This window comes from Arthrobacter sp. 01T425, assembly GCF_056398725.1.
Genome location: NZ_JBFTPY010000003.1, coordinates 225,336 through 283,006, shown reverse-complemented (window position 1 = coordinate 283,006; position 57,671 = coordinate 225,336). Strand labels below are relative to the sequence as shown.

Here is a 57,671-nt window from a genome sequence, read left to right as displayed (position 1 = left end):
TCCTCAACTAGCCCTCACAGCAGCACCGCCCCACCCTCCGACGCCGTCCCAATACGGGAAGGACAGCCACCGCTTTGCCCAAAACAACCGAAGGAGCCACCATGAAAAAGAAGATCTTCGGCGCTGCCGTGCTGATCGTAGGCACCGGCGCCGCCCTGGCCGCGGCCGCCATCCCGGCCGCGTCGGTCACCGCGTCCCCGGAGCCCGTCCCAGGGATCATCCGCCAGGCAGAGGCCTACGCCTCAACAGATCCGATAGCCGAAAAGGGCATGCAGGAGGCTGTCCGCCGCTGCATGGCCAAGGCCGGCTTCGACTACACACCGCCCGCCTCCGAGACGACTATGGACCTCAACGGAGCCATCGGATTCAAACGGCTCACGGTCGACGCCGCCAAAGCCAGCGGCTACGCCAGCACCCGACCGCAGGGACCTCACGAGCCGGCTCCCGGGTCCGCAGACGGCAAACTCTTCGCCAATCCAGCCTTCACCAAGGCACTCACCGGGCCCGGGGACACCGCGTCAATGACCACGGTGGACGGTATGGGAACGTCCTCCGGCGGATGCCGCGGCGAAGCCATGACACAGATCTACGGCAGCGCGGAAAACTACATGCTCGCCACCGGCATCGCCTCCAACTGGTTTTTCCCGGCCGCCCTGTCCGCCTCCGGCGACTCGGGCATTACCAAAGCAGTCGCTGACTGGGCGGCCTGCATGAAGGAAACCCCTTACGCCTCGTTTTCTAACCCGGGGCAGGCCGCCGATGCCGGTAAAACTGCGGGCGGCCAGGAAGAGTTCAGAATCGCCGTGACCGACGCCGTCTGCCGGGACAAGACCGGGTTCCACGCTGCCCTGGACAAAGTCCTGGACAAATACCTGACAACCCGAATGCAGGAACTCGCCCCGCAGATCGCGAAGGTCAAAGAGATTCGCCGCGCCGCGGACGCGAACGCGGCAACGGTGGAGGCCACTGCATCGAAATAGTGCGGTTTAGTGCGGTTTGGCGAAAGGCCGGCGTCCTGTCAGCATTCGGGGGGCGGGGGGAGGACACCGCCCGTTGGCGCTGGTTCCGCCATAGTGGTTCCGACTTCGTCGCGGTTATCCACATAGCGCAACCCGGTACTGTCGCCGGGGACGCAGCCGCCGCGAAGCTGGACTTATGACAGCTCCCGATCACCTGAGAATTACCGGCCCCGAAGACATTCTGGGCTTCATCCCGCACTCCCTCGGTTACTGGCCGGAAGACAGCCTCGTGGCCATGACCTTGCAGGGCAAACGCCTCGGAGCCACCTTGCGGGTCGACCTCCCCGTGCCCGGAGGCGGCTCAGGCCGGAGGGACATGCTGGCCGGTTTTGCCCGGAATGTCGTGGCCTATCTGCAGGCGGACGACGCGGCTGACGGTTCGCTGCTGGCCTTCTTCACTGACGCTGAGGCCGGCGCCGACACGCAGACGGACAGCGCCGGCGACGGCCATGCGTGGGCGGACCTGCTCAAAGAACTCGAGCTTGCCCTTGAGGCAGCCGGATTGCCCGTGAGGGACGCCTGGATTATCGGTACTGAGTTCTGGCGCAACGCAGACTGCAGCGATCCGGAATGCTGTGGGATGCCCGGCCGTCCGGTCGAACAGATCAGGAACAGCAGGCTCAACGCCGAGATGGTCTACCGCGGCAGCAGCGTCGGCACGGTCCCCGGCGCCCAGGGGACCACCCCGGCGCCGCTGCCGGTGGACCCCGCGGTGAGCCTTGCCGAGTGCGGCTGGGCGGAGCAATTCTCTCCTCGACGGCGGGACCGGGCCCAATTCGACCAGGTCCTCGACGTCTGGATGATGGCCATGCAGGCCGCCATTGGCCAGGAGCACCTTCCTGTCCCCACCGCGGGTGACGTGGCTAGGGGTGCCGTCCCCGACCCCGGAACCACCGGCTCCGGGACCGACGCCGGAACCACCGACGCCGGGACCGACGCCGGAACCACCGGCTCCGGGACCGACGCCGGAACCACCGGCTCCGGGACCGACGCCGGAACCACCGGCTCCGGGACCGACGCCGGAACCACCGGCTCCGGGACGCCCGATCCCTGGACCATTGGCCGGCCGCTTCAGCTCTCACCGAAACTCGCCGGCTACCTGCGGGCCAGCCTGTGCATTCCGTCATGGCGGGATGCGGTCCTGGTGATGGCGGCCGCCGGACGGTCTGCGGCCGAACGCGGCGCCGAGGACTTCGGTATCTTCGACCCGGACCCCGGGTCCGCCGCTTTCCCCGATAACACGCCCGCCTCACGGCTCCGACCCACGCCCAGCCCCCTGCCGGGTCCAATGTCCGGCCGCACTTCCCGGTCCAAGTCCGCTCCGCGGATACCCCTGCCGGTGGCACCCGGCAGCGGCGGGTCCGCCGGCGGCGCCGTGCCTGCAGCCGGGGCTGTTCCCGGTTACGGGGAAGTCCTGCTCGGACTGGCGCCGTCGGTTCCGGACTGGACCCTGATGGTCGGGCTCGAGCGGGTCCTGGAACGGCTCGGCCGTCTTGGTGACGGGGAGGCAACGGCAGCCGCCGTGACGGCGCTGGGCTGGATCGAATGGTGCCGTGGCCGCGGCTCCTACGCCGACGCGCTCTACCGGCAGGCCCTGCAGGGCCACCCGGGGTACAGGCTCGCGGAACTGCTGGCGGAGCTTGGCCGGCGCGGCACCCTTTGCGGCTGGGCTGCCAGGCGGGAGGCGGCCTGGCAGAAGTTTGCCCCGGACGCGGCATGAGGTCCTGACGCGGCGGGCGAAGCCGCCGCGATATCGCCGACCCGGCGTCGCGAAAGGCACCCGGCCTGAAAACCGTGAGACAATGGTTGCCGAGACCCGGTTGGGTCCGTGTATCAAGTGCCCTAAATGTTCCTTGGAAACAGGGAACATTAAGGCCGCGCCAGCAGTTCTACTAAGTGGCTCTGCTGGTCGTGGTTGCACCTGATGTTGAACACGGACTTGACAGGGTCATAGTGGTGTTGCCCGTATGGTGATTCCGCAGACCGCAGCTAGAAAGGTTTTCAGTGACCCCGTCTTCCGCGAAGAAGGAACCCGCCGACCAGGCCGAATTGTCCCCTGAGGAGAAGAAGGCGGCGACCAACGCCAAGCGCGCCGCCACGCGCGCAGCCAACAAGGCTGTCAAGGACGCCGCTTCCGCAGAGGGTGGCGACACCGTAACCGGAGTCGCCAAGCCTGAGCCCAAGAAGCGCGGGCCCAAGCCCGGCGCGAAAGCCGCGGCAGAAGCCGCCGGCAACTCTGCCAGTACGTCTGACGATGACGTCGACGCCGAAGAGGATCTCGACGACATCACGCCCGACGCCGCCGAGCTCGGCGACGAAGTAGAAGGCGAGGAAGTCGCCGGCAAGGCCGCGGCCACCACCGGCTCCGGCTTCGTCTACTCCGACGCCGACGACGACGACGCTCCGGTGCAGCAGGTTATGTCTGCCGGCGCCACCGCCGACCCCGTCAAGGACTACCTGAAGCAGATCGGCAAGGTCGCCCTGCTGAATGCCGAACAGGAAGTAGACCTGGCCCTGCGGATCGAGGCCGGTCTCTTCGCTGAAGAAAAGATCGCAGCCGACGACGGCACCATGGACCCGAAACTCAAGCGCGAGCTCGAATTCGTCATCCACGACGGCAAGCGCGCCAAGAACCACCTGCTGGAGGCCAACCTCCGCCTCGTCGTCTCGCTGGCCAAGCGCTACACCGGGCGCGGCATGCTGTTCCTGGACCTGATCCAGGAAGGCAACCTGGGCCTGATCCGTGCGGTGGAGAAATTCGACTACACCAAGGGCTTCAAGTTCTCCACCTACGCCACCTGGTGGATCCGCCAGGCGATCACCCGCGCCATGGCTGACCAGGCCCGCACCATCCGCATCCCGGTGCACATGGTGGAAGTCATCAACAAGCTGGCCCGAGTCCAGCGCCAGATGCTGCAGGACCTCGGCCGCGAACCCACCCCGGAGGAGCTGGCCCTCGAACTCGACATGACCCCGGAAAAGGTCGTGGAGGTCCAGAAGTACGGCCGCGAGCCCATCTCGCTGCACACCCCGCTTGGCGAGGACGGCGACTCCGAATTCGGCGACCTCATCGAGGACTCCGAAGCCGTGGTTCCCGCGGATGCCGTGAGCTTCACCCTGCTGCAGGAACAGCTGCACTCGGTGCTGGATACGCTCTCCGAGCGCGAAGCCGGCGTGGTAGCGATGCGCTTCGGCCTTACCGACGGCCAGCCGAAGACTTTAGACGAAATCGGCAAGGTCTACGGTGTGACACGTGAGCGCATCCGCCAGATCGAATCCAAGACCATGTCCAAGCTGCGGCACCCGTCGCGCTCACAGGTCCTGCGCGACTACCTGGACTAAGCGCCACTGGTCGCAGACCGGGTAAAGGTTCTCAGCAATGCGGGGTCTCTTCCCGCCCATCCTCACCGGAGGAACGGGCAGGAAGGGACCCCGCATTGCTTTTTGCCGCCGCAGCCGGGTGCACGGCACTTAACCGAACCGGCACCTGACGAAACAGCACTTAACGAATCAGGGCCCCTCCGGTATGGAGGGGCCCTGATGCAGTGGTCTCAGGTCGCCCGGAACCCTGTAGGGCGGCGGGCTGAAGCCGGTGCGGTCTAGTCGACCGGAACCGGGGCCTTCTGGTGAAGGCGGTCAGTCTCATCATGCCAGTCTGAACTGAGCGGCTTGAGTGTCGGTTCTACGGCGCGTGCGTGGTGGCCGCAGAAAAGAAGCTCACCGCCGGAGGCACCGAGAACAACTCGGACATATGCCTGTGCTCCGCAACGATCGCACCGGTCTGCGGCGGTCAGTGTGCGGTCCGCAACTGCTGTTGTCATGTTCGGCCTCCTTAGTAGATCGGTATACCTATATAACCAGCATTCGTGGCCAAACCATGGCACGGATGGCCTACTTTCGCTGTCCGCGTATCACGTCTCAGTAACGGCGGGTGGCCGGAGAGCCCCCGCGGGGAGTGGCAGACCGTCGATCACCCGGAGTCCGACTAACCTAGGAAGTGCGTCAAATTATGTGACTGCCGCCTGCGCACGCTGCGGTGGCTGTCCCGATCCTTTAAGGAGTTCACGACCCGTGGCACCCAGTTCTGATTACACCGCCCGGCACCTCTCCGTGCTGGAGGGCCTCGAGGCCGTCCGTAAGCGCCCGGGCATGTACATCGGCTCCACGGACTCCCGCGGCCTCATGCACTGCCTCTGGGAAATCATCGACAACTCCGTCGACGAGGCCCTCGCCGGCTTCGGCCACGACATCAAGATCATCCTCCACGCGGACAACTCAGTCGAGATCCACGACGACGGCCGCGGCATCCCCGTGGACGTCGAACCGAAAACCGGGCTGACCGGCGTCGAAGTCGTCTTCACCAAACTGCACGCCGGCGGAAAGTTCGGCGGCGGCTCCTACACCGCTTCCGGCGGCTTGCATGGCGTGGGCGCCTCGGTGGTCAACGCGCTCTCGGCCCGCCTCGACGTCGAAGTGGACCGAGGCGGCAAGACGTACAAGATGTCCTTCCGCCGGGGGGAACCGGGCCGGTTCAAGGATCCGGGCACCAAGCCGGACCCCGCGACCCTGTTCGAACCCTTCATCGACGGCTCTGTGCTCGATGTCGTGGGCAAGGCCAAGCGCGGCGTGACCGGAACCCGGATCCGCTACTGGGCGGACCGGCAGATATTCACGCCCGACGCCAAATTCTCCTACGATGACCTCGCCGCGCGTGCCCGCCAGACCTCGTTCCTGGTCCCCGGACTGAAGCTCACGGTCCGGGATGAACGCAGGATTGCCGGCACGCCCGGAGAATCGGGCCCGCATGAAGAGGTCTTCCACCACGACGGCGGCATCTCCGAATTTGTCGACTTCCTCGCCGCCGACCCCGCCGTCACGGATATCTGGCGCCTCCACGGTGCCGGGAAATTCAAGGAAACCGTCCCCGTCCTCGACGAAAAGGGCCACAGCCAGCTTGCGGAGGTCGAACGCGACTGTGAGGTCGACGTCGCGCTGCGCTGGGGGATCGGCTACGACAGTACGGTCCGGACCTTCGTCAACATCATTTCCACGCCCAAGGGCGGCACCCACCAGTCCGGCTTCGAGCAGGCCCTGCTCAAGACCTTCCGCAAGGCCGTGGAGACCAATGCCCGCAAGCTCAAGGCCGGCAACGACAAGATCGAAAAGGACGACATCTTCGCCGGCCTGACCGCGGTCCTGACCGTCCGGCTGGCCGAACCGCAGTTCGAGGGCCAGACCAAGGAAATCCTGGGCACCTCCGCCGTCCGGGCCATTGTGGCCAAGGTGGTGGAACAGGAGATCACCGCGAAGCTGACCTCCGCCAACCGCAACGACAAGGCCCAGTCCGCGCTGCTGCTGGAAAAGATCGTCAGCGAGATGAAGTCCCGCATCTCGGCGCGCGTCCACAAGGAAACCCAGCGCCGCAAGAATGCGCTGGAAACCTCCTCCATGCCCACCAAGCTGGCCGACTGCCGTACCGACGACGTCGGACGCTCCGAACTGTTCATCGTCGAAGGTGACTCCGCGCTCGGCACCGCCAAGCTGGCGCGGTCCTCCGACTTCCAGGCGCTCCTGCCGATCCGCGGCAAAATCCTCAACGTCCAGAAAGCCTCGGTGGGGGACATGCTCTCCAACGCCGAGTGCGCTGCCCTGATCCAGGTGGTGGGGGCCGGTTCCGGCCGCACGTTCGACATCAGCGCCGCCCGGTACGGCAAAGTGATCCTGATGACCGACGCCGACGTCGACGGCGCCCACATCCGGACCCTGCTCCTGACGCTCTTCTTCCGCTACATGCGTCCGATGATCGACGAGGGGCGCGTCTTCGCCGCCGTCCCGCCGCTGCACCGGGTGGAGGTCGTCAACGCCGGCCAGAAGGCCAACGAGATGATCTACACCTACTCCGAGGCTGAGCTCCATGTCCTGCTGGCGCGGCTCGCCAAGGAGGGCAAGCGCTACAAGGAGCCCATCCAGCGGTACAAGGGGCTGGGCGAAATGGATGCCGAGCAGCTGGCCGAAACCACCATGGACCCGCGGCACCGGACGCTCCGCAAGGTCGGGATCGAGAACGCCAAACAGGCCGAAGAGACTTTCGACCTCCTCATGGGCTCGGACGTGGCGCCGCGCAAGGACTTCATCATTGCAGGCGCCGCCAATCTGGACCGGGAGCGCATCGACGCCTGACGTTCCGTCGGCGGGGACGGGCCCGGCGACGGATATCTGTGCCGTCGCGGCTGCTTCGCCGGCGTCTGGTTCTCTGAACCTTTGCCCAAGGTGCTTCCGATAGCTTCATCTCACCCTTGCGGGCAAGGACGCCCGGATTGGATTCCGCAGCCGAATCCAGGAGAACCCTATGAAGCAACGCCGGAATATCCGCCGTGCGGCCATCGCCGCCTCGATCGGACTGGCGGCCAGCCTTGCGCCGCCCGCACTCGCTGACAACGGAACAAACACGGCACCCCTGCGCGCTGCCGTGTCGGCAACAAACATCATGAAACACCTCGCGGCCCTCCAGGCCGTCGCGGACGCCAACGGTGGCACGCGGGCTGCCAGCACTCCGGGATACGAAGCCTCCGCCCGGTACATCGAGCGCAAGTTGTGGGCCGCCGGCTACACCCCGGTCCGCCAAACCTTCCCCTACGAGCGCTACGACACCGTCTCGGCGTCGATGGAGCGCCTCTCGCCATCCCCGCGGACCTACGCCTATGACGCCCCGGACGGCTTCCTCGATATGAACTATTCCGGTTCCGGCAACGTCACGGCCCCGCTGAGCGCCGTCGACATCAACCTGGCCGGCGACCGGGCCTCCACCAGCGGCTGCGAGGCAGCCGACTTCGGCGGGTTCACGGCGGGCAACATCGCCCTGATCCAGCGCGGCACCTGCACCTTCCGGATCAAGGCGGACAACGCCGCCGCGGCCGGGGCGGCCGGCGTCATCATCTTCAACCAGGGCAATGCGGACCCGGCGGACGAGCGCTTTGCCCTCTTCGGCGGCACGCTGGACGCGCCTCAGGCAGGTATCCCGGTGGTCAGCACCAGCTTCGCCACCGGCGCCGAACTCGCCGGGCTGAACGGCGTCAGCATGCACCTCGCCGTGAACTCCACCGTCACCAAGCTGACCTCGTTCAACATCCTGGCCGACACCGGCGGACGCGCGGACCGCACCGTCCTGGTGGGGGCTCACCTGGATTCCGTGCCGGAAGGGCCGGGCATCAACGACAACGGCACCGGGACAGCCTCCATCCTCGAGACGGCGATCCAGCTGAAGGCGTCGGGCCAGACCCCCGTGAACAGGGTCCGCTTCGCCTTCTGGGGAGGGGAGGAGCCCGGACTTGTCGGCTCCGACTTCTACACATCCCAGCTGACGGCGAGCCAGATCAAGGCGCACGCGGTCAACCTCAACTTCGACATGGTCGGCTCGCCGAACTTTGTGCGGTTCGTCTACGACGGCGACGGCTCCTCCTTCGGCACGATGGGCCCCAATGGCTCCGGGCTCGTAGAGAAGGTCTTCCTGGACTACTTCAAGTCCCAGAACCTGCCTACTGCGCCGACCCAGTTCGACGGGCGCTCGGACTACTCCGGATTCATCAACAACGGGATTCCGGCGGGTGGCCTGTTCACCGGCGCGGAAGACCTTAAGACGGCGGCGGAAGCGGCAGTGTTCGGCGGGACACCGAACGTGGCTCATGACGCCTGCTACCACCAGGCTTGCGACACTCTCGCCAACGTCAACACCACTGTGCTGGAGCAAATGGCCGACGCGATCGCCCATTCGACACTGACCTTCGCCATGACCACATCGGCGATCAATGGAACGTCCAAGGGCAACGGGTCCGGCAACGTCGACCTCCAATTCAAGGCCAGCAAGCTGCTGAAATAGCGGCGCAGATGGCTATCCTGGCGCGAAACCGGCCGCTCCGCCGCTCCTGTGGCGGGGCGGTCCGGCGTGGGGGCCGGATGATAAGACTGGCAGGGGGCCGGACTTAGCCGAGCAGGCCGGGGACCAGCAGCAGGGCCGTCGGCACTGCCAGGAGCAGCACACAGCAGGCCAGGACAGCGGCGCGCAGCGGTTCCGACAACGGCGGCTGCGGCGAGAGCAGGCGGCTGACGCGTGACGCCGTCGTGCCCGCCGAGCCGCTGCCTCCGGTGGCGCCGGGCTGGCTGGGGTCGCCGTCGGCCACGCCGGGCTCGCCGAACGCCAGGCGCACCGCGGGGGTGGCCGGGGACCCGCTGGCCACAATGGCAATCGCCCTGATCAGGGTCGCCTTGCTCTCCGTCTTGAGCGCGACGTCGTCGGCCAGCATCTCGATCAGGGAGTTGACCGACTCCTGCGCCAGCCGGGTGGTGGGCAGCCACGGCAGCGCCTGGCGCCACGCGGCGAAGGCCCACAGCAGGAGGTGGTGGCGCTGGCTCAGGTGGGCGTTCTCGTGAATTAGCACGGCACGCAACTCATCGGGCTCCAGGGCGGCCATGAGGCCGTCGGAGAGAACCGTCACGGACCGTGCGCCGCCGGGCAGGCAGTACGCCACCGGCGAGTCCACGTTCAGGACCATCGTCCCCGGGCCGTCGGAGGACGGAGACGCCAGGAGGTCCAGCAGCTCGCGGTGGCGGCGGCGCTGGCGCTGGATCTTGTAGTAGGTCAGCAGCAGGGTAAATACCAGGTGCGCCGTCAGCAGGGCCGCGGCCGAGAGCGCAAAGATGTGCCAGAAACCCAGTTCCGTGGTGGGGGCATTGTGGAAGACCATGCCAGCCAGCGCCCGCAGGCCGGAGAGCAGGTTGTCCCCGACCGGCTCGAGCCCGTAAACCAGCATGGCGCCGATCATGGACAGGCCACCGGCCAGCGCGATCGCCTGCCACAACAGCATCGCCGTGAAGGGGGAGCGGGCCGGCCACTGGGCACGGGAGAGGAGGACAGGCACCGGCCACGCCAATGCTATCGCCAGGACCGCCAGAAAATATGAGGTCCAGAACATCGGGCGCTAGCTGCGGCCCAAAAGCTTGCGCAGGGTTTCTGCCTCGTTATCCGTGACGGAACCAATGAACCGGGCCAGGACGGCTTCGCGGTCCGGAGCGGAGCCGAGGACCTCGTGCATGAGTTCCGCGGTGTGGTCCGCACGGCTCGAGACGGCCTGGTAGCGGTGCGGGCGGGTACCGCGTTCGCGTTCCACCAGACCCTTCCGCTCAAGGCGCGAGAGTACGGTCAGCACCGTGGTGACCGCGAGGTCTTTGCCCACGTGTCCGGCGCTGCCGTCCTGGGGCTGGGTGCTTTGTGCGAGGAGGTCCCGCAGCGTGTTGGCTGTCGCAGCTTCTTGGCCTGCCCAGAGCAGGTCCATCACTGCCCGTTCCAGTTCACCGAGACTTGCCATTGCGTACATCCTTCTATGCCTGCCGCGCCGGCGTCATGCTGGGAAACTGCTGGTGCCTGCCGGGGCGGTGTGTGTGAATACTTCGTTTACAAATTTACCGCGTTTTGCGCATTCTTTCTACATGAAGTAGAACACGGCCGCCCGGCGTGTCGCCCCGCCGGCCCGCGGCGGCGGGAGAGGGTCTTTGTTCCATTGCAGGCCGTGACGTGCCGTGGGAGTCTGAGTTACGGGGAAGCGACGATGTGTTCTACACTCTGTAGAAGAATTACTTCTACGCCACGTAGAAGTTGCTCGGACCTAGCCAAAAGTAGGGACTGCCTTGGACGCCTTGGAAATCGCACGCTGGCAATTCGGAATCACCACGGTCTACCACTTCATGATGGTGCCGCTCACGATCGGCCTCGGGCTGGTGGTGGCTGTGATCCAGACGCTCTGGTACCGCACCGGCAAGCCGGAATATCTGCGCATGACCAAGTTCTGGGGCAAGCTCTTCCTGATCAACTTCATCATGGGCGTGGCCACCGGCATCGTGCAGGAGTTCCAGTTCGGCATGGCCTGGAGCGAGTACAGCCGCTTTGTCGGTGACGTCTTTGGCGCCCCGCTGGCCCTGGAAGCGCTGTTGGCGTTCTTCGTCGAGTCAACCTTCCTGGGCCTGTGGATCTTCGGCTGGAAACAGCTCAAGCCCGCCGTCCACCTGGCCTGCCTCTGGATCGCCGTCATTGGTTCCGTCTTCTCGGCCTACTTCATCATCGTGGCCAACAGCTGGATGCAACACCCCGTCGGCGTCGAAATGGTCAACGGCCGGCCCGTCATGACCGACGCGTGGGCCGTCTTCACCAACAACACGGCCCTGGTGGCCGTGCCCCACACTCTCTTCGGCGCCCTCGCCGTCGCCGGCGGGTTCCTGCTCGGCATTGCCTGGTACCACCTGTGGCGCCGCCGCCACGACGGCATCGACACCATCGGGGGCGACGGCAAGGTGATCCCCGGCGAAGCCGCCGGCATCCTCGGCCGGGACCGCAGTGACCACACCGTCTGGATCCGCTCGCTGAGGATCGGCGCCGTCGTCGCCATGATTTCCTTCGCGGGCACCGCCGTCACCGGAGATCTTCAGGGCAAGCTCATGTTCGAGCAGCAGCCCATGAAGATGGCCGCCGCCGAGGCTGCCTGCCATGATGGCACCGGCTTCTCGGTCCTCAGCGTCGGCAACCTCGGCGCCAAGAACTGCGATGACATCGTGGCCGTGATCGAGGTCCCCGGCATCCTGTCCTTCCTGGCCAAGGGCGACTTCACCACGGAGGTCAAGGGCGTCAACAGCCTGCTGGGCGAGTACCAGGCCAAGTACGGCACCACCCTGCCGGACAACCCCATCTACGGGGACCGCGCCGGACAGCAAATCCAGTACGTGCCCGTCATGGAAGTCACCTACTGGGGCTTCCGGATGATGATCGGCTTCGGCGGCGTGGCCGCCCTCGCCGCCCTCCTGGCACTGTGGGCCACCCGCAAGGGAACCGTGCCGGCCTCCCGCGGCCTCATGCGCCTGGCGGTGTTCGGGATTCTCGCACCGTTTGGTGCCAACGCGGCGGGCTGGATCTTTACCGAGATGGGCCGCCAGCCGTTCGTCGTCGCTCCCAACCCGGACCCCAGCGGCATCGACCAGGTCTTCATGTTCACCGCCGCGGCCGTCTCACCGGGTGTTTCGGCCGGAGAGATCCTGACCTCCCTTGTGGTCCTGACCTCCATCTATGCTGTGCTGCTGGTGGTGGAGGTCAAGCTCCTGGTCAAGTACATCCGCGGCGGCGTGGCCTCGGCCATGCCGGAACTTGCCCACGCTCCCGTTGACGAAAACGAGGACACCACCCCCCGGGGCGGTCCCGGCAAACCCGACGACGACGTCCTGGCGTTCGCCTACTAGGCGCCCGCCCGGCAACCCACCACCCAGCAACCCACACGAAAAATACGCAGAGGATTCTCAGCATGGAACTGCTACCCACCATCTGGTTCGTTGCCATCGCGGTGCTGTGGACGGGCTATCTCTTCCTCGAGGGCTTCGACCTCGGCGTCGGCATGCTGATGAAGGGATTCGCCCGGAACAACACGGAACGCCGCGTCCTGATCAACACGATCGGCCCGGTCTGGGACGGCAACGAAGTCTGGCTCCTGACCGCCGGCGGCGCCACCTTCGCGGCGTTTCCGCTCTGGTACGCCTCGCTGTTCTCCGCCCTGTACCTGCCACTCCTGCTGGTCCTCGTGGCGCTCATTTTCCGGGCGGTCGCCTTCGAATACCGCGGCAAGGTGGACAACCCCCGGTGGCGCGCCCGCTGGGACTGGGCCATCTCGGCAGGGTCGTTCGTCGCGGCCTTCGGCGTCGGCGCCGCACTGGCCCTGACCACCACGGGACTGCCGCTGAACGCCAACGGCGACCGAGAGGGCGGCCCGTTTGCCTGGTTCAGCGGCTACGCCGTGCTCGGCGGGCTCGCCGTCGTCGGATTTTCCCTCCTGCACGGTCTCGGGTTCCTGGCCCTGAAGACCGACGGCGAGGTACGCCACCGGGCGCGGGCCTGGTTCGTCCGGCTGCTGCCCGTGCTGCTGCTGCCCATGGCCGGCTGGGCGGTGAGCCTCCAGCTCCTCAGCGGCGAGGCGTGGACCATCGCCGCCGTGGTCGGCGCCGTCGCCGCCGCAGTCCTGGCGTGGAATTTCGCCCGCAAGGGTGCCGAAGGCCGTGCCTTCATGTCGCTGGGTGCATTCCTCCTGCTCGGCAGCGCCTCCATCTTCGGTGCCGCCTTCCCCGTGGTCCTTCCGTCCACGCTGGATCCCGCGTTCAATCTCACCGTCTCCAACGCCTCGTCCTCGGACTACACCCTGGGCCTGATGAGCATCGTGGCCTGCATCGGGCTGCCGCTGGTCCTGGCGTACCAGGCCTGGACGTACTGGGTGTTCCGGCGCCGGGTGAGCGCAGCGCATATCCCGGAGGCGCACAGCTTCCTTCCCGCGATCGCCGCCAAAGCGCTGGCACCGAAGGACTAACTTCCCAGATGAGACCGTTCCCCGCCGGCCCCTCGACCCGTTCCGCCCTCTACCTGCTGGGACTGCTTGCCGCCCTGAAAGCCCTCTCGCTCGTGCTCATGGCGCAGGCTGTGGCATCGATGCTCGCCGGGCTCGCCGCTCATGACCCCGCCTGGGCAGACCAGCTGGTTCTGGGCGCCGCGGGGGCGGTGCTGCGCTCACTGACGGTATGGGGCCAGTCCGTGGCCTCACGCCGGGCGGCGCTCGGAGTGAAGGAGGAGCTGCGCTCCCAACTGCTGGAGCAGGCGCTCAGGAACGGCACGCGGTCTGCCGGGCCCGCCGACGGCGGCCTCGCCGTGCTGGCCACCCGGGGGCTGGACGCCCTGGATAGCTACTACACCCAGTTCCTGCCCGCGCTGGTGAACTGCGCGGCCATTCCGCTGCTGCTGGGCGCCCGCATCCTGTTCGCCGACTGGGTCAGCGCCGTGGTGATCGTGCTGACGGTGCCGCTGGTGCCGCTGTTCATGATCCTGATCGGGCGGTACACCGAGGAACGTGTCAGGGACGCCCAGTCCGCGCTGGCACGGCTCTCCGGGCACATGCTCGAGCTCGCCAAAGGCCTGCCCGTCCTCGTGGGCCTGGGCCGGGCCTCCGCCCAGCGCCAGGCGCTGGAGGACATGTCCGAGGAATATCGTTCCCGGACCATGGGGACTTTGCGCACGGCCTTCCTTTCCGCCCTGGCCCTCGAGCTCATCTCGACGATTTCCGTGGCGGTCGTCGCCGTGTTCATCGGCGTCCGCCTGGTCCACGGCGACATGGCGCTTGAGGCAGGGCTGCTTGCGCTCATCCTCGCTCCCGACTGCTACCTTCCGCTCCGGGAGCTCGGCACCGCACACCACGCCAGCGACGACGGCCGGGCAGCGCTCGCCGAAACCACAGCGGTCCTCGCGGACCCCGGAGCTGCGCCCCTGGATCCGACGCCGGCCTCCGGTCCTGCTGCCGGCCCGCCCGCCGTCACCGTGGACGGACTGACCGTCCGCTTCGGCGGACGCACGGACGCCGCCGTCGGACCGTTGAGCTTCACCGCCGCCGCCGGCCAGATCACGGCACTCGACGGTGCCAGCGGCGCCGGCAAGAGCACCGTGCTCGGAGTCCTCGCCGGGACCATCGGGACGGATGCAGGGACCGCCGTGTCCGGACGCCTCGGAGGATTCACGACGGCGGATCTCGCCTGGGTGCCACAGCATCCCGTCATGTTGGCTTCCACGGTGCTGGACGAGATCCGCCTGTATCTGGGCGTTCCCGACGATGAAGCCGACGCCGCCGCGGCCGGCACCGAGGCGGGCGCGGAAGCCGATGCGGCAGCGCAGCGGTGCCTGGCAGCCGTGGGCGCGGGGCACCTGGCGGCCAAGCACCCGGCCGAGCTGAGCCCGGGGGAGCTGAGGCGGGTTGCTCTGGCCCGCGGGCTGGCGAGGATCGAGGCCGGCGCCCGCGTACTGCTCCTGGATGAACCCACCGCCCATCTGGACCGGGGATCGGCCACACTGGTCAATCGGGCCCTCGCCGGGCTCCGGGGAAAGGTCACCGTGCTGCTCGTTGCGCACGACCGGCACACACGGGACCTTGCCGACACTCTCGTCGCGGTTACGCCGGGCGCCGGCGGCCGCCACGGCGGTGAACTTCCGGCCCTTGTCCCGCCACTGCCGGCATCCGCCGGGGGAGAGCCGGGCGTGCAGGCGGCGGCCACCCGGGCGCCCTTCCTCGTGGACGCCGCGGCGCCGGGCCAAAGCCACAGCCCGGACCCAACCCCGACCGCGGATACGGGCCCGGCCCCGGGCCGCCCCGAAACCTGCACCGCTCCTGCCGCGGCCGCCGGTTCGGTCAGCTCAATCGGATCCGGATCCTGCTCCGGCTCCGGCGCGGCGGGCCCGTCCGGTTCGGTCCCTGCCCAGCTGCGTCGCCTGCTGGCCCCGGTCAAGGGCCGGTTCGCCGCCGCCGGAGCCGTAGGCACGTTGGCGGCCCTGTTCGCCGTCGCCCTCGCGGGGCTGTCCGGCTGGCTCATCATCCGGGCCAGTGAACAGCCGCCCATCCTGTACCTGCTCACCGCGATCGTCGGCGTGAGGTTTTTCGGCGTCGGCCGGGCGTGCCTGCGGTACTCCGAGCGGTTGCTGCTGCACGATGCCGTGTTCGCCGCCTTGACCCGGCTCCGGGGCCGGCTCTGGGAGTCGCTGAGCCGCCGGGCGCTGTCCCTGCGCCGGCTCCTGCAGGGCGGCAACGTACTCGGCACGGTGGTGGACGACGTCGACACGGTCCGCGAGCTTTTGCCCCGCGTCGTGCTGCCGCCCGTGACCGCCGTCGCTGTCGCCGCGGCCGCAGTGGCCGGGATCGGACTGCTGCTTCCCGATGCGCTGCCTGCCGTGGCCGCGGCAGCGCTGCTGAGCATCGTCGTTGCCCCCGCCCTGGCGTTGGCCGCCGACCGCATGTCTGCCGGCACCGAACAAAGCCTCCGTTCCGGCGTGCTCCGTCACGTTGCCGCAGCCCTGGACGCCCGCGCGGAACTGCACGCGAACGGCGTCAGCGCCCCCGTGCTCAATGCGATTGGCCGGGCGGACCGGGCCGCGACGGCAGCCTCACAACGGTCGGCATGGGCGGAGGGTCTCGGCCAGGCCCTGACCGTCCTGGCCTGTGCCGGGGCCGCCCTGGCCAGCGCAGTGCTGGCCGCCCCGCTCGCCCTGAGCGGCGCGGTCAAACCGGAGACTGTTGCCGTCGTCGTCCTCGTGCAGCTGGCCTTGGTGGACCCTTACGCGGCCATCACCACGGCCGTGCGGCAGTATCCCGCGCTGCGCGCCGTGATGCGGCGGATCGGCGCGGCAGGAGTCCTGGAGGCCGGGGCGGACAGTGACGCGGACGGCGGCGCCGCAACGGGCGGACTGGTACCCGTGGCTTCGCGGCCCGGCGGCCGGCCAGGGATTGAACTCGTGGACCTCGCTGCCGCGTGGCCTGGCGGCGGAAATGTCTTCAGCGGACTCACGGCCGAGGCCGGCCCCGGCCGCTGGCTGGCCGTCACCGGCGCCTCCGGCTCCGGCAAATCGACCCTGCTGGCCACGGTCCTGGGGTTCCTGCCGGCGGCCGGCGGCCACCTGTACCTGAGCGGACGCGCCGCCTGGTGCCCGCAGGAGGCACACCTGTTCGATTCGACCATCCGCGGCAACCTTCTCCTGGCGCGGCCGGAGCCAGCTCCCGCCAGGACGGACAGTGCGCAGCGAGGACCCGGCGGCGCCGTGGTGGCCAACGGGGACGAGCAGATGCGGGCTTCCCTCGACGCCGTCGGACTCGGCCCGATGCTGGCCCGGCTCGAGGACGGCCTGGACACCCGGATCGGCCCGGGCGGGGCCTTCCTCAGCGGCGGAGAGCGTACGCGCCTGGCCGTTGCGCGCACGCTCATGACCGGGGCCGACGTCATCCTGCTCGATGAACCGACGGCGCACCTCGATGCGGAGTCAGGCAGGCTCATGCTCGCCGAATTGCGCGACGGGCTGCGCGACCGGACCGTTGTCCTGGTCACCCACAACCCGGACGATATCGACGCCGCGGACACCAGGCTGGACCTGGACGCCGCAGCCGCGGCTGCCGCCGTGGGCGCCGCGGGGGAGGGTCCAGCGGCGGCGGCCGTGCTGGCGCGCGGGTAACCCGCCTATTAGCCTGTTGCCATGAACCGCAACGGCGAGCTCCACCCCCGGCCCGCGCTCGATCCCCGGCTGTCCTGGCGGCCGGCGGAGCGCCGCTACCTCGACGCGTGGGCCGGGCTGATTGCCCGCACGGCCGCCGTCGAGCAACCCGTCTGGTTCGAACGCCAGGCGGATCTGGAACAGATCCTGGAGTCGAAAAATAACCCGGCAACGGCAAACACCATCATCGGCTTCGATCCGGAGGGCGTTGCCCGGGCTTACGGCCGGATCACCAAGAACCGCGACGGTGACAAGGCGAACGGCTCCGGCTGCGTTGACCCCGAGTGGCAGGGGAGCGGGATCGGCACCTCGCTGCTGGGCTGGATGGAACAGCGGACCAGGGACCGCTTTGCCGAGGACGGGGGGAACGGGGACGTCCCGCGCCCGAGACTACGGCTCCATACCGAACAGCAGCACCAGCACCAGGCCACCTTGTTTGCCGGTTCCGGCTACGGCGTTGTCCGCTATTACAACGAGATGCACCGGCCACTGAACCAGGCTGTGCCTGAATCCTCCCTGGACCCCAGACTGGAGCTCGTCACTTTTGGTCCGGAGTTGCATGAACCGGTGCGGCTGGCGCACAACGCGGCATTCCGGGACCACTGGGGCAGCGAGCCCCGCGACCAGGAGGGTTGGGGCTTTGTGGTGAATGATCCGCAGGCCCGGCCGGACCTGAGCGGCGTCGTGCTGGACCGTTCTACCGGCACGGTGGCCGGGTACCAGTTGGCCACCCACGACGTCGGGGCCGCCCTGACCCGCGGCTTCCGCGAAGGCTACACGGAGCTCCTCGGCGTCCGGCGGGAGTACCGTGGCCGGGGCATCGCGCAGGTGCTTTTGGCCGATGCCATGCGCCGCTTCGCGGCCGCGGGCATGGACGTGGCCTCGCTGGATGTCGACTCGGAGAACCCGACCGGGGCCCTCGCGCTCTACATCAAGATGGGCTATGTGGCCGTCAACCGGAGCATGGCGTGGGACAAGGAGCTTCAGCCGGCAGCGCCGTAGGGGCCGCCTCGGGGAACCGCAGACCTGCGCCTGCCCGCCGGCCGTCCGCGCGCTGGTTCTTCGCGTTAGCCGTCCACGTCGTGGAGATGGTGGACGACGTCGTGCAGGAAATACTGCGCGAAGGTCAGGACAGTGAACACTGAGCCGTTGCTCCGGGTCCCCAAGCGGACCCAATCCTCCTCCGTTACCCGTGCGAAGGACGCTGCAATCTGCTCGCCCTCGGCCGTCAACTCGACGCCGACCTGGGCTGGATCGGCGTTGGCGTAGTCCTGCTCGATTGCCGTCTTGTCCTGGTCCCAGTCATCGAACCGGGCATCGTCCTCGGACAACATGAGGGACAGGCGGTGATCGAAAAGCGTGAAGACGTCCCGGACGTGGCAGCCATACTCGAGGACGGACCACGCTGCCTCGTTGGGCCGTTCCGTCGCGTCCGGACGTCGGAGGGCTGCACGCCACCGCGGGAGCATGCTGATGACGATCCCCGGCGCCGTGGCCGGGGTCGCGGCGGAGGCATCGAAACCGCACTCGGGGCAGGGCCGCGACAGGACCCAAGTCCAGTCCTTGGAATCCGGAATGATAGGCATTCCAGCAGTGTAGGTGCATTTGTTCCGCCGGGCATCCCGACCCGTCGCTGCAGCCGGTGCGGCACCCAGGTACGAGGCCAAAGCAGCACCGCCGTCGGCCGATGCTTTGACGACGTCGGCCGTGGCCGCCCAGTTGACGGCCCCGGTCCGAAGACGGACCGGGGCCGGGACGCTGCTAGAGGCTGGCCAGCAGGTCCTTCATCTCCTGGATTTCAGCTTCCTGGGCGGTCACGATTGCCTTGCTGAGGCTGATGGCGTCCGAGTTCTTGCCTTGGCTGCTTTCAGTCTTGGCCATCATCACCGCGCCCTCGTGGTGGGCGATCATCTGGGCCAGGAACAGCTTGGCCGCGTCGTTGCCCTGGGCGGCGTCGAGCGTCTTGAGGTCGTCGTCGCCCATCATCCCGTCGCCCATGCCATGGCCGGACGCCATCTGGGTGGGTTCGTTCCAGGTCTTGAGCCAGCCCGTCATCTGCGCGATTTCGGGTGCCTGTGCGGCCTTGATCTTGGTGGCGAGTGCGGTGATCCGCGCGTCCATGCCCTGTTTCCTGAGCATCATGTCGCTCATTTCCACGGCCTGGGCGTGGTGCGGAATCATCCCTTGGGTGAACATGGTGTCTGCCGCGTTGTGGCCTGCGGTTGCGGGGGCTGAGCTGGATGCCATGCCCATGCCGCCGCTGACCATGCCCGGCATGGTGTTAGTGGGTGTGCTTCCGGAGGTGCCGGCGCAGCCGGCAAGGGCGATGGCGGCGGAAATGCCGAAGGCAGAAATTGTGGCAGAAATGGTCAGGGTTTTCTTCATGGGGTCAAGTCCTTCAATCATCAATCGGCGTCGTGGCACGCCTGCGGATGACACGCCCGCGCCGCTGGAAGAACGGGATGGAGCGTGTCGGGTAAGTAGGGACGCCGGGCACGACACGGCGCGATCCCGTCTTACGTCCGGCTGATGGACAGATCGCCCGGTGAAGGACTTGCGGGGAGATAGCAGTAGGCCCAGACGGCGGCGTCGGCGTGCGTGTCCGGGTTGTGCATTGAGGCCGGTGCCGTGCCAGGCGGGGGCGCGGCCAGGGACGTCATTGCCGCCGAGGGCACACAGACCGAGTGCATTGACGCAGCGTCGGCGCAGTTCGATTGGCATACGCACGAAGCCGCTGGGGCAGCGGCCCGGCTGTCGGCCGTCAGGTCGGGACCGGCTGGGGTCGCAGGGCGCGGAGCCACGGAGTCATGGCCCATGGTGCGCTCTTGCAGGGCATGGGCGGCCGGATGAGGTGCGAGGTTGGTCTCCGGCCGGGAAGACGACCCCGCGGTTTCCGCGGAGGATGTCACCGCGGTCATGGCATGAGCGCCATGCATTCCGGTCATGATGTGCATCCCGAGGAATCCAGCCATGACCGCCAGCAGGCCCACTAGCAGGAATCCGCGGCGAAGGGCGGTTGCGGCATGGCCCATGAAAGCTGCGGCCATGGCATTCTCCCTCCGGTTGGCAGTGTTGGACGGTAGCCAGGTTAAGGCTACAGGCTGCGCATTGGCCGGGCCGTCGTCGGGATACTTGCTCCCGCTGGGCTAGCGGACTTCGATGACGCCCATCATTCCTTGGTCCTCGTGGTCCAGGATGTGGCAGTGGTACACGGAGCGGCCGGTGAAATCCTTGAAGTGGATCCGGACCTGCACCTGTCCGTTGGCGGGTATGTTGACGACGTCACGCCAGACGGGCTGGCCCGGCGCCTGCCTCTGTTCTTCGATGATCTGCATCGGCCAGACGTGCAGGTGGAAAGGATGGTCCATCGGGCTGGGATTGATCAGGGTCCACTCCTCCACCGTCTGCGCGGCCACGGTGGTGTCCGTCCGGCTTGCGTTGAATTCACGGCCGTTGATGGTGAAAGTCATTCCCATCCCCATACCGCCGACGGCGAAGGTCAGCTGCCGGCGAGCGGCAACGGCCGCGGTCCTCAGGTCTGCCGCTGCGGGCCGGGCCGGCACCGCCGGAGGAGGAGCGGCCGGGGCGCCGGAGACCGAGAGGGTCGCCAGCACGAGGTCCCCTATGCCCTGCGCGCCGTTGGGGGCTGGCCCTGCCGGTCCCATCACGCCGGCCATGCCGCCACGGTTGTAGTAGACGGCACCGAGAGTGGCGTCGCCCTCGACAGCTGTGACCAGGACATCTGCACGGTTGCCCGGCGCCAGCAGCACCTCGTCCACGTTCCGGGGTGTGGGGAAGCGGCCGGAATCCATGCCGAGGAGCTGCATCTGCTGCCCGTCTAGGCGCAGCTGCAGGTAGCGGGCCACGCAGGTGTTCACGATCCGCCACCGCTCACGCTCGCCCGGCCGGGCGGAAAGTTTCGGGTTGCTTTGGCCGTTGACCAGGACAAGTTCACCTTCCCGGCCGAGCATTCGGTCCATGGGCGAGGGGCCGGCGACGGTTCCGGAGCCGTCCAGGGTGATGTCAGAGACGACCATCACCCGCTCGCGGCTGACGTCCACGGGCTGTGCGTCCTCGACGATGATCGCACCGAACAGGCCGGCGAAAATCTGATCGGCGACCATGCCGTGATGGTGGGGGTGGTACCAGTACACGCCGGGCGGGTGATCCGCAGGGAGCCGGTAATCGTAGCGGAACGAGTGGCCGGGCTCGACGACGTTGAAAACGTTGTCTCCGTTGCCCTGGGGTGAAACGTGGAGTCCGTGGACGTGCAGGTTTGTCGGGACGTCCATGCTGTTGACCAGCTCGACGGCGAACACGTCCCCACCCCTCAAACGCAGGGTTGGGCCGGGGATTCCGCCGTTGTAGCCAAGCGCCGAGGCCTGCTGGCCGCCGAGCTGCACTGAGCCAGCTGACGCTTCGAGCCGGACCTGCAACTGTCCGTTGCTGCTGCGCAGCTGCTTCGGCTCGGTGAAGTCTCCGCCCGCGACGGACGCGAACCGGGAACTGACCGTCCACCAGAGCCCGGCTCCGCCGGCGGCTACGGCTGCCGTGCCGAGGCCGCCCAGCAGGAGCGCGTTCCGGCGGCTCATTGGGAGCACTATTGGTCCTCGCCGAGAACCTTTAGCTGCTCGCGGTATTGCTCCGCCGTCAGTTCACCCCGGGCAAAGCGTTCATCGAGGATCTGCCGGGCCCGGCTCCTGCCCGGGTAGGGCCCCTGCGGTCCCTGCATCCCGCTGTGACTGCCGCCTCCGGCAAACATGCGCACGGCGACCAGTACCAGCAGCGCTATGCCGATGAGCAGGAGTATGCCCCACATCCACATCCAGGCCATATTCATGCCGTAGCCCCACATCAAGACCGGTGCCCTTTCGCCTCAGACCATTGCTATTCCGATTCTTTGGCCGACCCCGGCTGCCCGGTAGAGTCCGAAGGCCTCCCCGCCCCGGGAGCCTCGAGCTACACGCACTCACGGATATCGAGTGCGCGCATGCCCGGCCGTGCCCCGCCGGCCAAGGAAATCGGCCTCGCGGTTTCTCAGGTACGTGGGGGATGTGGAGGAGTATCATTCCTTCCGGGGGGCGGGCCTGGAAAGAGAATAGCCATGCTCAAGGACAAGCAAGTCGGCGCAGTGCTACCGGCAGCGGACATCGCCCGTGCACGGGATTTTTACCGCGATAAGCTCGGACTCGAACCCGAGAACGCGGATGCCGAGGACAACCTGCAGTACAAGTGCGGCGGCGGTACCGGGTTCCTCCTGTACCAGACGCCCAATGCCGGAACGGCCAAGAACACGCAGATCGGCTGGGTGGTCGATGACCTTCCGGGTGCCGTTGCGGAACTCCGAGCCAAGGGAGTCGTCTTCGAGGAATACGACTTCCCGGGCCTAAAAACGGAGGACGGCATCGCCACCACTCCGGACGGAAGCTCGGCCGCGTGGTTCCTGGACACGGAGGGCAACATCCTGAGCCTCAACCACATGCCCTAGCGCCGGCCCACAGGATGCGGGCAAGGCTTCCGGGACTGAGATCGCCGGAGGCAACGCCGGATCACGAATCCCGGCCGGAGCGCGACAGCGCCGCCGGCCGGGTTTCGTTCGTCCGCGGTCCTACGTGTCGTTGCCGGCTTCCGGGTCCTCTGACCACGCCATGCTGGGTCCAATGGCGTCGATCGCCTGGGACAGCGGAATGCCGGAGCCGTCGCGGCGGCCATGCTCGCCGGGGAGTGAGCGCGCCACACCTGCCAGGGAGGACGCCTTGGCCGGACCGTGCCCAGCCCAGCCGAGCAGCAGCGTGTCCTCGCCCTTGAGGAAACGGTGTGCCCGCACCCCGGCAGTCGCCCGGCCCTTGACCGGGTACTCGGCCAGGGCGGTGACCTTCGCGGCCCCGGGGGCTGTGCCCGGCAGCGCGCCTTCCGTCCCCGCGATGGTCACGACGACGGCGGCGGCGTCAGCGGGGCTGGCGGTCCCGAAGAACATCACCCGGTCCCCGGCGGCCAGCTTGATCCCGGCCATGCCGCCGGCGGTCCGGCCCTGCGGGCGGACGGCGGAGGCACTGAAGCGCAGCAGTTGGGCCTGGCGCGTGATGAAGACGAGGTCGTCGTCGTCGGACCCGGCGGGGGCAACGCCCACCACGGTGTCCTTGTCCTTGAGCGCGATCGCTTCCCAGTCTTCGCGGTTCAGCGGATAGTCCGGCTGCACCCGTTTGACCACGCCCTGGGCGGTTCCGATTGCCAGAACCTGGTCCAGCGGCGCGAAGGCCACCAGCGATTCCCCCTTGAGCAAAGTGATGAAATCCTTGGCCGCTACCCCGCCGGCCATGTTGGGGGTACCCGAGGTTGGCGGCAGCACAGGCATGTCCATGACCTGCAGGCGCAGCATGCGGCCCTGCGAGGTCACGGCGGCGATCTCGCCGCGGGCGGTGGTTTTGACCACGGAGGAGAAGACGTCATGCCGGGTCCGCGGTCCGGCCTCGGCCAGGCTGTCCTGGTTGGCGGTGCGGGCAATCTGCCCGGACACGGTGAGGATGGCCCAGCAAGGATCGTCCGCGATCTCAAGGGCCAGCGGTGCGGCCTTGCCCTTGGCCCCGGCCGCTGCGCCCAGTGCCGCGGCGACGGTGGGGGAGACGGCCTCGGATTCCAGCAGGACGGTCCGGCGCGGTGTGCCGTACTTCTCCGCGATCTCGCCGAGTTCGTCGGACACCAGGGCACGTAGCAGCGCGGGGGAGCCCAGGATCGCCTCAAGCTCCGCGATCTCCCGGCGGAGCTCCTCTTGCTCCTTCTCCAGCTCGACCCGCGAATATTTGGTCAGCTGCCGCAGCCGCAGTTCCAGGATGAAGTTGGCCTGGATCTCGGAGAGATCGTAGATGGACATCAGCCGGGTACGGGCCTCGGCCACCTCGTCGGAGGACCGGATGATCTGGATGACCTCGTCAATGTCCACGATCGCGACCAGGAGGCCCTCGACCAGGTGCAGGCGGTCCTTCTTCTTGCCCAGCCGGAAGGCGGTGCGGCGCCGGACCACATTGATCCGGTGGTCCACGTAGACCGAAAGCAGCTGGAGCAGCCCGAGGGTCTGCGGCTGGCCGTCGACGAGCGTCACATTGTTGATGCCGAAGGAGTCTTCCATCGGGGTGTAGCGGTAGAGCTGCTGGAGCACGGCAGTGGGATTGAAGCCGTTCTTGAGCTCAATGACCAGGCGCAGGCCGTGCTTGCGGTCGGTGAGGTCCACGACGTCGCTGATGCCGGTGAGCTTCTTGCCGTTGACGGCATCCTTGATCTTCTCGATCACCTTCTCGGGGCCCACCATGTAAGGCAGTTCCGTGACCACCAGGCCGGTGCGGCGGGCCGAGAGCTGCTCGATGTCCACCTTTGCCCGGGTCTTGAAGGAGCCGCGGCCGGTGGCATAGGCGTCGCGGATGCCGTCCAGGCCCACAATCCGGCCACCGGTGGGCAGGTCCGGGCCGGGGACGAACCTCATGATGTCCTCGAGCGTGGCGTCCGGGTTGTCGATCAGGTGCCGGGCCGCGGCGATGACCTCCACCAGGTTGTGCGGGGCCATATTGGTGGCCATGCCGACGGCGATGCCCGTCGCGCCGTTGACCAGCAGGTTGGGGAACGCGGCCGGCAGCACGTCCGGCTGGGTCAGCTGGTTGTCGTAGTTGGGAACGAAATCGACGACGTCCTCGTCGAGGTGGTCGGTGAGGGTCAGGGCCGCGGCCGCCAGCCGGGCTTCCGTGTAGCGGGGGGCCGCCGGGCCGTCGTCGAGCGAGCCAAAGTTACCGTGTCCGTCGATCAGCGGCAGCCGCAGGGAAAAGTCCTGGGCCATCCGCACCATGGCGTCGTAGATCGCGGCGTCACCGTGCGGGTGCAGCTTGCCCATGACCTCGCCCACCACGCGGGCGCTCTTGACGTGGCCGCGGTCCGGGCGCAGCCCCATGTCGGACATCATGTAGAGGATCCGCCGCTGGACGGGCTTCAGGCCGTCGCGGGCGTCGGGAAGGGCCCGCGAATAGATCACCGAATAGGCGTATTCGAGGAATGAGCCTTCCATCTCGGACGTGACATCGATATCGACGATGTTCTCGACGAATTTTCCTGCGGAATCGTGGCTGGGTTCCCCTGCCGGGGGCGTGGTTTGGCGGCGTGCCATAAGGCTGGTGGATCCTTCTGAGGGGTGCTGAACGGGTACTGCGTAAGTTTATGACTAGGCTAAGCCTATGGTGGATCAGCCGGCGGACGGCGTATATCCGGAATATTGGGAAGCCGATGTTGTCCTGCGCGACGGCGGCACGGCGCATGTGCGCCCCATCCACCCCTCCGATGCAGATGCGGTCCAGGCCTTCCACGTGGGCCAGTCCCAGAAGTCCATCTACATGCGCTTCTTCGCCTTCAAGTCCAAGCTTTCCAGCAAGGAACTCAAGCGCTTCACCGAGGTGGACTACAAGGACCGGGTGGCCCTGGTGATCACCATCGGCGGCGAAATCCTGGGCATCGGCCGTTACGACCGGCTCGATGACCCGGCCGAGGCCGAGGTCGCCTTCAACATCGCCGACGCCCACCAGGGCCGTGGCATCGGCTCGATCCTGCTCGAACACCTCGCCGCGGCGGCCCGCGAGAACGGGATCCGCAAGTTCAGCGCCGAGGTGCTTCCGGAGAACCGCAAGATGCTCATGGTCTTCTCCGACGCCGGCTACGACGTCAAACGTCACTTCGACGACGGCGTGGTCAGCCTCGAGTTCAACATCGACCCCACCGACAAATCCCGCGCCGTGATGGAATCCCGCGAGCACCGCGCCGAGGCCCGCAGCATCCAGGAACTGCTCGCTCCGGCGTCCGTGGCCGTGATCGGAGCCAGCCGCAAATGGGGCACCGTGGGCTACCAGCTGCTCGAGCACGTGATCGAAGGCGGCTTCAGCGGCCCGGTCTATGCGATCAACCCGGAGGCCCTGGAACTGGCCGGCATGCTCTCCTTCGCCCGGCTCTCCGAGGTTCCCGGCCCGGTCACGCTCGCCATCATCGCGGTCCCGTACGACGAGGTCCCCAAGGTGGTCCAGGAATGCGCGGCCGCCGGGGTCAAGGGAATCGTGGTGGCCACCGCGGGGTACGCGGACGACGGCGAACGCGGCCTGGCGCGCCAGCGCGAACTGGTGCGGCAGGCTCGAGAAAACGGCATGCGCGTGATCGGCCCGGCGTCCCTGGGCATCGTCAACACCAACCCGGCCGTGTCCCTCAACGCCTCGATGGCACCGGCCCTGGCCCGTCGCGGCGGGTTGGGGCTGTTCAGCCAGTCGGCCGCGATCGGCGTCTCGCTCTACGCGGCCTCCAGCCGGCGCCGGGTTGGCATCTCGACCTTCCTCTCGGCCGGCAACCGCGCCGACGTCTCCGGCAACGACATGATGCAGTACTGGGAAGACGACGCCGACACCACGGCGGTGGGCCTGTACCTGGAATCGATCGGCAACCCGCGCAAGTTCTCCCGGCTGGCCCGCCGGCTGGCCCGCACCAAGCCGGTGATTGTGGCCAAGTCCGACGCCATGGGCCTGAACCTGCCGCCCGGGCACTCCGTCCGCACCACCCAGGCTCCCTCGGAAGCGCTGGATGCCATGATGCGGCAGGCCGGGGTGATCCGGGTCGAGACCATCGAAGAGCTCATGGACGTCGCCCAGATCGTCTCGAGCCAGCCGCTGCCCGGGGGCCCCGGAATCGCCGTCTTCAGCAACTCGCGCGCCCTTGGCAAGGTGGTAGCAGACAGTGCCGCCCGCCAGGGGCTCGGCGTGGAACGGATCGTGACAGACGTGGACCTGGACGCGGGCATGTCCCGGGCGCTGCCGGCCCTGCGCCGGAGCCTGCAGGAAACCCTGACCGCAGACACGGTGTACGCCGCGGTGGTCGCGCTGCTGCCGGCGCACGGTCTCACCGTCGAAAAGATCGCCGGAGTGCTGGCCGAATGCTCCGCGGCGGCCGGCAAGCCGGTGGTTGCCGCCTTTAGCGGAATCCTTGATCCCTCCATCTATGTGGAGGGAATGGTCGGCGCCGAACCTGAACAGCAGCACCAGCCCGCGCCCGCTCCGCCGGTCCCGTGCTACTCCAACCCGGGTGCGGCGGTCGCGGCCCTTGCCGCCGTCGTGCGCTACGCCCAGTGGCTGGACCGGGACCAGGGACTGTTCGTGGAGCCCGAAGGGTGCCACCCGGAGGCCGCCCGGGCGGACCTGGAGCTGCTGCTGCGCGATGTGGGCGGCGAGCAGCTCGTCCGGCTGGACCAGGACACGGCCGCCCGGCTGCTGGGCCACTACGGCATCCGGCTGGTCCCGTCCGTCGGGTTCGAGACGGCGGAGGAGGCCGTGGCCGCGGCCGGGCAGCTCGGCTGGCCTGTGGCCTTGAAGACCACGGACCCGGCACTGCGGCACCGGCTGGACCTGGGAGGTGTGCGGCTGGACATCCAGGACGCCGATTCGTTGCGGCGCAACGTGCTGGAGATGCGCAAGTCGCTCGAGCGGTACGGCTCGCCGTCCCTGGAAGTGCAGACCATGGTACCCGTGGGGCAGGCCTGCACTTTCCGGGCCATCGAAGACCCGCTGCTGGGGCCGGTGATCTCCTTCGGCCTGGCCGGAGACGCCGTGAACCTGCTCGACGACTGGGCCCACCGCGTGCCGCCGCTCTCCGGCTCCGACGTCCACGACTTCGTCCGGGCGCCCCGTGCGTCGCGGAAGCTTTTCGGCTACCAGGGCCTGCCCGCCGTCGACGTCGCGGCACTCGAGGACCTCGCCGCCCGCCTCACCAGGCTGAAGGACAACCATCCGGAGATCGCGCTGGTGCATTTCAATCCCGTCCTCGCCGGGCCCGATGGTGCCTCGATCCTGGCCGCCGATGTCAGGATCGCGAACGCCGCCCAGCGGACCGACAGTGCGCGCCGGGCGATGCGCAGTTAGGGTCTAACCTCCCCGGCTGCAGCCCGCGTCCAGGGCCCGGCAGTTAGCAAGTCCCATGCTGATCTGTGAAAATGGAGACTATGAGCACCCAGCCTCCAGCACCCAAGCCCCTGGCGACCGCCCCCGCACGCCAGACCGCGCACCACCACGGCCTCCATGACCACAGTGCGCAGGGCCAGAGCCTGGAAGGGGCCCTCCAGCAGGCCGGTTTCTACCCCCGGCTCGTGGCCGACGTCGTCGCCGATGCCCTGGATGGCCGCGATTGCGTGGCCCACCTCGTACATCTCGAGACACACTTCGACCGGGCCGAGGTCCGCCGCCACATCACCGTCCTGGTGTTGACCGACGACATGTTGGTCATCACCCATGTCGACGACCAGCAGCTCGACGAGGCCGGCGAACAGACCGTCGCCCAGGTGTCCACCGAGTCCGTTCCCGTCACCCAGATCCGCTCCGTGGTCTTGAGCTATGTCTACGCCCAGCCGCAGGACTACAAGCCTTCCGACCCTGTCCGCGAGCTGACGTTGTCCATTGCATGGTCCGGCGGCCAGCGCCTCGACATGGGTCCGGCCAGCTGCGGGGACCCGCAGTGCGAGGCCGATCACGGCTACAGCGGCACCATTGCCCAGGAAGACATCGTCCTGCGCATCAGCGCCGAAGCGGACGGCCTGCAGGCCGTACAAGACGCCAAGCTCTTCGCCCGCGCCCTCCGCGCTGTGAACACCGGCTCCGCGGCGCCGGTCCCGCACAACGGGCCCGGGCTGCCGCCCCGACCGCGGATGGGCGTGTTCGGAAACCGCCTCAGCCGCGGCCACCAGCGCTGACATGGCCCATTTCCGTCAGCCTGAGCCCGCCGAAGATCAGCTGCCAGTCCCGGTATTGGCTCCCTCCCTGGCCGCCGGCGCCGCCGCGGCCGTTCCGCTGGCCGCCGGTGCTGGTCCGTCCCCGCTCCCGCCCGCCCCGGCGTTCGGACATCGTTCCATCGCCGAGGTGCTCACCAGCGCCGCCGCCAGCCTGGGAGTCCCGGGGTTTGAGAACAAACTGAACCTTCCGGCTGCCAAACGCGTGTGTGTGGTGCTGGCCGACGGGCTGGGCCGGAACCTGTTGAAGCAGAAGAGCGCCCACACCCCGTTCCTGCGTGCGGTCCAGCAGGCCGGCCAGGGCCAGGTGCCCGTGTCGCTGGACTCGGCGTTCCCGTCCACCACCGCGGCATCCCTCGCCAGCTTCGGCACCGGACTGTCGGCGGGCCAGCACGGCATGGTGGGCTATGACGTCCTGGATCCGGATCAGGACCGGGTAGTGAACATGCTGGGCAACTGGGACGCCGGCGTGGACCCGCGGACGTGGCAGCCGTTCCCCACCGTTTTCGAACGGGCCGCGGAACACGTCGATGTGACGACGGTCAGCCTGCCGCAGTTCAGCACCTCGGCCATGACCGAGGCCGCGCTCCGCGGAGGCCGCTTCCTCACCGGAACCACGTCGCACGCCCGGACCGAAGCGGCCGCCGAGGCCATGGCCGGCGCCGGTCCCTCGCTGATGTACTTCTATGTCAATGAGCTCGACAAGGCCGGGCACCGCCACGGCTGCCAGTCAGCCCAGTGGGAGCACCAGCTGGAAGAACTTGATGCCACGGTGCGCCGGCTCAACGCCACCCTGCCGGCCGGCACCACGGTGCTGCTGACGGCGGACCACGGAATGGTGGACGTGCCCGAATCGCAGCGGATCGACTACTCCGCGGAGCCGGCGCTGCTCGCCGGGGTGCGGCACACCGCCGGAGAGCCGCGCATGGTCCACCTCTACCTAGAGGATAGGACGGACGACGCCGCCCGCGGCCGCCTGCTGGCCAACTGGCGGTCCCGTTTCGGGGACAGAATATGGGCCTTTACCCGTGAGGAAGCGATCGCGGGCGGCCTGTTCGGCGACGTGAGGGCCGAGGCCGCCTTGCGGATTGGCGACGTCATGATCGCGGCCCGGGACGCGCTGGCGCTTTACGATACACGCAGGGTCCGGCCCACTGCCCTTGAGGTCGTGGGCCAGCACGGTTCCCTGACGAAAGCTGAGCGTGAAGTCCCGCTGCTCTATTTCCAGGCCGACGGTAAAAAAGCGCCCCGCGGCTGACGTTCCCAGCCTGAAATTCGGGACTGAAATCCCTGCCTGAAAATCGGGACGGAAATTCCTGCCTGAATTTCCTGCCTGAAATTCGGGACTGAAATCCCTGCCGGAAACGCGCGCCCGGCTCTTATTGGTCGTTGCGGGTTCCGAAGACGATTTCGTCCCAGCTCGGAACGCTGGAGCGCTTCGGCTTGGCCGGCTGGCGCTCGGGCTGGTCCGTTCCGGCTTCGTTCCGGGCAGCGGCGTGGGACTCGCGGTGCTGCCGCCGGGACGTTCCGCCTCCGATCAATTCATCCAGGCCCGGGCTCGCCGTCGGGCCGCTCTTAGGGGCCGGGCGCAGTTGCGAGGCCGCGATGGTGACTTCCCGGGTCTCGGTGCTGACGCCGTCGTGCAGTTTCAGGGCATCGTCCTCCTCCGGGAGGCGCGGTGCGAGGCTCAGCCGCGAGAGCATCGAGGGCCTGCCGTCGCGCCGTCGCGTGAAGGGGTCGGTTTCCGACGGGGCGGCCGCCTCCACTGCCGGAACGTCCGGCAGACCGGGGGTGATGAGGGCTGGATTGGTCTCGGCCGGGGCGGGATCGTTCTCCGCAGCCGATTCGGGGATGGCATCCGGCTCCACAGTTGCCGGAAGCCCGGGTGTTTCCGGGACCTCCGAGGGACGGGGGTGGGCCGCGGGGACGCCGGTGGTCAGGAGCGTGGCAAGGGCGTCGTCCGCGTCCTCGTCCACGCCGATCCGCTGGCCGCGGCGGGAACGCAGCATGTCCAGCAGCCCGTCGGCGTCTTGTTCCTGGTGGATCCTGTCCTGCTGGAGCAGCATCTGGTGAATAATGCTGTGCTGGCCGGTCGCTGTGCGGGCCGCGGCCTCGGCATCGGTTTCAAAGTCGAAGGGCCGGTCGGAGACGGCCGTAAGGCGCCGGGTCGGCACGGGGCCTTCGAGCGGCTCAAGTTCGCTCAGCTGCTGGGCCCAGCGGTTGGCGTTTTGCAGGGTCTTCCGGGCGGGGTGGAAGGTCCACAGGGCCGGCGGCTCCTCGCCGATTCCGGCCGGGCCGCCGGGCTTGGGCTCGAAGCGGGCCACCACGTTCCAGCTGCCGTCGGGACGTCGCCAGGAATCCCACTCCAGTGTTGAGGGCTCGACTCCGTAGGCCCTGAGCCGGTGCTCGACCATGTCGCTGAGGGACGCCGGGTTTTCACCGAACACCGACCGGTAGGCGTCGTGGCCCGGGGCGGGGGAGGCTACCTCCACCTTGCGGGCCTGCTGCGCGATGTACTCGCGTTCGGCCAGGACCGGGCCCTCGTAGCGCTGGACCTTCTCCAGCGGAATTCCGGACAGTTCCGCCACTTCGGCGGCGGTGGCCCCGTTGCGAATCCTGGTCTGGATGTCGCGCGGTGACATGGCAATAGGGGGTGCGGCCGCGCTGGACGCGGTCTTCGCCGACGCCCGGCTGGCTGCCACCCGAAGTGCTTCATCGATCGGCAGCTGGAACATCTCGCCGCCGGTGCCACTCAACAGGAGATGCTCTCCGTCGTCGTGGACGCCTACAAGCCGTAGATCCTGCATACAAATCCTCCACCCTGGCATTACTAACAATCGAAACTCTGCCACCAGCCGGACGCATTTCGGGTTAGGACGGCAGGCGCGCCGTGATTTTCCGCGACTTTACGCGACTTTCCGCCGGATTTTGCCGGTCTGCGGGAGAGATCGGGGCGAGGAGACCGGTGGGCTCTGGCATTCGGGAGGCGCTTAAGCAAAAATGACCCGACACCGGGCACAAAAACCGCATGTCCGGCGTTACAACGGTGAACCGTTCCCGGAGCCCAGGGTTACCATCCCGGCGGGCCACCCAGGAACGGCAAATCAATCGAACGAATGCGGAGTGTGAGCAACAAATAATGGCGACTGATTACGATGCGCCGCGTAAGACCGAAGAAGACCTCAGCGAGGATTCGATTGAGGCTCTGAAGGCGCGGCGTACGGAGAAGCCTTCCGCCGTGGTGGATGAAGATGAGTCCGACCTCGCCGAAGGCTACGAACTTCCCGGCGCAGACCTGTCCGGGGAGGAACTGCTGGTCCGGGTCCTGCCCGCCCAGGCTGACGAATTCACGTGTGCCTCCTGCTTCCTCGTCCGCCACCGTTCGCAGATTGCCCGCGAAAAGGACGGCCTTAAGTACTGCAAGGATTGCGAGGGCTAGGCACGCGGCAGCCCTGACCAGGACCCCCGATCCCGGGCCCGCATTTCGGGACCGGGGAGGAGGCGACGTGAGGTGCCCTCCGGGACTTGGGGAGAGCCGTGCAGGGGGCGGTGGGAACTAAGCGTTGAGCGCGGCGATCAGTTGCTCCGGGTGGCGGCTGGACGCCAGCCAGTACGGCGTGCGGTCCGAGGGGTCCTCGATCTCGATCCGGACCACCGGATCCACCCAGCCGCGGATACACAGGAACGCCAGCCCATTGAGCCGGGTGCCCCGCTCCGCCGTCGCTTCTTTGCCCCGGAACGCCGTGGCCTTGCCCAGGAATCCGCGTTCAATCGTGGCCCTGCCCACCTTCAGGGTGGTCCTCGTGACCGTGATTGACGGCGTGGACAGGACCAGCAGCACGGAGATGATGACGAAGAGCACGATCGCTGCGGTGATACCGGCCCAGATGCTGATGGGCGCCAGCATGAGGATCCCGGCGCTGGAGAACCCCGCCGCGACCAGCCAGATCCAGAAGTTCGGCCAAAGCTTCTCGGAGTAAAGGGCAGTGGAGTCGCGCGGGGCGCTCTTCGGGGCAGGCGCGGCTGCGCTGGATTCGGGCATAAGCACAGCTTTTCATCTTTCCCGGGCTATTTCACCTCGGCCCCGCCCGGCTCCAGCCCTGGATCAACCCGGAACAACCCGGATCAACCCGCATCCACCGCGCACCAGTCCCGCGGGCGGCGTGCCCGGGCAGGCCAGCGGCGGCTAGGACGATGTTCCTTGCGGGCGTTAGAGTGAGGGACTGTGACTGAAGAAAACACCGCCGTCGCCAGTGCCGCACCGACGGCCAGCGACGCAGCCTACGGAACGCCCACCTTGACGGTACAACTGAAAATGCTCGACGACGGGCTCGAGCCGCCGTCGTACGCGCACCCGGGCGACGCTGGCGCTGACCTTCGCGCCCGCGAGGACGTCGTCCTCGCGCCGGGGGAGCGCCGCCTCGTCCCGACAGGCGTCTCGATTGCGCTCCCGGATGGATTCGTTGCGCTGATCCACCCCCGGTCCGGCCTCGCCACCAAGCACGGACTCACGGTGGTGAACGCCCCGGGGACAGTGGACGCCGGCTACCGCGGTGAAATCGCGGTGACACTGCTCAATACGGACCGGGACGAGGCGATTGAGCTCCGCCGCGGCGATAGAATTGCACAAATGGTCATTCAGCGCGTGGAGTACGCCAGGTTCCTCCCGGTCGAGGAGCTCGACGGCTCCGTCCGCGGCGGGGGAGGCTTCGGCTCCACCGGCGGTTTCGGCGGACCGGCCTGAGCGCAGGCCCCGGCAACACCACGGGAGTCAACTGCGTTTAAGCAGTGCCGCAGGCACTGCAGCACATGCAGGCAATGATGCACGAAATAAGGAGCCGGCCGCGGGGTAGCGGGCGGCCACGCGGACAGGCGCCAGGACGGCGCCGGGCGGCGGTACAGGATCACAACTGAAGGAGACACCCCATGGTTTTTGGGCGCGGCAGGAAAGCCAAACAGGAGCAGCCGACCGGGGCCGATACGGACCAGAACGCTGTGGCCACAGAAGCTGCTGGTGACGCCCCCGCGACACCGGCCGGGAACGTTGCCGAAACCGCCGGCCGGGCCGCGACGGGGCCCTTCGACGTCGCGGAAATCGACGACCAGGACGGGTACGTGGACCTCGGTGCGCTGCTGATCGCGCCCCGCGAGGGACTCCAGCTCCGCTTGGAGGTTGAAGAGGCGAGCCAGCGCGTCGTCGCCGTCACCATGGACCTGGAGGGCTCGAGCCTTCAGCTGCAGGCCTTCGCCGCCCCTCGCTCCGAGGGCCTGTGGGATGAAATCCGTGAGCAGATCGGGCAGTCGGTCGGCAGCCAGGGCGGCCAGGTCGAGGAAGTCGAGGGCAGCTTCGGCACCGAACTCGTGGCGAAGCTTCCCGCCGGCGGCGCGGACGGCAGCCAGGGCTACCGCGTGGCCCGCTTCATCGGCGTCGATGGCCCGCGCTGGTTCCTCCGCGGAGTCTTCGGCGGCGAGGCAGCCCTTGACCGCGACGCGGCGGCCGGGCTGGAGGGGCTCTTCCGGAAGATCGTCGTGGTCCGCGGCGAGAACCCCATGCCGCCGCGTGACCTGCTGCAGCTGCGCCTGCCCAAGGACACCGCCGCTGCACCGTCGCCGCAGGCGGCCCCGGAATTCGAACAGCCCGAACGCGGACCGGAGATAACCCAGATTGGCTGATGCCGCCGGCAAAAAATCCACCGCCGCCATGTCCGTCCGGGACTTGCCGGACCGCGGGCGGGTGCTGTGCCACGGCTTCATCGAGTCCGTCACGTACGTGCCCGCCAACCAGGTGGCCTCCTTCATTGCGATCCTGATCGATCACGACGTTCCTGCGCCCGTCAGCCGTTTCCCGGGATTCGGTGTCAAAGCCGGCTCCGGTGCCGGGACGGCCAGCAGCCTGCCGGCCAGCACCCTGCCGGCCAGCGGCGTGTCCACCCACCGGGTGCGCCCCGGCGCTCAGCGCCAGCGGCCGGCCGGTCCCAAGGAGCGGCTGCGCGTTGTATGGCTGGGCCGGCGCCGGATCCCTGGCGTCGACGCCGGAACGGAGCTCCGGCTCGAGGGCATGGTCACCATCCGCGACGGGCTGCCCACGATCTTCAACCCACGCTACGAAATACTCTCCCGCCAGGAGGAGCAATGACCTTGCCCGAACACCCCGAGCGGGACCGCCCGGAGCGGCCTCAACAAGACACCGACCGGCACGAGCCGGCGGAATCCGCGGACGGCGGCCGGGACATTTCCGCACCCGTGACCTCCGAGCCCACAACCGCCCAGCCCACAACCGCCGCGCCCACCGTCGCCCAGCTTGCCGGGGACTACGCGGCCAAGGCCGGCCTGCACCGGTCGAGCAACGGCAACATCGACGTGCTGAAAAGCGCCGGCGGCATCCAGGGCATCGCCGAGAGCATCCTCCCGGGCCTGGTCTTCCTGATTGCCTTCACCATCGACCGGGAAAACCTGGCCATGGCCGTCACGGCCTCTCTGGCGGTGGCCGCCGTCTTCACCGTGGCCCGGCTGGTTCAGCGCAAACCACTGACGCAGGCTCTGGCCGGCTTCATCGGCGTCGGCCTCTCCGCCTGGCTGGCCACCTCGACCGGCAAAGCAGAGAACTTCTACGTCCTGGGGTTCTTCACCAACGTCGGCTACATCCTGGCAATGTCGATCTCTGTGGCCGTGCGCTGGCCGATCGCCGGCCTGCTCTTCGGCTTCATCCGCAACGAGGGCCTGGAATGGCGCAAGGACCCGAAACGGATCAGGGCGTACAGCATCGGCACCTGGGTGATCGTTGCCGTGCTGGTCCTGCGGCTCGTGGTGCAGGTTCCGCTCTACTTCATGGGCGAGCAGGGCCTCGCCGCCCTCGCCACCACCAGGCTCATCATGGGCGCCCCGCTGTACATCCTCGGCATCTGGATTGCCTGGCTGATCACCCGGCCGGCCCCGGTGCCCGCCGCAGCCCCAGAGGCCAACTGACCCGTTGCGCTATCAGATATGGCCGTTCCCAGACTTCGGGAACGGCCATATCTGATAGCGCAACTATTGGGAGCGGAACTGCTCTAGCCGTCGAAGCCGTCGTCCCCGGCCGGCTGGGTGCCGTGGCCGTGCTGGTCCGAGGTCACCGGGTGCTGGTCCTCCAGCGGGGATTCGGGCGCCAGCAGGGCGCGGAGGTCGTCCTCGGCCGCGATCGTGGTGACAAAGAACAGTTCGTCGCCGCCGTCGATCACGTCGTCGCGGCTCGGCGTGATGGGCGCCTGGTCCCGCAGGATCGCGACGAGGGTGGCGTCCTCGGGCCACTGGACATCGCCCACGGTCAGCCCGATCACATGCGAGTCGTGCGGGACCGTGAACTCCACCAGCGAGGACACCCCGGTCTGCAGTGTCAGCAGCCGCACCAGGTCGCCGATCTCCACCGCCTCCTCCACCAGCGCGGTCATCAGCTGCGGGGTGTTGACCGCGACGTCGACGCCCCAGGAGTCGTCGAACATCCAGTCGTTCTTGGGGTTGTTGACCCGGCCGACGGTACGCCCGACACCGAATTCCGTCTTCGCCAGCAGCGAGACCACCAGGTTGACCTTGTCGTCACCGGTGGCGGAGACCACGACGTCGGCGTCCTCGAGTTTGGCGTCCTGCAGCGTGCTCAGCTCGCAGGCATCACCGACCAGCCAGTGGGCTCCGCGCAGCCCGCTCCGGCCGATCACCTCCGGCTTCTCGTCGATCAGCAGGATTTCGTGCTTATGGGCCAACAACTCGCGGGCGATCGAGGACCCGACGCTTCCGGCACCGACGATGACGACTTTCACTCAGGACTCCTTGGCGGGGGATTTGGCGAGAATGTGGCCGATCTCGGAACTCCGGTCCACGTTCAGCATGGCGTGGACAGTGTCGCCGTCCTGATAAGACGTGGCGGCAGCGGGCAGCATGCCCTCACCGAACCGGGTCAGATACGCGATCCGGATGCCGGCCGCCTTCTCGATCGAGGAGATCGGGTGCCCGATCCAGTCGGGGTTGAGGTCAACCTCCGCGAGCACCAGCCGGCCCGAGGGCTCCCGGAAGTCACCGGCGATGTGCTGTTCGGGCAGGATGCGGCGCAGCACCTGGTCGGCGCTCCAGCGGACCGCGGCGACCGTGGGAATGCCGAGGCGCTGGTAGATTTCGGCGCGGCCCGGGTCATAGATCCTGGCCACCACATGGGGCACGTGGAAGGTCTCCCGCGCCACCCGGGTGGCGAGGATGTTGGAGTTGTCGCCGCTGGAAACCGCCGCGAAGGCATAGGCCTCCTCGACGCCGGCGCGCTTCATCGTCTCGCGGTCGAACCCGACCCCCGTGACCTTCCGTCCGGAAAATCCTGTGCGGAGCCGCCGGAAGGCGCGGTCATCCTGGTCGATGATGGCCACCGAATGCCCGGCGTCCTCGAGCGTGTGTGCCAGGGTTGCCCCGACACGGCCACAACCCATGATCACGAAGTGCGCCACATGGGCCTCCTCTTGGTTCTGCGTCTGATACTGCGTAAAACTCTACCGGCCACGCGGTCCCGGAAGGCCACGGGCACGGGGCGCCGGCTGGCGCCCTTGCGCACGCCGACTTCGCCGTCATGACATCGCGTCCGAATCAGACTAGCTTTGTGTGGTGCTGACAATTTTCAATGCCGTGAAGCGGGTGCTGGTAGGCAAGCCCTTCCGGAACGACCGTCTGGCCCACACGCTCTTGCCGAAGCGGATCGCGCTGCCCATTTTCGCCTCGGATGCATTGTCCTCCGTGGCCTATGCCCCTGACGAAATCCTCCTGACCCTGGCCATCGCCGGCGTGAGCGCGGTCGCCGTCGCCCCGTGGGTGGGCCTCGCCGTCATGGTGGTGCTCCTGACCGTGGTGGCCTCCTACCGCCAGAACGTCCACGCCTACCCCTCCGGCGGCGGCGACTACGAGATCGCCAACGTCAACCTCGGCAAATTTGCCGGCCTCACCGTGGCCTCGGCGCTGCTGGTCGACTATGTGCTGACCGTGGCCGTGTCCATGTCCTCGGCCGCGACGTACCTGACCACCGCCGTGCCCTCGCTGCACGGACAGCAGGCGGCGATTGCCACGATCGGCGTCATCATCCTGGCCCTGGTGAACCTGCGCGGCATCAAAGAGGCGGGCAGTGTCTTCGCCGTCCCGACCTACATCTTCATGGCCTCCATCCTGGGCATGACCGCCGTCGGGATCTTCCAGGCCGCGACAGGCCAGCTGGGGCAGGCACCGTCGGCGGCGTTCGAGATTGTGCCGGAGCCGGGCTTCGATGAGGGACTTGTCGGCCTGGCCGGCGCGTTCCTGCTGCTGCGTGCCTTCTCCTCCGGCGCGGCGGCGCTGACCGGCGTCGAGGCCATCAGCAATGGTGTGCCCAACTTCCAGAAGCCCAAGAGCAAGAACGCGGCCACCACACTGCTCCTGCTTGGCGTGATTGCCTCCGCCATGCTGGCGGGCATCATCTACCTGGCCAACGCCACCAAGGTGCACATCGTGCTGGACCCGGCGACGGAATTCCTCCTGAACGGCAAACCGCTGGAAGAGGGGTACATCCAGAACCCGGCCATCAGCCAGATCGCGCAGACAGTTTTCGGCGAGGGGTCCATCCCGTTCTACATCGTGGTGGCCGCCACCGGCGTCATCCTCGTGTTCGCCTCCAACACGGCGTTCAACGGTTTTCCGGTGCTCGGCTCGATCCTGGCACAGGACGGCTACCTGCCGCGCCAGCTGCGGACCCGTGGCGACCGGCTGGCCTTCAGCAACGGTGTCCTGGCCCTGGCGGCCGGCGCCCTGGTGCTGATCATCGCCTTCAACGCCGACGTCACAAAGCTCATCCAGCTCTACATCGTGGGCGTCTTCATCTCCTTCACGATGAGCCAGCTGGGCATGATCCGGCACTGGGGACGGGAGCTGAAGCTTTCCAAGGAACCTGCCGTGCGGTTGCGCATCATCAAGTCCCGGACCATAAACACGGTGGGCTTTTGCATGACCGCCCTGGTCTTGGTGATTGTCCTGATCACCAAGTTCTCGCAGGGCGCCTGGATCGCGCTGCTGGCCATGTTCGTGCTGTTCCTGATCATGTGGAGCATCCGGGCGCATTATGACAACGTGGCCAAGGAACTCGCCGTGGACGAGGACTCCTCGCCGCGCGCGCTGCCCACCCGGGTGCACGCCGTGCTGCTCGTCTCGCACGTGCGCAAGCCGGTGTTGCGCGCCCTCGCCTACGCCCGGGCCTCCCGCCCGTCGCGGCTGGACGCCATTACCGTGGACATCAGCTCCGAGGAGACCGAGGCGACTGTTGCGGACTGGGAGAAGCTCGAAATCCCTGTGCCGCTGACCGTCCTTGCCAGCCCGTTCCGCGAAACGGTGACTCCGATCATGGACTACATCAAGAGCATGCGCCGGGATTCGCCGCGCGACCTGATCGTGGTCTACATCCCGGAGTACGTCGTGGGCAAATGGTGGGAGCAACTGGTCCACAACCAGACCGCGCTGCGCATCAAAACCCGGCTGCACTTCGAGCCCGGGGTCATGGTGTGCAGTGTGCCGTGGCAGCTGAAATCGTCCGAAGAAGCCAAGAAACTGCAGGATATCCAATGACCCCCGACACCCGGACGCACACCCACACCGAGACCCGCACCGAGCTGACGCTCGACGTCGGACCCGTCGCCCACGGCGGCCACTGTGTGGCCCGGCACGAGGGACGCGTCATCTTCGTCCGGCACGGGATTCCCGGCGAAAAGGTCCGCGTCCGGCTCACCGACGACGGCCCGGCCGCGAAATTCTGGCGCGCCGATGTGGTGGAGGTCCTGGAGGCCTCCCCGGACAGAGTGCCGCACTTCTGGGATCTCGCCGATTCCGCACGTTCCTGGTCGCACCGGCACCCGCCCGTCGGCGGCGCCGAACTCGGCCACATCTCCCTGGCGCGCCAGCGCAGCCTCAAGGCCGAGGTCCTGGCCGAACAACTCAAGCGGCTGGCCGGCGTCGAACTTGCGCCGGCGGAGCAGATCACAGTCGAGGCCGTCGGCGAGGCGGCAGGCGCCGGCGCAGGCGCGCCGGAGGATGCCGGCAGTGCGGGGGAGTCCGCCGCGTCCGGCCTGGGCTGGCGCACGCGCGCCGGCTTCGCCGTGACACAGGCCGGCAAGCTCGGCATGCACGCCCACCGCTCCGATGCCATCCTGCCCGTGCGCGAGATGCCGCTGGCCGTGGACGGAATCAACGCGCTCCGGCTCTGGGACATCGACCTGCAGGGCATCGACCGGATCGAGGTTGCCGCCCCGGCGAACGGCTCCCGGCCGCTGGTGCTGCTGGTGCCAGCCCCGGGCACCCGGTCCAAGCGGCTCAGCGGCATCCTGGCCCAGCTGCCCGACGACGTCTCGGTCGCCAGCCTGGACCCGGCCACCGGCGAGGTGCTGCAGCTGCGCGGCCGCACCTACGTCCAGGAGTCGGCCGCGGGCCACGAGTACCGGGTTACCGGCGACGGCTTCTGGCAGATCCACCGGGATGCCCCGGAGACACTCGTCGGCGCCGTCACCAACTTCCTGCACGACGGCGGCTACCTCGCGCCGGGCTCGGTGGTGGCGGACCTGTACGCCGGGGCCGGGCTGTTCACGGCACCGCTGGCTGATGCCGTGGGCGTGACCGGATCCGTGCTCTCGGTCGAGGGAGCACCCGGAACCAGCCGCGATGCACGCAAGAACCTGCACGACGCCGCCCAGGTCGAGATCGTCCAGGGCCGTGTGGAGCGCGTGCTGCGGCAGAAACCGCGCAACTTCGACGCCCTGATCCTGGACCCGCCACGCGCAGGTGCCGGTAAGGCGGTAGTCAAACAGCTGATCGACGCCGGTCCCCGGGCCGTAGCCTACGTCTCCTGCGATCCGGCCTCGTTCGCCCGCGACCTGGGCTATTTCCGGCAGGGCGGCTGGGGCCTGGCCGGGCTGCGAGCCTTCGACCTGTACCCGCACACCCACCACATGGAGACTGTGGCGTTGCTGACTCCTCAACCGTGATGCCACTAGGATGGGCGTAGTAGTCCGTCGTCGCGCTCCATCACCGCTGCTTTTAATTTGACTGGTGTTGATGTAACGGCCGTTCCCTGCGTTTCTTACCTGCATTGCGTACCGCGTTGTACTGATGCCTGTATTAGTTAGGCCGCCCTAACTAGCAAGGGTCCTGCGGCGCGACAAAGATGAAACTGTTGCGAGAGGAGTCCTGCGAATGAGCATTGTGGACAGTTTCGGTTCAAAAGGCAAACTTAATGTAGCCGGAACCGAATATGAAATTTTCCGGTTGAACTCCGTCGAAGGTGCAGAGAACCTTCCGTTCAGCCTCAAGGTATTGCTTGAAAACCTGTTGAGGACCGAGGACGGTGCCAACATCACGGCCGACCACGTCCGTGCGCTGGCAGGCTGGGATCCCAGCGCCGAGCCCGACACCGAGATCCAGTTCACGCCGGCGCGTGTGATCATGCAGGACTTCACCGGCGTGCCCTGCGTCGTTGACCTCGCCACCATGCGTGAGGCCGTCAAGGAGCTCGGCGGCGACCCGAAGCGGGTCAACCCCTTGGCGCCGGCCGAAATGGTCATTGACCACTCGGTCCAGATTGACGCCTTCGGCAACTCCGGCGCACTGGAGCGCAACATGGAGATCGAATACCAGCGCAACGGTGAGCGTTACCAGTTCCTGCGCTGGGGCCAGACTGCATTTGACGACTTCAAGGTCGTCCCGCCGGGCACCGGCATTGTGCACCAGGTCAACATCGAGTACCTGGCCCGCACCGTTATGACCCGTGAAGTCGACGGCGTTGTCCGCGCTTACCCGGACACCTGCGTCGGCACTGACTCGCACACCACCATGGTCAACGGCCTGGGCGTGCTGGGCTGGGGCGTTGGCGGCATCGAGGCCGAGGCTGCCATGCTCGGCCAGCCCGTGTCCATGCTCATCCCGCGCGTCGTGGGCTTCAAGCTCACCGGCTCCATCCCGGCCGGCGCCACCGCCACCGACGTCGTCCTGACCATCACCGAGCAGCTGCGCAAGCACGGTGTGGTCGGCAAGTTCGTCGAGTTCTACGGTGAAGGCGTCGCGGCTGTGCCGCTGGCCAACCGTGCAACGATCGGCAACATGAGCCCGGAGTTCGGCTCCACCGCCGCGATGTTCCCGATCGACGACGTCACCCTCGACTACCTGCGCCTCACCGGCCGGTCCGACGAGAACGTCGCCCTCGTGGAGTCCTACGCGAAGGAACAGGGCCTCTGGCACGATCCCTCCCGCGAGATCAAGTTCTCCGAGTACCTCGAGCTGGACCTGTCGACGGTTGTTCCGTCGATCTCCGGCCCGAAGCGCCCGCAGGACCGCATCATCCTCACCGAGTCCAAGGCCCAGTTCCGCGAGGACCTGCGCAACTACGTGAAGGAAGACCTGGCCGGCGGAAGCCTGGACGAAGCGATCGACGAAAGCTTCCCGGCTTCGGACTCGCCCTCGTTCACCGCCTCAGCGTCGCACCTGAGTGACGTGGCCCCGCACGCGCATGGCCCGAAGTCCAACGGCCGCCCGTCCAACACGGTCAGCGTCAAGACCGCGGACGGACGCGAGTTCGAGCTGGACCACGGCGCAGTGTCGATCGCCTCGATCACCTCCTGCACCAACACGTCCAACCCGTCCGTGATGCTGGCCGCCGCACTGCTGGCCCGCAACGCCGTCGACAAGGGCCTGACGTCCAAGCCGTGGGTCAAGACCTCCGTGGCTCCCGGCTCCAAGGTAGTCACCGACTACTACAACAAGTCGGGCCTGACCCCTTACCTGGAGAAGCTCGGCTTCTACATCGTGGGCTACGGCTGCGCCACCTGCATCGGCAACTCCGGTCCGCTCGACGCCGAGATCTCCGAGGCCATCCAGGCCAACGATCTCTCCGTCACCGCCGTGCTGTCCGGCAACCGCAACTTCGAAGGCCGGATCAACCCGGACGTAAAGATGAACTACCTGGCCTCCCCGCCGCTGGTCATCGCCTACGCCCTTGCCGGCACCATGGACTTCGACTTCGACAACGACGCCCTGGGCCAGGACGAGGCCGGCAACGACGTCTTCCTGAAGGACATCTGGCCGAACCCGGTTGAGGTCCAGCAGGTCATCGATTCCTCGATCGACAAGGAAATGTTTGCCCGCGGCTACGAAGGCGTCTTTGAGGGTGACGATCGCTGGAAGGCGCTCGACACCCCCGCCGGCGACACCTTCGCCTGGGACGAGAAGTCCACGTACGTCCGTAAGCCCCCGTACTTCGAGGGCATGAAGGCCCAGCCGGAGCCGGTCCAGAACATCACCGGTGCGCGCGTGCTGCTCAAGCTCGGCGACTCCGTCACCACGGACCACATCTCCCCGGCCGGTTCCTTCAAGTCGGACACCCCGGCCGGCCAGTACCTGCTGGCCAACGGTGTGGAGCGCAAGGACTTCAACTCCTACGGCTCACGCCGTGGCAACCACGAGGTCATGATCCGCGGCACGTTCGCGAACATCCGCATCAAGAACCAGCTCCTGGACGGCGTGGAGGGCGGCTTCACCCGCGACTTCACCCAGGCCGACGGCCCGCAGGCCTACGTCTACGACGCTGCACAGAACTACCAGGCTGCCGGCACCGCGCTGGTGGTCCTGGCAGGCAAGGAGTACGGCTCGGGTTCGTCCCGTGACTGGGCCGCCAAGGGCACCGCGCTCCTGGGCGTCAAGGCTGTCGTTGCCGAGAGCTACGAGCGCATCCACCGCTCCAACCTGATCGGCATGGGTGTCCTCCCGCTGCAGTACCCGGCCGGCCAGAACGCCGCCAGCCTGGGCCTGACCGGTACGGAAACCTACGCAGTTGAGGGCGTCACCGCCCTGAACGACGGCACCACGCCGAAGACCCTCAAGGTCACGGCCACCGCTGAAGACGGTTCCGTCACGTCCTTCGACGCCGTGCTGCGCATCGATACCCCGGGCGAGGCGGACTACTACCGCAACGGCGGCATCCTGCAGTACGTCCTGCGCCAGATCTCCGCGCACTAGCGGAGCTGCCGGGCACGCTCCGGTAACGCATGCAAAGGCCCCGGCCGGTCACTGACCGGCCGGGGCCTTTGCGTTCCCGGTTTCGGCCGCGGGTGCTGGATCTGGAGCGGGGGAGCGGAGAGCGTGAAGCGTGCAGGGCACCGGTGCTGGCCTCCGGCGCGGCGGCCCGCCCGGAGGCGTTAGAGTTAAAAGGCATGTCTACCACCCGAAGGAGGGGCCGTTGGGAATCTTGGACACCATCCGGAATCCGCAGGACCTGAGTAAGTTGTCCGGGGCGCAGCTGGATCAGCTGGCAGCCGAGGTCAGGGATTTCCTGATCGGCAACGTCTCCCGGACGGGAGGGCACCTGGGCCCGAACCTCGGCGTCGTCGAGCTCACCATCGCGGTGCACCGGATCTTCGATTCCCCCCGCGACAGCATTGTCTTCGACACAGGGCACCAGTCCTACGTGCACAAGCTCCTCACCGGACGGCAGGATTTCAGCACGCTCCGCCAGCAGGGCGGCATGTCCGGCTACCCGGACCGTGGCGAATCCGAGCACGACATCGTCGAAAGCTCGCACGCGTCCTCCTCGCTGTCCTGGGCCGACGGCATCTCGCGCGCCCGGCAGCTGACCGGCGACGGCGACCGCTTCGTCGTCGCGGTGGTGGGCGACGGCGCCCTGACCGGCGGCATGGCCTGGGAGGCGATCAACAACATCGCGGCGGACAAGAAACGCCGTGTCGTGATTGTGGTCAACGACAACGGCCGCTCGTACGCCCCGACGGTCGGCGGGTTCGCCGACTACCTGGCGTCCCTTCGCCCCACCATCGATTCCCTCCGGGCCGCCCCCTCCTATGAAGGCACGCTCGAGTGGTGGAAGCGCAAACTGCAGAAGGGCGGCCCCGCGGGGCAGTTCACGTACAAGAGCCTGCATGCCATGAAGAAGGGCATCAAGGACTGGTGGGCCCCGCAGGGCATGTTCGAGGACCTCGGCATGAAGTACATCGGTCCCGTCGACGGCCACGACCTCCAGGCCTTGGAAAACGCCCTGTCCACCGCCAAGAACTATGCCGGCCCCGTGATCGTGCACGCCATGACGGAAAAGGGCCACGGATACGCCCCGGCCCGCGCCCATGAAGCGGACCAGTTCCATGCCGTGGGGATCATCGATCCGGAGACCGGCGCACCCACCGAAGCCGGTGGCGCGAAGTCCTGGACCGCGGTGTTCGCCGACGAGATCGCCGACATCGCCGACGAGCGCCAGGACATCGTCGGGATTACTGGTGCCATGCTGATTCCGGTCGGGCTGCACAAGTTCGCCGCCCGGCACCCGGAGCGCGTGTTCGACGTCGGCATCGCCGAGCAGCACGCCCTCACCTCGGCTGCCGGCATGGCGTTCGGGGGACTGCACCCGGTGGTCGCGGTCTACGCGACGTTCCTGAACCGCGCCTTCGACCAGCTGCTGATGGATGTCGCCCTGCACAAAGCCGGCGTCACGATCGTGCTGGACCGGGCCGGCGTCACCGGACCCGACGGCGCAAGCCATCACGGCATGTGGGACATGGCCATGGTCCAGATCGTCCCCGGGCTGCACCTCGCGGCGCCGCGCGACGCCACCCGGCTGCGGGAGGAACTGCGCGAGGCTGTGGCCATTGAAGACGCCCCGAGCGTGCTCCGCTACTCCAAGGGCAACGTCGGCCCCGAAGTCGATGCGGTCGAACGCCTGGAGGACGGCGTGGACGTGCTGGCCCGCCGGCCCGCGGGCTCGAGCGAGAACGACGTCCTGATCGTCAGCGTGGGCGCCATGTCAGAACTCGCGCTGGACGTCTCCGGCCGGCTCGGTGCCCAGGGCATCAGCTCCACGGTGGTGGATCCCCGCTGGGTCCTCCCGGTCCGGCAGTCCATCATCGATCTCGCCGCGCGCCACCGCCTGGTCATTTGCATTGAGGACGGTGTGCGGGCCGGCGGCGTCGGCTCCCGGATCCGCCAGGAGATGCGTACCGCGGGCGTGGACACTGCCCTCAACGAGGTCGGCCTGCCGGTCGAGTTCCTCGATCACGGCACGCGCAGCCAGGTGCTCGAACGCGTGGGCTTGACCGCCCAGCAGATCACGCACGACGTCGTCGCCCAGGTCCTGGGCACCAAGGTGCCGTTTGCGCGCCCCTTGCCCGGCCAGGAACACCCCAGCACCGGCAGCATCCCGCAGCTGTAGCCAGCACATCCGTTGAGCACTACCCGTGGGCGCCACTGAATCCGGCGCCGGACGGCCCAGGAAGGAACTGGCATATGAGTGGAATTATCAGAGTTTACAAGCGCGACGAAGAGGGCACCCTGCACTTCAGGGAGGCCTGGTTTGATGAGGACTACAGCCAGTTCGTGATGAACCACGGCGTCGTCGGACACCAGAGCAAGACGGACGAGACGGACGTCGCGGACGCGGAGGCCGCGGAGCGCCTCATGGACGCCTTCGCGGCGCAGTGCGCCGAGGACGGCTACGCCGAAATTCCGGCGGAGGAACAGTCCTGGGTAGTGGCCCAGTACGCGCTCAAGACCAAGGAGGGGACCAGCCGCGACCGGTACCTCGAGGAAAAAGCCAAAGACGCCCTGATCAGCCATCTGGCCTGGCGGGGCCTGGGGATCGTGGACCGCAGCGAATTTTCCGACGCCCGGCTCAACATCTTCTGCCTCACCCCGGACGTGAATAAGACGGTTAACGCCATCAAGGTCTGCGTCCGCGGCGAAGACCTCGACTTCACCAAACTGAGCATTGGCGCCGCGCCGTTTGGCGAGGATACTTTCAAGCTCAAGCACTCGCCGAAGCCGGCAAACGGCTTCACGCTGTAGGCAGCACGGGCAAGGAGCCGGGCACGGCTCACACCAGTTTGGGGGCACGGACTGAAAGGCAACGCAATGACGCGCAAACCCTCGAAACCAGGCTGCACCCCGCTGCCCGCGGGACTCGCGGCGCCGGCGCGAAAGTCGCTCGCGCACGCGGGGGTCGAGACCCTCGAACACCTCGTGCAGCTTGGCCGGCGCCGGCTTGCCGGGATGCCGGGCGTCTGCCCTCGCACCCTCGCGCAGCTCCAGGACGCCATGGACGAGCACGGGCTGAAGCTGCCGGCAGGGTAGCGGGGTCCCGCTTCTCCGCCGCCCGCGGCGGCCTGGCCGGGGCACCCGCCGGGGCGATATAGGCTAAAACCATGACTGAATACCGCCGCGTTGGAAATTCCGGACTGTCCGTCTCTGTCGTGGGACTTGGATGCAACAACCTGGGCCGGTCCGGGACCGTGACCGAATCGCAGGAAGGCACCGACGCCGTCGTGCATGCGGCGCTCGACGCCGGGATCACCTTCTTTGACGTCGCGGACGCCTACGGCCGCGAGCCCGGCCTCAGCGAGTCAATGCTCGGCAAGGCCCTCGGTTCCCGCCGCGACGATGCGGTCATCGGCACGAAGTTCGGCATGGACATGCGCGGCGCCAACGGCGAGGACTTTGGTGCGCGCGGATCCCGCCGCTACATCATCAAGGCGGCGGAGGCCTCGCTGCGCCGGCTCGGCACGGACTGGATCGACCTCTACCAGTTCCACACCCCGGACCCGCTCACGCCCATCGACGAGACGCTCTCGGCCCTCGATGACCTCGTCACCAGCGGCAAGGTTCGCTACATCGGCCACTCCAACCGGGCCGGCTGGCAGATCGCCGAGGCTGAGTACGTGGCACGCGCCCGCGGGGGAGCCCGCTTCATCTCCAGCCAGAACCACTACAATCTGCTGGACCGGCGCGCCGAACGCGAGGTGACCCCGGCGGCCGAGGCCTACGGCCTGGGCGTCCTGCCGTACTTCCCGCTCGCCAACGGCCTGCTGACCGGCAAATACTCCGCCGGCCGGGCCCCCGAGGGAAGCCGGCTCAGCCACACCCGCACCAACCTGGTCCACGACGCCGACTGGGAACAGCTGGGTGCCTTCGGCAAGTTCGCCGCCGACCGCGGGCTCAACGAAGTCCAGGTGGCCTTCTCCTGGCTGGCCGCCCAGCCGTCCGTCAGCAGCGTCATCGCCGGCGCCACCACGCCGGAGCAGGTGCGCCAGAACGCCGCCGCCGTGGCCTGGAAACCCAGCCAGGCCGACCTCGCCGAGCTGGACGACCTCTTCCCGCGCACGCCCAAGGTGGCGCTGTTCTGAACGGTCCAGTTCTGAACGGTCCAGGTCTGAACACTGATCGTATGAACAGTGCTGGTCTGAACAGTGCTGGTCTGAACAGTGCTGCAAGCGCCCGGGCGGCGGTACCTGCCGTGACGCATTCGATCCTGATGGACGTCGACACTGGGATCGACGACGCCCTGGCCCTGGTCTACCTGCTGTCCCGGCCCGAGGTCCACGTCCAGGCGATCACGTGCACCGCCGGGAACGTCGGGGCCCGTCAGGTGGCGCTGAACAACCTGGCCCTGCTGGAGCTCTGCGGCCGCGAGGGCATCGAGGTGGCCATCGGCGCCGAGGTCCCGCTGGAGATCCCGCTGGTCACCACCGAGGAGACCCACGGGCCGCAGGGCATCGGCTATGCCGAGCTGCCGCCGCCGCGCCAGCAGATCTCGGCGCGGCACGCCGTCGACGTCTGGGTCGAGGAGGTGCGGGCGCACCCGGGGGAACTCACCGGCCTGATCACCGGACCGCTGACCAACTTCGCTCTGGCCCTGCGCCGGGAACCGGAACTTCCCCGGCTGCTCAAGGGACTTGTGATCATGGGCGGCAGCTTCTACTACCAGGGCAACACCACCCCGACGGCCGAATGGAACACCTCGGTGGATCCGCATGCCGCCAAGGAGGTGTTTGCCGCCTACCGGGGCCTGCCCGAGGACAAACTGCCGATCTTGTGTGCCCTGGAAATGACCGAGCGGATCGAGATGCACCCGGAGCACCTGCGCCGACTTGGCGAGGCCGCCGGTGCACCGGAGCCCGAACTCGTCCTCCCGGAGCAGTCCGAAGGCCAGCGGAGCCAGTCCGGGAACCCCCTCGTCGCTTGCCTGTCCGACGCCCTGCGCTTCTACATGGAATTTCACCGCCTCTATGACCAAGGCTATGTGGCGCACGTGCACGACGCCTTCGCGGCCTGCGCTGCAGCGGGGCGCACACCGTTCGCCACCCGGCTGGCCACGGTCGACGTCGAAACGGATTCGCCCCTGCTGATCGGCACCACGGTGGCCGATTTCCGCGGGCTGTGGGGGTTGGCGCCGAACGTCAGGATCGTCTCTGACAACAACCCCGGGCAGTGCTTCGACGAACTGATTTCCTCGATCGGCGCCCTTGCGCGCGCGGTGGGCCCCCGGGCGCCGGTGGCCTGAAACCGGACAGTACGGTTGAGCCAATGCGGGGAGTGCCCGGACGGGTCTGCAGATCGCTAGAATGGTCGCCGCTCGCTAGGATGGTAGCTGCGCCGAGGTGACATGAGGCGGAACTTGTTGCACCCAGCCAAAGGAACACCCCGCATGTCACAGCCAGCCCTCACCATCATTGCCCCTGGACAGGCGGCCGGCCGCAGGCGCCGCCTGCTCGAAATCGCCGGCGCCGCCGCGATCGCCGCCACCTACATCTTCCTGGTGCTGACCCAGCCCGCTGACATTGCCAACGGCCCGGCCAGCTTCTCGGCCCTCTTTGCCCTCGGCGGCTTCCTGCTCGGCGCTGTGCTGCTGATTGTGGCCGTCCTGCCGGCGCTGCCCACCTCCACCGTGGTCCTCATCCCGGTGGCGCTGGTCCTGAACGTGGTCCTCGGACAGCTGATGGGCAGCACGGGCCTGCCGTTCTACATTGATGCGATCGGCACCGTCCTGATCGCCGTCCTCGCCGGACCCGCAGCGGGTGCCGCCACGGGCGCGCTGAGCAGCATCGTCTGGTCCTTCTTCAACCCCACCGTTCTGCCGTTCGCCGCCGGTGCCGCCCTGATCGGATTCCTCGCCGGCATGGCCGCGCGCGGCGGGCTGTTCCGCCGCTTCTACCTCGCCCCCGTCGCCGGCTTCGTCACCGGCATCCTGGCCGGCGTCGTCTCCGCCCCGATCGCCGCGTTCGTCTTTGGCGGCACGTCAGGGCTGGGTACCGGGGCGATCGTCAGCGCCTTCCGCGCCATGGGGGACACCCTCCTGGCCGCCATCACCAAGCAGGCACTGATTTCCGACCCCATGGACAAGGCGATCGTTTTCACCATCGCGGCGCTGCTCGCCTACGCCCTGCCCCGCCGCGCCACCTTCCAGTTCCCCTTCGTGCGGCGCTACCGGGTACTCGCCGGCAAGGCCCCGGCAGCGCCGGACGCCTGAGCCCCGCTGCGGCTGGGACACCCCGACCCTGCGACACTGCCACAGCGACATTGACCCTGAGACACTGACACAGCGACCATGACACCGCGACTGCACCCCTTCACCGCGCTGACCCTCGCCGTATGCGCCGCCGTCGTCACGACGGCGGCCGCCTTTTGGCCGCTGTCTGTCGCCGTGGCCCTCGCCGCGGTGATCCTTGCCGCCCGCCATGGCATTGCGGGGCGCGTCCTGACCGCAGGAGCCGTGATCCTGACGCCTCTGTGCCTGTCCCTGCTGGTGCTGCACGGCCTCTTCTTCCCTGAGGGCCAGACCGTGCTGGCCCAGTGGGGTCCGGCGAGGGTCACGGCCGAGGGTCTGGGCTTCGCGCTTGAGCTGGGAACCCGGACCACGGCCTGCGTGCTGGTATTCCTGCTCTTTTCCTTCACCGTGAGCGTCCCCGACCTCGTCTCCGCCCTCGCCGGGCGCAGGATCCCACCGCAGTTCGGCTTCGTCCTGGCTTCCACGCTCACCCTCCTGCCCGCCGTCGCGGGCCGCCTGGACCGGATCCGGCAGGCCCAGGAAACCCGCGGGATGGTGGTCGGACGCGGCCTGCTGTCCCGCCTCGGCACCCTCCGTCTGCAGATGGTGCCGCTGGTCCTGGCCCTGATTGACGACGCCGGAAGCCGCGCCCAGGCGCTCGACGCCCGCGGCTTCGGCAGCCCGGGGCCCCGGACCAGCTACCGCGAAGTCGCCGACCCGCCCGCCCAGCGGCTATGCCGGGCAGCCGCACTGGTATTCGCGGCGGCCGCCGTCGCCGGGCGGATTGTGGCCTCCTGGCCTGCCGGGGCGGTGTCATGACGGCCACCACCCGCACGGCGCTTCAGATCCGGATCGAGGCGTTCACGTTCCACGGCGATGACACCCCGGTGCTGAGGGATGCCGCACTCTCGGTCACGTCGGGTTCCCTGACCGCCGTCCTGGGCGGGTCCGGGAGCGGAAAATCCACGCTGGGCAAACTGTTGGCCGGCTGGCTCCGGGCCGGTCACGCCGGACAATTCCGCGGCAGCCTGGATCTTGGCGGCACGGTGCTGGAATTCCGCGGCGTGCCCGAGGACCCCCGGATCAACCCCGCCGAGTGGTCGCGCCGCGTGGCCTTCGTTCCGCAGGACGCCGCGGCGATGCTCTCCTCGGTGCGCGCCACGGTCGCGGAGGAGCTGGCCTTCGGCCTGGAAAACCGCGCGACGGCCCGGGAGGACATGCTCCGCGCGGTGGAGCGCACCGCCGCCCGCACCGGACTCTCTCACCTGCTGGACCGGGACCCGGCCACGCTCTCCGGCGGGGAGCTGCGCCGGCTCGCCGTGGGCTGCGCCGTCATCATGGAACCGGACGTGCTCATCCTGGACGAGCCGCTGGCATCGCTGGACGCGGCCGGAGCCGCGCAAGTCGAGGCCCTGGTCCGCGGCCTCTGCGGCGCCGGGACCGGCGTCGTCCTCCTGAGCCAGGCAGCCGACGGGCTCGCCGGGGAAGCCACGCACTGGACGATTCTTGACGCTCAGACCGGGCCCGACGGCAGGAGGGTCACCGCTGCCGGGACGGTCACCGCTGCCGGGACGGTCACCGCTGCCGGGACGCCGGCGCAGCTGGCGGGCTCGGCCGAACTGGAGCGCGCCGGAGTGATTGGCGTAGGCGGGCCCGGCGGCATTGGGCCGAGCGGTATTGGGTCCGGCGTCCTGGGGTCCGGCGTCCTGGGGGCCAGTGGGTCCGGCGTCGCCGCCGGCGCCCGCCATCCCGGGCCGGTGCCTGCCGCGGCGCCCGGTCCCGGCCCGGCATCGCTGGAACTGCGCGGGGTTGGGTTCGGCTACGCTCGGGACCCGCGTCGGCACGGCACCGGCGCGCAGGACCGGGTCCTCCGGGACGTGGATTTCGCCGTGCGCCCGGGCGAGATCATCGCCGTGACCGGGCTCAACGGCGCCGGCAAGTCGACACTGCTGCGCCACTTCAATGGACTGCTCCGGCCCTCGGCCGGGGACGTGCTGGTCTGCGGGCGCAGCATTGCCGGCGAGCCGGTGGGAAAGGTCGCGGCCTCCGTGGGCCTGTTGTTCCAGCACCCCCGGGACCAGCTTTTCGAACGCACCGTCCTGCGGGAAGCCGCGTTCGGACTCCGGCAACTGTCCGGAAAGGCCGGCGCCGAGGGCAAGGCCCGGGCCGCGCTGGCCGCGGTGGGCCTGTCCGGTACCGAGGAGGCACACCCGGCCGAGCTGTCCGCCTCCCGGCAGCGGCTGCTCGCCCTGGCCACGGTCCTGGCCCGCGAACCGGCGGTGGTGGCCCTGGACGAACCGACCGTCGGGCTGGACCGGCACGGCCTCGAGGCGCTGCAGGGCGCCGTCGACCGCGCCGCCGCGCGGGGCGCCGCCGTCGTCATGGTCACCCACGACCTGGACTACGCACGGAGGAACGCGCACCGCGTCCTGGAACTCAGCGGCGGGAGCCTGCGGGAAATCTGACTGGGGCCGCGGGGTAGGCACCGAATCCAACGCGCAATGCATGACGCGCAATGTATATTGCTTGGAGTTTCCGCGGGCCTGGTCCTGGACAGCAGGATCTATTCCGCGGACGCGGTCTTTCGCGTTCCAGCCTTTCATCTCAACACCGCAGACATCGAGGCTGCCCACCTCATGGCGCCGCCGGGATGCCCGGCCACTCTCCCGAAAGCAGCGCCGCCGCCCGGACAAAGTCCGGGCGGCGGCTCCAACAAAAGCGGGCGGTGAAGCCTGGCTTTAGGCCGGCTCTGACGCCACGCCCGGGGCCAGGAACTTCTTGCCGTTGACCCGTTCCGAGGCGCCCACCCGGTCCAGATACGGGGTGATCCCGCCCAGGAACATCGGCCAGCCCGCGCCGAGGATCATGCAGAGGTCAATGTCCTCGGGACCGGCCACAACGCCTTCCTCGAGCATCAGTCCGATTTCCTCCGCCAGGGCGTCCTGCGTCCGGCGCAGCACCTCCTCGCCGGTGGACGGGGTGCTGCCAAAGGACATCAGCGCCAGGGTTTCGGCCGGTATGAACGGCTTGCCGTCCGGGCCCGGCACCGGTGTGCCGTTCTGCACGGCCCAAATGGACGTCACACCGTTGTCGATCAGCACCTGCAGGTTCGCCGAGACCCTGAAGCGGTCCCCGAACGCCGTGTGCAGCGATTCCTGGACATGCTGCGCCACGGGCAGGCCCACCATGGCGCCGAGCACAAAGGGCGTCATGGGCAGGCCCATCGGCCGCAGCGCGTTATCGGCCACGTCGGCGGGGGTGCCCTCGTCGAAGGCCGCGGTGACTTCACCCATGAGGCGCAGCAGGACGCGGTTGACCACAAACGCGGCGGCATCCCTGACCAGCACCGCCGACTTCTTGAGCCCCTTGGCGAGCTCGAACGCGGTGGCCAGCACGGCGTCGTCGGTCTTCGGTGCCCGCACGATCTCCAGCAGCGGCATCACGGCCACCGGATTGAAGAAGTGGAAGCCGACGAGGCGCTCGGGGTGCTCAAGGTCCTCCGCCATCGCGGTGACGGACAGCGAGGACGTGTTGGTCGCGAGGATGCACTCTTCCGAGACGATCGCCTCGACTTCCTTGAAGACCTGCTTCTTGACGTTGAGTTCCTCGAAGACGGCCTCAATGACGAAGTCGGCGTCGGCGAAGGCCTCCTTCGAAACTGATCCCGTGACGAGCGCGCGGGTGCGGTTGGCGGCGTCGGGGCTGATCCGGCCCTTCGCCAGCAGCTTCTCCACCTCGGCGTGGACGTAACCCACGCCCTTGTCCACGCGGGCCTGGTCGATGTCCGTGAGGACCACGGGCACTTTGAGCTGGCGGGCGAAGAGCAGGGCGAGCTGGCTGGCCATCAGGCCGGCACCGACGACGCCGATCTTCGTCACCGGGCGCGCAAGCTTGCGGTCCGGGGCGCCGGCTGGACGCTTGGAGCGGCGCTGCACGAGGTCCAGGAAGGCGTACACCGTGGAGCGGAACTCGTCGGTCTGCATGAGGTCGGCGAGCGTCTCGCATTCGAGCTCAGCGGACTGCGCCTGGGTCAGGGTGCGGTTGGTCTCCATGACGTCCAGGACCTTGGCGGGCGCCGGGGAAGCGTTGGAGGTCTTGGCCTCCACGAAGGCGCGGCCCTTGGCGACGGCGGCCGCCCAGCGGGCGGCGACCTCCGGAGCGGACGGGTCCACGGCGTTCGCCCGCTCCGGCGCCACGGCACCGGCAATGACTTTCGCGGCCCACGCCAGGGACTGTTCCACGAAGTCGGCCGGCTCGAACATCGCGTCCGCCATGCCCAGCTGGTAGGCCTGCGGCCCGGTGAGCGTGCGGTTGTTGCTCAGCGGGTTTTCGATCATGACCTTGAGGGCGTTCTCCGGCCCGATCAGCCGCGGCAGGATGTGGACCCCGCCCCAGCCAGGGATGAGTCCGATGAACGCCTCGGGAAGGGCCAGAGCGCCGGCGCCGGTAGAGACCGTGCGGTAGGTGGACTGCAGCGCGATCTCCAGGCCGCCGCCCAGGGCCAGTCCGTTGATGAATGCGAAGCTCGGCACGCCGAGGTTCGCGAGGGTGGCGTAGACGTCGTGGCCGAGCTGGGCCATCCACAGGCCCTGTTCGCGTCCGCTGACGGACTTGACCGTGGAGAGGTCGGCGCCGGCCACGAGGAAGTACGGCTTGCCGGTGACGCCGACGCCGGCAATCTCGCCCCGGGCGGCGCGTTCCTTCAGTCCTTCCAGGACCGTGCCGAGTTCGATCAGGGTGTTGGGTCCGAGGGTGGTGGGCTTAGAGTGGTCCAGGCCGTTGTCGAGGGTGACCAGCGCGAAGATGCCGGGGCTTTTGCCGTCAGTCGTCTCCCCACCGTCGACGGGCGGCAGTTCGATGTCCTGGACGTAGGAGTGGGTGACCGTCTCGTGCGGGAAGAGGTCTGCAAGCTTGCGGAAGTCAGCGGCGCTCATGCTGTGGCTCCAGTCTCGGTGGTCGTGGTCTCTGCGTGCTGTGCTGCGGTGCCGTGTGTTTCAGTGCTGTGTGTTTCGGTGCCGTAATCCGCGTGATGCGGGTTCTCCCAGATTACGGTGGCGCCCATGCCCAGGCCGATGCACATCGTGGTCATGCCAAAGCGGACCGAGGGGTCCTCCTCGAACTGCCGGGCCAGCTGGTTCATCAGCCTGACCCCCGAGGACGCCAGCGGGTGCCCGACGGCGATCGCGCCGCCATAGCGGTTGACGCGGGGGTCGTCGTCGGCGATCCCGAAATGGTCCAGGAAGCTCAGGACCTGGACGGCGAAGGCCTCATTGATTTCGAAGAGCCCGATGTCCCCGATGCCGAGTCCGGCGTTCTTGAGTGCCTTCTCGGTGGCCGGGACCGGGCCGATGCCCATGACCTCGGGTTCGACGCCGGCGAAGGCATAGCTCACCAGGCGCATCCTGACCGGCAGCCCGAGTTCCTCGGCGGCATCGGCGGAGGCCAGCAGGGCTGCGGTGGCGCCGTCGTTCAGGCCCGCGGCGTTGCCCGCCGTGACCCGGCCGTGGGCGCGGAACGGCGTCCTAAGCGTGGACAGGTCCCCGAGCGAGGTCCCGGGGCGCGGGGGTTCGTCCACGGTGTTGACGGTCCAGCCCTGGCCCGGCTTTATCGTGGCGACGGGTACGAGGTCGGGCTGGATCTGGCCGTTGGCGTAGGCTGCGGCGAGCTTGTCCTGCGAGGCGACGGCGTAGGCGTCGGTGCGGTCCTTGGTGATGGCCGGGAAACGGTCGTGCAGGTTCTCGGCCGTGTTGCCCATGTTCAGCGCGGCCGGGTCCACGATCCGTTCGGACATGAAGCGCGGGTTGGGGTCGGCGCCGGCGCCCATCGGGTGGTTGCCCATGTGTTCCACGCCGCCGGCGATCACGACGTCGTACGCGCCGAAGCCGATGCCGCTCGCCGTCGTGGTGACGGCGGTCATGGCGCCGGCGCACATGCGGTCGATCGCGAAGCCGGGCACGGTGCGGGGGAGTCCGGCCAGCAGGGCGGCGGTGCGGCCGATGGTCAGACCCTGGTCGCCCGTCTGGGTGGTGGCGGCGATCGCGACCTCGTCGACCCGGTCCGCCGGAAGCGAAGGGTTGCGGCGCATCAGTTCGCGGATGCACTTGACCACGAGGTCGTCGGCGCGGGTGCCCGCGTAGATGCCCTTGTCGCCGGCGCGGCCGAACGGGGTGCGGACGCCGTCGACAAAGACGACGTCGCGCACGGTCCTGTTTCTTCCGCTGCTCGGGTTTGCGCTGCTGGGTTTTCCGCTGGTGCGGGCTTGGCTCACGGCGTACTCCTCATTGAGACATGGTGCCGGAACCGTGCCTGTGGCAGGGGTTGCCACAGGCAGGAGGGTTCCGAGCGACATCATGCATTATGTTACTCGCCAGTAACATAGCTGGCAAGGAGGAGATGAGCGGCCCCGGAAGGAGCCGCTAGACCGTGGAACCCGACGGCGCCTCCGCGGCGGCCTTGGGTTCCTTTGCGGGCAGCGGCTCGGGGTGCAGGAAGGCCTCGGCAATGAGCGGAGCCGTGATTTCGATCTGCCACTGGCGCGCCCCGAGGTTCGCCAGTTCCTCGGCCACGCCTTCCTCGCTGCATTCTGCCGGTGGACGCCAGGCGACCCGCCGAAGATAGTCCGGGGTCAGCAGGTTCTCCACCGGCAGGTTCAGTTCCTCGGCCCTGGCCTGGAGTTTTGGACGGGCGGTGGCGAGCCTGGCGGCCGCCTCCGGGTCCCGGTCCGCCCAGACGCGCGGGGGCGGGGGAGCGTTGGTGGGCAGGTGCAGCGGCGGCAGGTCCTCCAGGGCCCGGGCCACGCCGATGCAGCGCAGCCAGCGGGGGGCTTCCCGCTGTGCGGCGCGGCCGTGGAAGCCCTTGGTGCCCAGGAGCTGGGGAACCGTGGAGGGCATCGCTTTGGCCGCGGCGACGAGCGCGGAGTCCGGGATCAGCCGGCCGGGGGCGACGTCACGTTTCTGGGCCAGGGAATCGCGTTCCAGCCACAGCTCCCGGACTGCGGCCAGTTGGCGTCGGTCCCGGATCTGGTGCAGCCCGGACGTCTTGCGCCACGGATCAACGCGCGGCGGGGCCTGTCCGGCTTCGAGGATGGCGGCGAATTCCTGCTCGGCGTATTCCAGCTTCTCGTCCGCCACGAGCAGCTCAATCAGTTCCTCGCGCAGCTCGGTCAGGACTTCGACGTCGAGCGCGGCGTAGCGCAGCCACGGTTCCGGCAGGGGGCGGGTGGACCAGTCGGCGGCGGAGTGTTCCTTCGCCAGGCCGAAGCCCAGGAGCTGTTCGATCACGGCGGCGAGGCCCACCCGGGGCAGCCCGGCCAGGCGGGCGGCGAGCTCGGTGTCGAAGAGTTTGTCCGGCCACATGCCGAGTTCGGACAGGCAGGGCAGGTCCTGGCTGGCGGCGTGCAGGATCCATTCGACGCCGCGCAAAGCGTCATTGATGATGCTG

The 57,671-nt window shown here is 68.1% G+C and carries 45 protein-coding genes (2 of these 45 cut by a window edge); 30 read left to right on the top strand and 15 right to left on the bottom strand.

Annotation, left to right across the window (positions count from 1 at the left end; translation table 11 throughout):
• The 4 genes from AC1DNG_RS06565 to AC1DNG_RS06550 form a co-directional block, all read left to right on the top strand.
• Window positions 1-11, top strand: partial view of a response regulator gene (locus AC1DNG_RS06565; RefSeq protein WP_476859821.1) — the 3' portion only. Its footprint begins 646 nt before the window's first position; the window shows 11 of its 657 coding nt (coding positions 647-657); its start codon lies beyond the left edge, outside the window; its stop codon occupies window positions 9-11.
• Between the two features lie 90 nt (window positions 12-101).
• Window positions 102-980, top strand: coding sequence for a hypothetical protein (locus tag AC1DNG_RS06560; protein ID WP_476857964.1), 879 nt, complete (start codon window positions 102-104; stop codon window positions 978-980).
• A 175-nt stretch (window positions 981-1,155) separates the two neighbouring features.
• Window positions 1,156-2,739 carry a DUF4192 family protein gene (locus tag AC1DNG_RS06555; RefSeq protein ID WP_476886950.1) on the top strand — a complete coding sequence of 528 codons (1,584 nt, stop codon included), beginning with the start codon at window positions 1,156-1,158 and terminating at the stop codon, window positions 2,737-2,739.
• Between the two features lie 284 nt (window positions 2,740-3,023).
• The gene (locus AC1DNG_RS06550; protein WP_018772396.1) at window positions 3,024-4,361 is read left to right on the top strand and encodes an RNA polymerase sigma factor; all 1,338 of its coding nucleotides are present in this window, start codon (window positions 3,024-3,026) and stop codon (window positions 4,359-4,361) included.
• Window positions 4,362-4,618: 257 nt separating this feature from the next.
• On the opposite strand, the gene AC1DNG_RS06545 is transcribed toward AC1DNG_RS06550, so the two are convergent.
• Complete coding sequence (locus AC1DNG_RS06545) at window positions 4,619-4,840, bottom strand: DUF7455 domain-containing protein (RefSeq protein ID WP_026266251.1); 222 nt, start codon at window positions 4,838-4,840, stop codon at window positions 4,619-4,621.
• A gap of 250 nt (window positions 4,841-5,090) precedes the next feature.
• Between AC1DNG_RS06545 and AC1DNG_RS06540 the strand changes: the two genes are divergently transcribed.
• Window positions 5,091-7,199 (top strand): DNA gyrase/topoisomerase IV subunit B, encoded by a 2,109-nt coding sequence (locus AC1DNG_RS06540; RefSeq protein ID WP_018772397.1) that lies wholly within the window; start codon window positions 5,091-5,093, stop codon window positions 7,197-7,199.
• A 169-nt stretch (window positions 7,200-7,368) separates the two neighbouring features.
• The gene (locus AC1DNG_RS06535; protein ID WP_476886949.1) at window positions 7,369-8,895 is read left to right on the top strand and encodes a M20/M25/M40 family metallo-hydrolase; all 1,527 of its coding nucleotides are present in this window, start codon (window positions 7,369-7,371) and stop codon (window positions 8,893-8,895) included.
• Between the two features lie 103 nt (window positions 8,896-8,998).
• Here the strand turns inward: AC1DNG_RS06535 and AC1DNG_RS06530 are convergent, their stop codons facing one another.
• The gene (locus tag AC1DNG_RS06530; RefSeq protein ID WP_223917105.1) at window positions 8,999-9,988 is read right to left on the bottom strand and encodes a M56 family metallopeptidase; all 990 of its coding nucleotides are present in this window, start codon (window positions 9,986-9,988) and stop codon (window positions 8,999-9,001) included.
• 6 nt (window positions 9,989-9,994) lie between these two features.
• The gene (locus tag AC1DNG_RS06525; protein ID WP_018772400.1) at window positions 9,995-10,381 is read right to left on the bottom strand and encodes a BlaI/MecI/CopY family transcriptional regulator; all 387 of its coding nucleotides are present in this window, start codon (window positions 10,379-10,381) and stop codon (window positions 9,995-9,997) included.
• Between the two features lie 319 nt (window positions 10,382-10,700).
• On the opposite strand from AC1DNG_RS06525, the gene AC1DNG_RS06520 reads away from it, so the two are divergent.
• The 4 genes from AC1DNG_RS06520 to AC1DNG_RS06505 all read left to right on the top strand — a co-directional run bounded on the left by AC1DNG_RS06520 (window position 10,701) and on the right by AC1DNG_RS06505 (window position 18,117).
• Entirely contained in the window at window positions 10,701-12,296 is a 1,596-nt protein-coding gene (locus tag AC1DNG_RS06520; protein WP_476850457.1) for a cytochrome ubiquinol oxidase subunit I, read from the top strand.
• A gap of 62 nt (window positions 12,297-12,358) precedes the next feature.
• Entirely contained in the window at window positions 12,359-13,408 is a 1,050-nt protein-coding gene (gene cydB / locus AC1DNG_RS06515) for a cytochrome d ubiquinol oxidase subunit II (RefSeq protein WP_230008859.1), read from the top strand.
• An 8-nt stretch (window positions 13,409-13,416) separates the two neighbouring features.
• A complete protein-coding gene (gene cydD / locus AC1DNG_RS06510) occupies window positions 13,417-17,076 on the top strand; it encodes a thiol reductant ABC exporter subunit CydD (protein WP_476886948.1) in 3,660 nt (1,219 codons plus the stop codon).
• A gap of 21 nt (window positions 17,077-17,097) precedes the next feature.
• Window positions 17,098-18,117, top strand: coding sequence for a GNAT family N-acetyltransferase (locus AC1DNG_RS06505; RefSeq protein ID WP_476886947.1), 1,020 nt, complete (start codon window positions 17,098-17,100; stop codon window positions 18,115-18,117).
• A 65-nt stretch (window positions 18,118-18,182) separates the two neighbouring features.
• On the opposite strand, the gene AC1DNG_RS06500 is transcribed toward AC1DNG_RS06505, so the two are convergent.
• The 4 genes from AC1DNG_RS06500 to AC1DNG_RS06485 all read right to left on the bottom strand — a co-directional run bounded on the left by AC1DNG_RS06500 (window position 18,183) and on the right by AC1DNG_RS06485 (window position 21,973).
• Window positions 18,183-18,701 (bottom strand): DinB family protein, encoded by a 519-nt coding sequence (locus AC1DNG_RS06500; RefSeq protein WP_476850461.1) that lies wholly within the window; start codon window positions 18,699-18,701, stop codon window positions 18,183-18,185.
• Between the two features lie 175 nt (window positions 18,702-18,876).
• Window positions 18,877-19,500 carry a DUF305 domain-containing protein gene (locus tag AC1DNG_RS06495; protein ID WP_476859814.1) on the bottom strand — a complete coding sequence of 208 codons (624 nt, stop codon included), beginning with the start codon at window positions 19,498-19,500 and terminating at the stop codon, window positions 18,877-18,879.
• 761 nt (window positions 19,501-20,261) lie between these two features.
• Complete coding sequence (locus tag AC1DNG_RS06490; protein WP_476886946.1) at window positions 20,262-21,707, bottom strand: multicopper oxidase family protein; 1,446 nt, start codon at window positions 21,705-21,707, stop codon at window positions 20,262-20,264.
• An 8-nt stretch (window positions 21,708-21,715) separates the two neighbouring features.
• Window positions 21,716-21,973 (bottom strand): SHOCT domain-containing protein, encoded by a 258-nt coding sequence (locus tag AC1DNG_RS06485; protein WP_026537025.1) that lies wholly within the window; start codon window positions 21,971-21,973, stop codon window positions 21,716-21,718.
• Window positions 21,974-22,219: 246 nt separating this feature from the next.
• Here AC1DNG_RS06485 and AC1DNG_RS06480 point away from each other — a divergent pair, with 246 nt between their 5' ends.
• Window positions 22,220-22,603: a VOC family protein gene (locus tag AC1DNG_RS06480; protein ID WP_223917085.1), complete on the top strand. Its 384-nt coding sequence runs from the start codon at window positions 22,220-22,222 to the stop codon at window positions 22,601-22,603.
• Between the two features lie 120 nt (window positions 22,604-22,723).
• Here AC1DNG_RS06480 and AC1DNG_RS06475 read toward each other — a convergent pair whose 3' ends face one another.
• The gene (locus AC1DNG_RS06475) at window positions 22,724-25,264 is read right to left on the bottom strand and encodes a DNA gyrase/topoisomerase IV subunit A (protein ID WP_476886945.1); all 2,541 of its coding nucleotides are present in this window, start codon (window positions 25,262-25,264) and stop codon (window positions 22,724-22,726) included.
• A 67-nt stretch (window positions 25,265-25,331) separates the two neighbouring features.
• On the opposite strand from AC1DNG_RS06475, the gene AC1DNG_RS06470 reads away from it, so the two are divergent.
• The 3 genes from AC1DNG_RS06470 to AC1DNG_RS06460 all read left to right on the top strand — a co-directional run bounded on the left by AC1DNG_RS06470 (window position 25,332) and on the right by AC1DNG_RS06460 (window position 30,161).
• Window positions 25,332-28,043, top strand: coding sequence for a bifunctional acetate--CoA ligase family protein/GNAT family N-acetyltransferase (locus AC1DNG_RS06470; RefSeq protein ID WP_476886944.1), 2,712 nt, complete (start codon window positions 25,332-25,334; stop codon window positions 28,041-28,043).
• An 80-nt stretch (window positions 28,044-28,123) separates the two neighbouring features.
• Window positions 28,124-28,867, top strand: a complete 744-nt coding sequence (locus tag AC1DNG_RS06465; protein ID WP_223917079.1) for a DUF5998 family protein — start codon at window positions 28,124-28,126, stop codon at window positions 28,865-28,867.
• A gap of 67 nt (window positions 28,868-28,934) precedes the next feature.
• Window positions 28,935-30,161, top strand: a complete 1,227-nt coding sequence (locus AC1DNG_RS06460; protein ID WP_476850477.1) for an alkaline phosphatase family protein — start codon at window positions 28,935-28,937, stop codon at window positions 30,159-30,161.
• A 121-nt stretch (window positions 30,162-30,282) separates the two neighbouring features.
• Here the strand turns inward: AC1DNG_RS06460 and sepH are convergent, their stop codons facing one another.
• On the bottom strand, window positions 30,283-31,710 hold the full coding sequence (gene sepH, locus AC1DNG_RS06455; protein ID WP_476886943.1) for a septation protein SepH: 1,428 nt from the start codon (window positions 31,708-31,710) through the stop codon (window positions 30,283-30,285).
• Window positions 31,711-32,042: 332 nt separating this feature from the next.
• On the opposite strand from sepH, the gene AC1DNG_RS06450 reads away from it, so the two are divergent.
• Window positions 32,043-32,342: a DUF4193 domain-containing protein gene (locus AC1DNG_RS06450; protein WP_018772415.1), complete on the top strand. Its 300-nt coding sequence runs from the start codon at window positions 32,043-32,045 to the stop codon at window positions 32,340-32,342.
• Between the two features lie 117 nt (window positions 32,343-32,459).
• Here AC1DNG_RS06450 and AC1DNG_RS06445 read toward each other — a convergent pair whose 3' ends face one another.
• A complete protein-coding gene (locus tag AC1DNG_RS06445) occupies window positions 32,460-32,945 on the bottom strand; it encodes a DUF3093 domain-containing protein (protein ID WP_223917074.1) in 486 nt (161 codons plus the stop codon).
• 183 nt (window positions 32,946-33,128) lie between these two features.
• Between AC1DNG_RS06445 and dut the strand changes: the two genes are divergently transcribed.
• The 4 genes from dut to AC1DNG_RS06425 all read left to right on the top strand — a co-directional run bounded on the left by dut (window position 33,129) and on the right by AC1DNG_RS06425 (window position 35,869).
• Complete coding sequence (gene dut / locus AC1DNG_RS06440; protein ID WP_230010969.1) at window positions 33,129-33,647, top strand: dUTP diphosphatase; 519 nt, start codon at window positions 33,129-33,131, stop codon at window positions 33,645-33,647.
• Between the two features lie 182 nt (window positions 33,648-33,829).
• Window positions 33,830-34,576 (top strand): DUF3710 domain-containing protein, encoded by a 747-nt coding sequence (locus tag AC1DNG_RS06435; RefSeq protein WP_476886942.1) that lies wholly within the window; start codon window positions 33,830-33,832, stop codon window positions 34,574-34,576.
• Window positions 34,569-35,039, top strand: a complete 471-nt coding sequence (locus tag AC1DNG_RS06430; protein WP_476850470.1) for a hypothetical protein — start codon at window positions 34,569-34,571, stop codon at window positions 35,037-35,039. Before AC1DNG_RS06435 ends, AC1DNG_RS06430 begins: the two co-directional genes overlap by 8 nt.
• Window positions 35,036-35,869, top strand: a complete 834-nt coding sequence (locus tag AC1DNG_RS06425) for a DUF3159 domain-containing protein (RefSeq protein ID WP_476886941.1) — start codon at window positions 35,036-35,038, stop codon at window positions 35,867-35,869. Before AC1DNG_RS06430 ends, AC1DNG_RS06425 begins: the two co-directional genes overlap by 4 nt.
• An 83-nt stretch (window positions 35,870-35,952) precedes the next feature.
• On the opposite strand, the gene AC1DNG_RS06420 is transcribed toward AC1DNG_RS06425, so the two are convergent.
• On the bottom strand, window positions 35,953-36,696 hold the full coding sequence (locus tag AC1DNG_RS06420; protein WP_018772421.1) for a potassium channel family protein: 744 nt from the start codon (window positions 36,694-36,696) through the stop codon (window positions 35,953-35,955).
• Entirely contained in the window at window positions 36,697-37,368 is a 672-nt protein-coding gene (locus AC1DNG_RS06415) for a potassium channel family protein (protein WP_079553719.1), read from the bottom strand.
• Window positions 37,369-37,522: 154 nt separating this feature from the next.
• Here AC1DNG_RS06415 and AC1DNG_RS06410 point away from each other — a divergent pair, with 154 nt between their 5' ends.
• The 11 genes from AC1DNG_RS06410 to AC1DNG_RS06360 all read left to right on the top strand — a co-directional run bounded on the left by AC1DNG_RS06410 (window position 37,523) and on the right by AC1DNG_RS06360 (window position 52,696).
• Window positions 37,523-39,499, top strand: coding sequence for an APC family permease (locus AC1DNG_RS06410; RefSeq protein ID WP_476851489.1), 1,977 nt, complete (start codon window positions 37,523-37,525; stop codon window positions 39,497-39,499).
• Window positions 39,496-40,908: a class I SAM-dependent RNA methyltransferase gene (locus AC1DNG_RS06405; RefSeq protein WP_476886940.1), complete on the top strand. Its 1,413-nt coding sequence runs from the start codon at window positions 39,496-39,498 to the stop codon at window positions 40,906-40,908. Before AC1DNG_RS06410 ends, AC1DNG_RS06405 begins: the two co-directional genes overlap by 4 nt.
• A gap of 208 nt (window positions 40,909-41,116) precedes the next feature.
• A complete protein-coding gene (locus AC1DNG_RS06400) occupies window positions 41,117-43,930 on the top strand; it encodes an aconitate hydratase (RefSeq protein WP_476886939.1) in 2,814 nt (937 codons plus the stop codon).
• Between the two features lie 220 nt (window positions 43,931-44,150).
• Window positions 44,151-46,124: a 1-deoxy-D-xylulose-5-phosphate synthase gene (gene dxs, locus AC1DNG_RS06395; protein ID WP_476860243.1), complete on the top strand. Its 1,974-nt coding sequence runs from the start codon at window positions 44,151-44,153 to the stop codon at window positions 46,122-46,124.
• A gap of 74 nt (window positions 46,125-46,198) precedes the next feature.
• Entirely contained in the window at window positions 46,199-46,756 is a 558-nt protein-coding gene (locus AC1DNG_RS06390) for a hypothetical protein (RefSeq protein ID WP_476886938.1), read from the top strand.
• 66 nt (window positions 46,757-46,822) lie between these two features.
• The gene (locus AC1DNG_RS06385) at window positions 46,823-47,041 is read left to right on the top strand and encodes a helix-hairpin-helix domain-containing protein (RefSeq protein ID WP_026537002.1); all 219 of its coding nucleotides are present in this window, start codon (window positions 46,823-46,825) and stop codon (window positions 47,039-47,041) included.
• A 71-nt stretch (window positions 47,042-47,112) separates the two neighbouring features.
• Window positions 47,113-48,090 (top strand): aldo/keto reductase, encoded by a 978-nt coding sequence (locus AC1DNG_RS06380; RefSeq protein WP_476886937.1) that lies wholly within the window; start codon window positions 47,113-47,115, stop codon window positions 48,088-48,090.
• 128 nt (window positions 48,091-48,218) lie between these two features.
• Complete coding sequence (locus AC1DNG_RS06375) at window positions 48,219-49,247, top strand: nucleoside hydrolase (protein ID WP_230009738.1); 1,029 nt, start codon at window positions 48,219-48,221, stop codon at window positions 49,245-49,247.
• Between the two features lie 144 nt (window positions 49,248-49,391).
• Window positions 49,392-50,213: an ECF transporter S component gene (locus AC1DNG_RS06370; protein WP_476886936.1), complete on the top strand. Its 822-nt coding sequence runs from the start codon at window positions 49,392-49,394 to the stop codon at window positions 50,211-50,213.
• 78 nt (window positions 50,214-50,291) lie between these two features.
• On the top strand, window positions 50,292-51,050 hold the full coding sequence (locus AC1DNG_RS06365; protein WP_476886935.1) for an energy-coupling factor transporter transmembrane component T: 759 nt from the start codon (window positions 50,292-50,294) through the stop codon (window positions 51,048-51,050).
• Window positions 51,047-52,696: an ABC transporter ATP-binding protein gene (locus tag AC1DNG_RS06360; RefSeq protein ID WP_476886934.1), complete on the top strand. Its 1,650-nt coding sequence runs from the start codon at window positions 51,047-51,049 to the stop codon at window positions 52,694-52,696. The genes AC1DNG_RS06365 and AC1DNG_RS06360 overlap by 4 nt, the downstream gene beginning before the upstream one ends.
• Before the next feature lie 273 nt (window positions 52,697-52,969).
• Here the strand turns inward: AC1DNG_RS06360 and AC1DNG_RS06355 are convergent, their stop codons facing one another.
• The 3 genes from AC1DNG_RS06355 to AC1DNG_RS06345 all read right to left on the bottom strand — a co-directional run.
• Window positions 52,970-55,165 (bottom strand): 3-hydroxyacyl-CoA dehydrogenase NAD-binding domain-containing protein, encoded by a 2,196-nt coding sequence (locus AC1DNG_RS06355; RefSeq protein WP_476886933.1) that lies wholly within the window; start codon window positions 55,163-55,165, stop codon window positions 52,970-52,972.
• Window positions 55,162-56,499 (bottom strand): thiolase family protein, encoded by a 1,338-nt coding sequence (locus tag AC1DNG_RS06350; protein ID WP_476886932.1) that lies wholly within the window; start codon window positions 56,497-56,499, stop codon window positions 55,162-55,164. Before AC1DNG_RS06350 ends, AC1DNG_RS06355 begins: the two co-directional genes overlap by 4 nt.
• Before the next feature lie 148 nt (window positions 56,500-56,647).
• Window positions 56,648-57,671, bottom strand: the 3' portion of a protein-coding gene (locus tag AC1DNG_RS06345; RefSeq protein WP_243179289.1) for an HRDC domain-containing protein. It continues 335 nt past the right edge of the window; 1,024 of the gene's 1,359 nt are visible here — the last part of the coding sequence; its start codon lies beyond the right edge, outside the window; the stop codon is at window positions 56,648-56,650.

Bases quoted from the DNA above. Each gene is read 5' to 3' on its own strand.
- AC1DNG_RS06400 (WP_476886939.1), top strand. From the start codon at position 41,117: ATGAGCATTGTGGACAGTTTCGGTTCAAAAGGCAAACTTAATGTAGCC.
- AC1DNG_RS06375 (WP_230009738.1), top strand. From the start codon at position 48,219: ATGGACGTCGACACTGGGATCGACGACGCCCTGGCCCTGGTCTACCTG.
- sepH (WP_476886943.1), bottom strand. From the start codon at position 31,710: ATGCAGGATCTACGGCTTGTAGGCGTCCACGACGACGGAGAGCATCTC.
- AC1DNG_RS06505 (WP_476886947.1), top strand. From the start codon at position 17,098: ATGAACCGCAACGGCGAGCTCCACCCCCGGCCCGCGCTCGATCCCCGG.
- AC1DNG_RS06370 (WP_476886936.1), top strand. From the start codon at position 49,392: ATGTCACAGCCAGCCCTCACCATCATTGCCCCTGGACAGGCGGCCGGC.
- cydB (WP_230008859.1), top strand. From the start codon at position 12,359: ATGGAACTGCTACCCACCATCTGGTTCGTTGCCATCGCGGTGCTGTGG.
- AC1DNG_RS06380 (WP_476886937.1), top strand. From the start codon at position 47,113: ATGACTGAATACCGCCGCGTTGGAAATTCCGGACTGTCCGTCTCTGTC.
- AC1DNG_RS06475 (WP_476886945.1), bottom strand. From the start codon at position 25,264: ATGGCACGCCGCCAAACCACGCCCCCGGCAGGGGAACCCAGCCACGAT.
- AC1DNG_RS06360 (WP_476886934.1), top strand. From the start codon at position 51,047: ATGACGGCCACCACCCGCACGGCGCTTCAGATCCGGATCGAGGCGTTC.
- AC1DNG_RS06385 (WP_026537002.1), top strand. From the start codon at position 46,823: ATGACGCGCAAACCCTCGAAACCAGGCTGCACCCCGCTGCCCGCGGGA.
- AC1DNG_RS06555 (WP_476886950.1), top strand. From the start codon at position 1,156: ATGACAGCTCCCGATCACCTGAGAATTACCGGCCCCGAAGACATTCTG.
- AC1DNG_RS06355 (WP_476886933.1), bottom strand. From the start codon at position 55,165: ATGAGCGCCGCTGACTTCCGCAAGCTTGCAGACCTCTTCCCGCACGAG.
- AC1DNG_RS06560 (WP_476857964.1), top strand. From the start codon at position 102: ATGAAAAAGAAGATCTTCGGCGCTGCCGTGCTGATCGTAGGCACCGGC.
- AC1DNG_RS06390 (WP_476886938.1), top strand. From the start codon at position 46,199: ATGAGTGGAATTATCAGAGTTTACAAGCGCGACGAAGAGGGCACCCTG.
- AC1DNG_RS06365 (WP_476886935.1), top strand. From the start codon at position 50,292: ATGACACCGCGACTGCACCCCTTCACCGCGCTGACCCTCGCCGTATGC.
- AC1DNG_RS06470 (WP_476886944.1), top strand. From the start codon at position 25,332: ATGGTGGATCAGCCGGCGGACGGCGTATATCCGGAATATTGGGAAGCC.
- AC1DNG_RS06425 (WP_476886941.1), top strand. From the start codon at position 35,036: ATGACCTTGCCCGAACACCCCGAGCGGGACCGCCCGGAGCGGCCTCAA.
- AC1DNG_RS06500 (WP_476850461.1), bottom strand. From the start codon at position 18,701: ATGCCTATCATTCCGGATTCCAAGGACTGGACTTGGGTCCTGTCGCGG.
- AC1DNG_RS06535 (WP_476886949.1), top strand. From the start codon at position 7,369: ATGAAGCAACGCCGGAATATCCGCCGTGCGGCCATCGCCGCCTCGATC.
- AC1DNG_RS06495 (WP_476859814.1), bottom strand. From the start codon at position 19,500: ATGAAGAAAACCCTGACCATTTCTGCCACAATTTCTGCCTTCGGCATT.
- AC1DNG_RS06405 (WP_476886940.1), top strand. From the start codon at position 39,496: ATGACCCCCGACACCCGGACGCACACCCACACCGAGACCCGCACCGAG.
- AC1DNG_RS06445 (WP_223917074.1), bottom strand. From the start codon at position 32,945: ATGCCCGAATCCAGCGCAGCCGCGCCTGCCCCGAAGAGCGCCCCGCGC.
- AC1DNG_RS06490 (WP_476886946.1), bottom strand. From the start codon at position 21,707: ATGAGCCGCCGGAACGCGCTCCTGCTGGGCGGCCTCGGCACGGCAGCC.
- AC1DNG_RS06450 (WP_018772415.1), top strand. From the start codon at position 32,043: ATGGCGACTGATTACGATGCGCCGCGTAAGACCGAAGAAGACCTCAGC.
- AC1DNG_RS06465 (WP_223917079.1), top strand. From the start codon at position 28,124: ATGAGCACCCAGCCTCCAGCACCCAAGCCCCTGGCGACCGCCCCCGCA.
- AC1DNG_RS06545 (WP_026266251.1), bottom strand. From the start codon at position 4,840: ATGACAACAGCAGTTGCGGACCGCACACTGACCGCCGCAGACCGGTGC.
- AC1DNG_RS06435 (WP_476886942.1), top strand. From the start codon at position 33,830: ATGGTTTTTGGGCGCGGCAGGAAAGCCAAACAGGAGCAGCCGACCGGG.
- AC1DNG_RS06530 (WP_223917105.1), bottom strand. From the start codon at position 9,988: ATGTTCTGGACCTCATATTTTCTGGCGGTCCTGGCGATAGCATTGGCG.
- cydD (WP_476886948.1), top strand. From the start codon at position 13,417: ATGAGACCGTTCCCCGCCGGCCCCTCGACCCGTTCCGCCCTCTACCTG.
- AC1DNG_RS06525 (WP_018772400.1), bottom strand. From the start codon at position 10,381: ATGGCAAGTCTCGGTGAACTGGAACGGGCAGTGATGGACCTGCTCTGG.
- AC1DNG_RS06480 (WP_223917085.1), top strand. From the start codon at position 22,220: ATGCTCAAGGACAAGCAAGTCGGCGCAGTGCTACCGGCAGCGGACATC.